Raw genomic sequence first — 52,233 nt, forward strand, 5'->3', positions numbered from 1 at the left:
CAAAGGAAAGAAGCCGGTTCAAGAGGTCGTAGCGGGGAGCGATCTCCGCAAACATGCGCCGCACCCGCTCGGCCTTTTCCCGGGGGGAAACCTCCACGAAAGAAGTCTAGCACCGCCCGGGGCCGTAGACCTACGGGGCTAGGGTACAATCGTGGGCGTGTGGAAGGACCGTAAGCGCCTGGGAATCCTGGTGGCCCTGGGGGGAGGGGTTCTCCTCCTCCTCTGGTACCTGGCGCCCTGGGCGGTACCCCATCGCCTTTTTGGCGGCGAAGGCGTGCTTCTAAGCCCCTTCGGCCACCACCTCCCCCAAGGAACCCTGCCCCCGGGTTACCGGGATGGCTGGCTCTCTTGGGTCTTCTATCCCTCCTTAGCCTGGCTGGCCCTCACCCTGGTCCTAGCCTGGACTCCTAAGCCCGTCCGGAAGCTTTACCTCATGGGGATCCTGGGCCTAGGCCTCTTCCTCCTCACCCACCTTCTCTTCCAAGCCAGCGTGGCCCTGGTGAACGCGGGTGCGGAAAGGCCCATCCTCAGGCGGTACACCTTGGGGCTTGGCAGCTACGCCACCTTGGCCTATAGCCTCTACCTCCTCCTCCTGGCGCGGCTTTTCTCCCCTGGGGGGTTGGCCTTCCTGGTGCGCCGCCGGGGGGTGGTGGTGCCCCTTTTCTCCCTCCTCCTGGCCTCCTTGTTGGGCAGCCTCATCGTGGCGGTGATAAAGAGGGCACCGGGGGAAGCCCAGACCCTAAGGGAAGCCTGGATGCTGAAGCTGGACCTCATCACCTACACCTACCAGCTCCTCTATAGCCCCCTGGTGAACCCTTCGGGCTTCCTGCAGAGCCTCCTCCTGGCCACGCCCCTGATCTTCACCGGCCTCTCGGTGGCCCTGGGCTTCCGCGGGGGGCTTTTCAACATCGGGGCCCCGGGGCAGCTCATACTGGGGGGCATCGCCGCCATGCTGGTGGGGGTGTACCTGCCAGGGCCCAGGTGGCTGGTCCTGCCCCTGGCCATCCTGGCCGCCGCTTTGGCCGGGGGGCTATGGGGTGCCCTGCCCGGTTGGCTCAAGGCCCGCTTCGGGGCCCACGAGGTGATCAACACCATCATGCTGAACTACATCGCCGCAAGCCTCTTCCTCTTCCTCATCTCCTCCAACGAGTACAAGTTCTTCGGCAACACCCTGTACCTGCCCTTCAAGTACCCCGGGTACGAGGCCCGGAGCCACGAGATCCGCCCGGAGGCCCGCATCCCCCACTGGACCGAGCTGGTGGCCCCAGGGGGGGAGCTTTCCTTTGCCCTGCCCCTGGCCCTCCTCCTGGGGCTTTTAGGCTATTTCCTGGTCCGGAAGAGCCTAGGCCACAAGGTGCTCTTTGGCCTCCTGGGGGTGGTGGCGGGCTACGTGCTGGGCGGCCTCCTACCAGGGCCCGCGGTGGCCTTCGGCCCCGACCTCACCTCGGTGCGGCTCAACGGGGCCTTCCTTTTGGCCCTCTTCGCCCTCCTCTTCTTCCACTTCTACGTCTTCCGCACCGTGGGGGGGTATGAGCTTAGGGCCATGGGCCTGGCCCCCAAGGCGGCGGAGTACGGAGGGGTGCTGGCCGGGCGGAAGATGGTCCTCATCATGTTCCTGGCAGGGGCCTTGGCGGGTCTGGCCGCCACCCACTACGTGCTGGGCGGAGGGATTGACGAGTACCGCCTGAAGCAGTCCCTGCCCTACTCCGTGGGCTTTGACGGCATCGCCGTGGCCCTGATGGGCCAGAACACCCCCTTGGGGGTGGGCCTCGCCGCTTGGCTTTTCGGCATCCTCCTTACAGGGGGATTGCAGGTGAACCTGCAGCTCGGCATCAGCCGGGAACTGGTGGCGGTGCTTCAGGCCTTGATCGTTCTCTTCATCGCCGCAGGGGGCTTTTTGCCCCGCTACTTCACCGACCCCTTGCGGGCAGCCGAGGTGGAACTTAAGGAAGAAAGCCGAAAGCGAGAGGAAAGGGAGGAGACCCCATGAACCTGGATGCCGCCTTTTGGATCGCCCTCTTCTTCTCCACCCTGCGCCAGACCACGCCCCTCTTGCTCACCGCCTTGGGGGGGATGTTCTCCGAAAGGAGCGGGGTAGTGAACATCGCCCTCGAGGGCATCATCCTCTTCGGAGCCCTCACCGCCGCGGTGGTGGTGGAGAGGGTGGAACACACCTTAGGCCCCGGCCCCCATCCCTGGCTTCCCTGGCTTGGGGTCCTAAGCGCCATGCTGGTGGGAGGGCTGGTGGCCCTGGTGCATGCGGTGGTCTCCATCAAATACCGGGCCGACCAGATCATCAGCGCCACCGCCATCAACCTCCTGGCCCTGGGAGCCCCCAGCCTGGTCCTCACCTACTTCTACGGCAACGCCACCAACTCCAAGGAGGTGGCAAACCGCCTGCCCCTTTGGGGGCCCGAGGGTTTTGCCCTTTCCCCCTTGGTCTACCTGGCCTTCCTCCTGGTGCCCGTGAGCTGGTGGGTCCTCTTTAAAACCCCCTTCGGCCTGCGCCTTAGGGCCGTGGGCGAGCATCCCGAAGCCGCCGACACCCTGGGAATCAACGTGTTCCGCATGCGCTACATCGGGGTGGTGCTCTCCGGGGTTTTGGCAGGCCTCGCCGGGGCCTACCTGGCCATCGGCTTCCTCAACCAGTTCGTGCGGGGCATGTCTGCGGGGATGGGGTTCATCGCCCTAGCGGCCATGATCTTCGGAAAGTGGCACCCCTTGGGCATCCTCTTCGCCACCTTGCTCTTTGGCTTCGCCAGCGCCCTGGCCATCCAGCTTCAGGGCACAGAGATCCTGCCCGCGGTCTTGGTGCAGGCCTTCCCCTACGTGGTCACCGTTCTGGTGCTGGCGGGCTTCATGGGCAAGAGCCGACCCCCGGCGGCAGTGGGAAGGCCCTACGAAAAGTGAAGGACCCTGACCCATCGCCCCAGGCGGTAGCGGAGGGTGAGGGCGCTACCGTCATGGAAGCGGAGCTCCACCCGCCCCTTTCCCAAGGCGAAGCCCGCCACCTCCTCCGCCCCTAGACCCTGGGCAAAGTGGGCGAAGCCATCCGAGCGCAGGTAGAGGAAACCCTCCCCCCCAGGGGTGAGGAGGAAGATCTGGGCCTCGGTGCCCTGGCGGTTCAACACCAGGCGGCGCACCCTTCGGGCGAAAACCTGGGCCCCACGCATCCCCTCAGGCCAGATCCTCCTTGGACACCTCCACCGCCTTTCCCTCCTCCAGGAGGAGCTCCACCGTCCCCTTCAAGGGATTCACCTTCTGCACCTTGCCGCAGACCCCCCCCTTGGTGCAGACCCGGGCATTCCTCCGGGGAAGCTCCGCCAAAAGTTCCTGGTACACGGGATGCTCGTAAGCCAGGCAGCAAAGGAGCCGTCCGCAAGGACCCGAGATCTTCTCAGGGTTCAGGGGCAGCTGCTGGTCCCGGGCCAGCTTGATGGAGACCTGGGCGAAGCCCTGGAGCCAGGTGGAGCAGCAGGACTCCATCCCGCAGGCCCCCAGGGTGCCCAGGTAGGCGGCCTCCTCCCGGGGGCCTTCAGCCAAAAACTCCACCCGGGCCCCGAACCGCTCGGAAAGCTCCCGGGTAAAGCGCTTGAGGTTCACCCGCTCCTCCGCGGCGTAGTGCACGGAAAGGTGTCGGCCATCCAGGGTGAAGTCGCACCCCAGGACCTTGGCCCTCACCCCCTCTTCCTGAAGGCGGGCCCGCAGGTAAAAGGCGGCCTCCTCCGCCTTGGCCCGGAGCCTCGAGGCCAGGTCCAGATCCTCCTTGGTGGCCAGGCGCACCACCTCTCCGGCCTCCTTCTCCTTGCGGGGCGGGGTGCGCACCTTGCCCATCTCCAGGCCCCGGCTGGTGCGCACCACCACATACGCCTCCAGGGGTGGGGGATCCCCTTGGAAGCGGAAATAGCGCAGGACGGGGGTGCGGGCTTTGCGCAGATCGGCGTGCAGACGAACGCCCACGGTCATGTTTCCAAGTCTAAGGCCAATCGGGCTAGGACGAGGTCCGGGCTCACATACCGCTCCAGGGCTTCCCGGGCAGCCTCGAGGGCTAGAAGCGCCTGCGGGCGGTGGCGGAAGGCAGCATAAAGCGCGAAAATCCCTTCCTCGTCCGCGAAGAGCTCCTTCAGGAGGGTAAACCGCCGCCAGGAGGAGGCGCCACCCACCTCCCTGGCCTTCTCCATGCGGGCGCGAAAGGCAGTGGGGTCGGCCAGGGCCCTCAGGAGCCGGCCTGGAGCCCCGCCGGCGTAAGCCAGAAGCTCCGGGTCCTGGGTCAAGGAGCGAAGCCGCTCCTCTGGCACCGGGGCAAAGGCCACCTCCAGGGCCCGGCTGGCCAAGGTGGGAAGCAGGGTGGCACGGCTTGGGGCGATGAGGACGATGCGCCCGTAGGAGGGGGGTTCCTCCAGAAGCTTCAAAAGGGCGTTGGCCGCCGCCTCGGTAAGGAGGTGGGCGGCATCCAGGACGGCCACCTTGACCCGCTCCCGGGGGTGGGTGGCGAACCAGTCGAAAAGGGGTTCCACCTCCTCGAGGCGGATCTCCACCCGCCCCTTCAAACCCCGCTCTGGCGGACCTATCTCCAAAAGGTCTGGATGCTCCCCCAAGGCGGGGGGAGGAAACCCCCGGTTCAGTCCCCAGGCATACCAGCGGGCCACCAGGCGCCTCCCCACCCCTTCCGGCCCCGAGAAGAGCAAGGTGGAGGCCCCAAGCCGGGGCAGGAGCTCCAAGACGGCCTCATGGCCGATTATTCCCCAAGGGTCAGGCGGGTGTAGAGCCATGGGGGAAACCCCTCCTCCGCCAGGCGCTGGGCCACTTGGTCCAGGTTGTACCCCACCCGGAAAAAGGTGATCCCGTCCCCCTCCCACAGGGCAAAGGCCGCCCCCGGCACGTGGTCGCGGGGCTGGCCCACCGAACCCGGGTTGACCAAGGCCCGCACCGTGGGGGGAAGGATCAGCTCACCCCCTTCGGCCAGGCGCTGGTAGCGCACCCAGGGGCGGGGTCCGGAAAGCTCCAGAAAGGCCCCGGCCAGATGGGTGTGCCCGTGGAAGGTGAGGCGGTGGTCCGTACAGGCGAAGGCCTGGCGGGCCAGCTCCAACCCATCCAGGTACTCCAGGGGATCGCAGGGGCTGCCGTGGACCAGAAGCGCCCCCTCCACCTCCTTTTGCCAAGGCCAGGAGGCAAGGAAGTCCAGGTGCCTGGGGGAAAGCCTCGCCCGTTGCCAGGCCAGGATCTCCAGGACCACCCCCTCCTTGGGCAACCGGTCCAGGGCCAGAAGCCAGGCATCGTGGTTGCCCAAGACGCACTGGGCCCCCACCTCCATAAGCCAGTCCAGTACCCGGTCCCCATCCGGATAGTAGCCCACCGCATCCCCCAGGAAGAGCACCCCATCAAAAGAAGGGGCCGCCTCGAGGACCGCCTGCAAGGCGGGCCAGTTTCCGTGGATGTCGGAGAGGACCAGGTAGCGCACGGGGTTTAGGATACCATGAGAACATGGCTTCCTCTTTGCTGGAACAGCTTTCCGCAGACCTCGAGGTCCTTTCGGAACACCTTCGGGCAGGGCTGGACGAGTTCGGCACCCTGTACTGTTACCTGGAGGGGGGACGGGGAGGAAGGACCTACCTCCTCCATGCCCCTTACCAGGAGGCCTTGCCTGTGCTCCAGGCCCTAAATGGCCTTTCTTTTCGGGGGCGTATCCTCCTGGCCCTGGACCCCTCCCCCCTCTCCCCCACCCTGGAAGGCCTTCCCCTTTCTGGCCCCACCCGGGCACCCCTGGCCCACCTTCTGGAAAAAACCCGCCCCGACCGCCTCCTCTTGGCCTTTCCCGGGGAGGGCCTGGGCCAGGGCTTCCCGGGGGGCAAGGAAACCGCCGGCAAATCCGACGGGGCGGCCCCCGGATGGCAACCCCTCGAGGCGGAAGGGGAACCCCTGACGCTCCACGTGGAAGCCCCCACCGGCCTTGTCTACCGCGAGGTGCGGGCCTACGGCCCCTGGGAAAGCCCTCCCCTCAACCTGGACCTACCCATAAGCCCTGGGCCCTATTGGGGAAGCGTGGGCTTGGCCTTGGGGATTCCCACCTACGGGGTGGGTTTGGTAAACTTACGGGCAAGCCTGGAGGCGCTTTTCAGCCTCTGGTAACGGGAGGGAGAATATGGTGTACATTGCGCTGTTTGCCTTGGGAGCGGCCCTGGTTACCCTGCTCTTCTACCTGATCCTGAACCCCCGCGTGCTCACCACCGAGGGGGAAACCTTTGACCTGCGCTTCATCCTCTTCATGCTGATGCTCATCGTCCTGGCCGCCAGCACCGTGGCCCTGATGCTAACCCTAGGCAAGATGCACCATCTGCTGTAAACCCCTGCCCGAGCCCAGATTTTCGGAAAAACCTGCGGTGCCAAAGGCCCGGACCCCCCTCAGGGGCCCCGGTTCAAGTACCCCATGGCGGCTTGCGCCGCCACGGGAACCCAGACCAAGCCCGTAACCCCTAGGCGCCTTTCCTTAGGTCCTGGGGGCGTTTTGTCCCCTTTCCTGGGAAACCTGCCTTAGGTAGGCGAGGTCCTTTTCCAGCACCTGGCGGGTGGCCTCGAGGACCGGGGTGAACTCGGGGGGGAACTCCTGGACCAGGTGGCCCATGCACACCAGAAGCCCTTCCACCATGGCCTTCTCCTGCTCCCGCCGGCGCTTTCCCCCCCTCAGGGCGCTATAGGCCAGGTGCTCCAGCCGCCGCACCACGCACACCCTGGGCTCCCCCCCCACCCCGGCGCACGGCAGACCGGATGCCCCCTTGCAAGCCGCATAGGCCTTGGGGTAAAGGGGAGCCAGCTCCGGATGCCCCAAAAGAGCCGGCCCCAAGGGCCCCGCATGGGCCGCAGCCAGGCGGAGGTAGGCGGCGTGGCGGGCACGGCGAATCTCCACCTCCATGGTTCCATCTTAGACAAGGGCCCTCGGGACAAATGCCCCCAAGGACTAAGGGAGCCGGAAAGGGCTCCTCAGCCCGGCCAAGGCGATGGCCCTGGCCTCCTCCGGGGCCCAGGAAAGGGCCAGAACCCCCCGGTAGGCCCTCAGGGCCCGTTCCCTTTCCCCTGCCAGGTCCAGAAGCTGGCCAAAGCGGGCCAGCACGTACCCTGGCAGGTAACCGGGGTGCTGGAAGTCCATGCGGAACACCTCCTCCATAAGGCTTAAGGCCTCCTGCCACTCCCCGGCCGCCAGGTAGATCTGGGCCGCCAGGTACAGGGCTTCGGGATCCCCTATCTGGAAGAGCCCCTCCAAGAGCCCCGTCCAGTCGTCTTCCTCCCTAAGCTGCCAGGCCCGGTCCAAAAGGGCCCTCTGACGTTCCTTCTCCGTGGGCTCATGGGCCTTGGGCAAGGCCTCGGGAAAGCTCTTGGCCAGAAGGAGATAGTCCAGAAGCTCCGCCACCACCACCCCTTCCCGGCCCCTCAAGGCCTCCGCCACCCTTTCCATGCGGCGGGCCCGGAATCCCGTGGCCGGACCCTCCCCAAAGGCCTGGGCGTACCCCTCGTAGATCTGGCCCAGATGGTCCAGGAAGGCCTGCGAGCCCAAGACCTCCGGGGTAAGGGGGGTCTTGAGCAGCTGCAAAAGCTCCCGGTCAAAGGCGTGCATCCGCTCCAGGTGGGGTTTCCCCAGGGGGTGCTGGGCCAGGGCCTGACGGAAGGCCTCGGCCTCCTCCCTTAGATGGGCCTCCTCGTCCAGGGCCACCACGGGAATGCCCTTGGCCTCCGCCCAGGGAAGCAGGTGAAAGAGAAGGGGATCCTCCTCCCGCCAAAGCCCTTCCCGCAGGCTTTCCCCCGAGTGGGAGGCCAGGTAGAGGACGGGGGCACCGGCCTTTTCCAAAAGGGCCAGCACCGTGGCGGCGTTGTAGCGTGGATGCAGGATGTGGAAGGGCCCAAGGGAAGGAAGAAGCAGCATCCTCACCATCTTAGACCTCCGGGACCGCAATTACCGCCTGGCGGTGCTCAACGGCTGGCTGGTGTGGCTGGGGGATACCTTCTTGAACCCCAACATCGTCCTCACCAGCTTCGCCGCCAAGCTGGGGGCCCCTGGGGCCCTGATCGGCCTCCTCCCCGCCTTGCTGCAGGCCGGGGGCATGGTCCCCCAGGCCTTCCTAGCCCCCCACGTGGCCCGCTTTCCCCGCAAGATCGTGCTCTACCGGAAGGTGGCGGCCCTAAGGCTTTCCGGGGTGATCCTCATGGCCTTGGCCACCTTCTTCCTGGGTCCTTGGCCCCACCTCCTCCTTGCGGGCTTCCTCGCGGGCCTTCTCCTAAATGCCCTCTTCACCGGAGTTTCCAGCCTCCCCTTCTGGGAGGTGGTGGCCAAGACCACGCCCCCGGCAAGGCGCGCCGCCCTTTTCTCCGCCCGCAACCTCGTGGGGGGGCTCTTGGCCTTTCTGGGGGGGTTCGGGGTCCGGGAGATCCTCGCCCTTCCCCTCCCCTTCCCCCTCCCCTACGCCCTCCTCTTCACCCTGGGAGCCTTGGCCTTCGGCACGGGCTGGTACCTTTTCGGCCTCACCCAGGAACCTGAGGAACCCCCCCGGGAGGAGCGCCTGGACCTCCGCCTGCCTCTAAGGAATGCGGGTTTTCGCCGCTACCTGCGGGTGCGGGTGCTTTTGGGCCTGGCGGGGATGGCCGAGCCCTTCTACGCGGTCTATGCGGTGCGCACCCTAGGGCAAGGGCAGGAACTTGGCCTTTACCTCTCCCTTTACGCCCTTTCCTTCACCCTTTCCAACCTGCTCTGGGCCAGGCTAGCGGAGCGGGGCTCCAAGACAGTGCTTCAAGCTGGGGCTTTTCTGGCCCTCCTCGCCCCCCTTTTGGCCCTCCTCCTGCCCCGGCACCTCTTCGGTTTGGTCTTCCTCCTCCAGGGGGCCTACCTGGCCGCCTTGGGGCTTTCCACCACCACCTATCTCCTGAACCTGGCCCCACCCGAGGAGCGTAGCGCCTTCATTGGCCTGGCCAACACCGTGGCCGGGGCCTTCGCCTTCGCCACCGTCCTGGGAGGATGGGTGGCCGACAGCCTGGGGTTTTCTGGCCTCTTCCTCCTGGCAGCTTCTTTCTACGCCTGGGCCTTCTACGCCGGGAGAAAACTCCCCCACGAGGGGTAAAGAGAGGAAAGGCCTCATGGGCCAAAGGCTTCTTTCATCCATTAGCTCCACGTCCTTGCTCATGCGGGTTCGGTTCCCGCACCTTGCGCAAACCCTGGTTTTGCCCCAAGTCCTCGGCTTGGCTGAATCCATCCCCGCCAGCCACGGGGCTGTGTATAGTAGGGTTCATGGTGGTCTACCTGCCGGATGGGAAGGCCCTCGAGGTCCCCGAGGGCGCCACCGCTTGGGACGTGGCCCGGGCCATAGGCCCAGGGTTGGCCAAGGCGGCCGTGGGGGCCTTGGTGAACGGGGAGGTCTACGACCTGCTAAAGCCCCTCCCGCCCGGGGCCCAGGTCCGGATCCTCACGGAAAAGGACCCCGAGTACCAGCTCCTTTTCCGCCACACCCTGGCCCACGTGCTGGCCCAGGCGGTGAAGGAGTTCTTCGCCGAAAAGGGTTACGACCCGGAAAGCGTGCGGCTTGGGGTGGGGCCGGTGATCGAAAAGGGCTTCTACTACGACATCGACGCCCCCGAGCCCATCTCCGACGAAGACCTCCCCGCCATAGAGGAAAAGATGCGGGCCATCATCGCCAAAGACCTTCCCATGCGCCGCTTTGTGCTTCCCAGAGAGGTGGCCCTTTCCCGCTATCAGGGCAAGGACCCCTACAAAACCGAGCTCATCCTGGACCTTCCCGAGGGCGAGGAGATCAGCTTTTACCAGCAAGGGGACGAGGCCTACGGCTTCACCGATCTCTGCCGCGGGCCTCATGTGCCCTCCACGGGCCGCATTCCCCCCCACTTCAAGCTCACCCACGTGGCCGGGGCCTACTGGCGGGGGGACGAGAGAAGGCCCATGCTCCAGCGGGTCTACGGGGTGGCCTTCCGCACCGCCGAGGAGCTAAAGGAATACCTTTGGCAGCTGGAGGAGGCCAAAAGGCGGGACCACCGCCGCCTGGGGCGGGAGCTGGAGCTTTTCCTGATAGACCCCATGGTGGGCAAGGGCCTGGTGCTTTGGCTTCCCAAGGGGAACGTGATCCGCGAGGAGCTCATGGCCTTCATGCGGGAGGAGCAGATCCGGCGGGGCTACCAGCTGGTCACCACCCCCCATATCGGGAGCCTCGAGCTTTACCGCACCAGCGGCCACTACCCCTACTATGCGGAAAGCCAGTTCCCTCCCATCAGCTTCAAGGAAAGGGGCGAGGAGGAGGAGTACCTCTTAAAGCCCATGAACTGTCCCCACCACATCCGCATCTACGCCTTTAAGAAGCGCTCCTACCGCGAGCTTCCCCTGAGGATCGCCGAATTCGGCACCGTCTACCGCTACGAGAAGGCGGGGGAGCTTCTGGGCCTCACCCGGGTGCGGGGCTTCACCCAGGACGACGCCCACCTCTTCTGCACCCCGGAGCAAGTGAAGGCGGAGTTCTTGGGGGTCCTGGACCTGGTGCTGAAGGTCTTCGCCACCTTGGGCCTCAAGGACTTCCGCGCCCGCATCGGCACCCGGGACCCCAAAAGCGACAAGTACGTGGGGGATGAAGCCAAGTGGACCTTGGCGGAAAGGCAGATTGAGGAGGCGGCCCTGGAAGCTGGCCTCCACTACACGGTGGAGGAAGGGGATGCCGCCTTTTATGGCCCCAAGCTGGACTTCGTGGTGAAGGACGCTCTGGGAAGGGAGTGGCAGCTTGGCACCATCCAGGTGGACTACAACCTCCCCGAGCGCTTCGGCCTCACCTATGTGGGGCCGGACGGCCAGGAGCACCGCCCGGTCATGATCCACCGCGCCCCCTTTGGCTCCTTGGAGCGCTTCATCGGCATCCTCATCGAGCACTTCGCCGGAAACTTTCCCCTCTGGCTCGCCCCGGTGCAGATGGTGGTGGTGCCGGTTTCGGAAAAACAGGAGGACTACGCCAAGGAGGTGGTCTTTAGGCTCAAGGAAGCGGGCCTCAGGGCCGAGGCCGACCTCCGCCCCGAGCGCATGCAGGCCCGTATCCGCGACGCTGAGCTGCAGAAAGTGCCCTATGTCCTGGTGGTGGGGGACAGGGAAAAGGCCGAGGGCACGGTTAGCGTCCGCAGGCGGCTGAAGGGGAACCTGGGAAGCATGCCCCTGGCCACCTTCCTGGAGGCCGCCTTTAAGGAATACAAGGAACGCCTTTTGGAGCCAGCCTTCTGATGCGGGCCAGGTCCACCATCTTCACCCTCTTTGTGGAATACATCTACCCGGAACGGCGCGCTCGGGTGCGGGACCTCATCACCATGATGGAGGTCTTGGGCTTCTCCGAGGGAGCGGTGAGGGCGGCCCTTTCCCGGAGCGCCAAAAGGGGCTGGGTGGTGCCAGAGCGGCGGGGGCGCATGGCCTACTACGCCCTTTCCGACCGGGTCTACTGGCAGGTGCGCCAGGTTCGGCGGCGCCTCTATGAGGCCAGGACCTCCTGGGACGGGCGTTTCCTCCTGGTCCTGCCGGAAGGCCCCAGGGAACGGGGGGAAAGGGAACGCTTCCGGCGGGAGATGGCCCTTTTGGGCTACGGTAGCCTGCAAAGCGGGGTCTACTTGGGGGCGGGGGTGGACCTCGAGGCCACCCAGGAGCTCCTCGCCTTCTACGGGCTTTCCGCCACCCTCTTCCGGGCGGAGCACCTCGGGCCGAAGGAGGAAGTGCTCCGCCCCTTTTCCCTTAAGGAGGCCTCGACCCATTACCAAACCCTCTTCTCCAGCGTGCCCCCGGTGCTCGAGGACCCCCTTCTGGCCTTCCGGACCCTGACCCGCCTGGTGCACGAGATGCGCAAGCTCCTTTTCCTGGACCCCCTTCTGCCCCCCGAGCTCCTTCCCCCAGGCTTCCCAGGCCCCTTCGCCCGGGAGCGCTTCCTCGCCCTTCGGGAAACCCTTTACCGGCAGGCCGAACCCTTCCTTAAAAAGCTCTCCCTCCCCCTCTCAGCCCTCTCACCCCAGACGGGATAACCTTTAGGGGATGAGGCGGTTTCTATCCCTTCCCCTAGTCCTGGCCACCCTGGCCCAAGCCCAGGTGGTCATCCCCTTCTGGCACACGGCGGGCCCCCCAGGGAATACCGTCCTGGAGGAGGCTATAAAAAGCTTCAACGAGTCCCAGCGCACCTACCGGATTGAGGCCCGCTACGTGGGGGACTACCGGGAGGCAGGGGTAAAGCTCCTGGCCGCCTTGCGCTCGGGAGGGGCCCCGGTCCTTTTCCACGGGGAGCTTTCCTTCCTCCCCCGCCTGGCCCAGGAAGGGGTGGCCTTGGCCCTGAACCCCTACCTCCAGAACCTGCCCAGGGACCTCTATCCGGAAATGATGCGAACCGCCCAGGTCCGGGGGCAGACCTATGGCCTTCCCCTTGGGCTTTCTGTACCCGTCCTTTACTACAACAAGGATGCCTTCCGCGCCCGGGGCCTTAAGCCCCCCAGGACCTGGGCCGAGGTGGAGGAGGCTGCCAGCAGGCTCACCAGCCGCACCAGCAAGGGGCTTGTCATCTCCACGGACATCTGGAGCTTCAACGCCCTGGTGATGAGCCTCGGGGGGAGCCTGGTCAGGAATGGTCTTCCCGCCTTCACCTCTAAGGAGGCGGTGGAAGCCTTGGAGATGCTGTACCGCATGGTGCAGAAAGGACACGCCCAGGCCAGGAACCTGGCCGAGGCCCAGTTTGCCGTGGCCGATTTTCTGCGCACCAAGGCCTTTATGGGCATCGGCCCCACCACCGCCCTCCCCGTGGTCCTCGCCCAGACCTCCTTGCCCTTCCAGGTGGGCATGGCCCCCCTGCCCCGGCGGGAAGGGGGTTGGGTGCCCCTTTCCGGGGCGGCCCTGGCGGTGCTCAAGGGGGCAAGCCCGGAGCAGGCCCGGGGGGCCGTGGCCTTCTGGCTCCACTTCCTGGAGCCCAAGCGCCAGGCGGAGTGGGTGCGGACTACCTGGTACTTGCCCCTCCGGAGGGAGGTGGAGCGGGAGCTTGGGGACTTCCTGAAAGACCCCGAAAGGCAGGCGGTCTTCGCCCAGGCGGAGGTGGGGCGCCCCTGGAGCCAGGACCCGGAGCTGGTGGTCTGGTACAGCTTCCTGGAGGAAGCCCTGGAACGAAGCCTGAAGCAGGGGGTGAAGCCCCAGGTGGCCCTCGAGGAGGCCCAGAGGAAGGCCATGGGGGTGGAGAGGCGCTAAAGAAGCCCTGACCTGGGCTTGACTTTTTGGATGGTAAAATCCACCCCATGAAACAGCCGTTAGCTTTGGCCCTCGGGTTTCTTCTCCTTCCCCTAGCTTTGGCCCAGGCCGGCACCCGCACGGAGGTTTCCTTCTGGCACTCCATGGATGGCCCCGCGGGGAGGCTTCTTTCCACCTTCGCCCAGGAGTTCAACGCCCGCCAGGGGCTCTACCGGGTGGTACCCCAGTATGCAGGAAACTACCGGGATGCCGAAACCAAGCTGGTGGCCTCCTTACGCACGGGAAGCCAGCCCGTGCTTTTCCAGGCGGAGATCAGCTTTTTCCCCCGGCTGGTGGGGGAGGGCCGGGCCCTGGCCCTGGATGGTTATCTGAACCTGGAGCACGCCTTCCTGGAGGATCTCTTTGAACCCGCCTGGAACTACGGGGTCATGGAGGGGAAACGTTACGGCCTTCCCCTAAACACCTCCACCCCGGTTCTCTTCTACAACCTAGACGTCTTCCGGGCCAAGGGGCTTAAGGCCCCGAGGAACTGGCAGGAGTTTGAGGAGGTGGCCAGGGCCCTCACCTCCCGCCAGGCCAAGGGCTTCATCTTCGTCACCGACCCCCAGGCCTGGCTCTTTGAGGCCATGGTGACCAGCCGAGGGGGTAACCTGGTGAAGGATGGCAAGCCCAACTTCGCCTCCAAGGAGGCCCTCGAGGCCCTGGAAATGCTCTGGCGCCTGAACCGGGCCGGGGCCCTCTCCGCAAGGAGCATGGCCGAGTCCACCTTCGCCCAGCTGGACTTCGTGCGCACCAAGGGGATGATGGTCATGGCCTCCATCGCCAACTGGCCCGCTGCGGAAAACTTCTCCTTCGCCTTCACCCTAGGGGTGGCCCCGGTGCCCCGGGAACCCGGGGGCAAGGTGCCCATGGGTGGAGCCCAGCTGGTGGTTCTGAAGGGGGCCTCCGAGGCCCAAGTGCGGGGGGCTTTGGAGTTCTGGAAGTACCTGATGGAGCCTCCGAACGTGGCCCGCTGGGTGCAGGCCAGCTACTACGTGCCCGTGCGCAAATCGGCCATCCCCCTCTTGGAGGGGTTCTACCGGGAAAACCCCTTCCGCAAGGTAGCCTTTGAGCAGATCGCCTACGCCCAGGAGCGCCCCCGCCATCCCCAGTTCTCCGCCTGGGCCGCTCTCCTGGCAGAGGCCCTGGAAAAAACCCTAAAGGGTGGGGTTCCTCCCCAGAAGGCCTTGGAGGAGGCCCAGCGGAAGGCGGAGGCCATCCGGTAATACCACCCCACCCTGGCTCTGCCAGGGTGGGGGTCCCGACAAGCCCCCTCTCTAAGCCACGTTTGGGAGTACCTAAGGGGTACAATATGGCGAGAAGGGGTTAATTCCTCCATAAAGACCCTAAAATGGCAGGGATGCGCCTAGGTTTCAGTCCCTTCAATGCGGAGATGGGCTATGAGGAAGCCTTCCGCTTAGCGGCGGAACTGGGGCTGGACCTCGAGGTTCCCTACGACCTGCACGAGGTCCTACCCCTTCCCGACGCCAAGACCTTGCGGGCCACGGGGGAAGCCTTGGGGGTGGGGTTCACCCTGCACCTTCCCTTCGTGGAAATGAACCCAGCCAGCCTCATCCCCAGCGTCCGCGCCCTGGCCGAGGAACGCCTCAAGCGGGCCCTGGAGTTTGGCGAGGCCCTGGGGGCCAAGGTGGGCGTGCTCCACACCGGCCAGGTACCCGTGCGCCACCCCATGGCCTTAAGCCTGGCCTGGGAGGCCTTGGAAAAGACCCTCTCCGCCCTCCTTCCCCTTCCCTTCCCCGTGGCTTTGGAAAACTTGGCCCTTTCCGAGGAGGACCTCCTCCGGGGCCCGGAGGAGCTAAAGGCCCTCCTGGACCGCTTCCCCCATTACGGCTTCTGCCTGGATGTGGGCCACGCCCTGGTGGAGCTGGGTCCCCTAGGTCCATCCCTCTACTGGGAGGCCCTGGGAGACCGGCTCATCCACCTGCACCTCCACGACAACCACGCCCGCAGGGATGACCATCTGCCCGTGGGCACGGGAGCCGTGCCCTGGGAAAGGCTAGCCCCCCGGCTGAAGGGCTTCCTGGCCACCGCGGCCCTCGAGGTGGGTGGGAACATCCAAGGAGTACGCCAGAGCTTTTCCCGCCTGCAGACCCTCCTTGCCTCCTGAGCCTCTCCTTCCATAAGCGGGGACATCTGTCCTTGCCAGGGTACGCTTATAGTAGTGGGGTGGGGGTTTGTACCCCCCTTCACAAAGGGAGGCAGAATGGTCGTAGACCGGATTGAGGTGTACCTGGACGGGGCCAGCGAGCCCCTGGCGGTTCTGAAGGAACCCCCATACCGGCTAAACCTGGACACCCGAAAGATCCCCGACGGGGAGCATGTCTTGCGGGTGGTAACCCACTTCCGCGGCGGAGGTGAGGAGATACGAGAAATCCCCTTCACCGTTAACAACTACCCCGACGTGATGGTCCTGGGCTTGGATGAGGGGGGAGAGGTGGCGGGAACCCTCGAGCTCCGCCTGGCCGTGGGGGAACCCGAGCTCCCCGTGGAGCCGGTGCGCTTCAACCCCATCTGGTACGTGGTGGCTTCGGTGATCGTGCTGGGTAGCATCTGGGCCTACTTCGCCTTGAGCCCGGCCACCGAGAGGATCGTGGCCGAAGTAGCCCCCCCTGCCCAGGGAACCCAGACCCACGGCGGTCAGGCTGCCCCTGCGGGTAACTTGGACCAGGCCCTCATGGAAAAGGGCAAGTCCATCTACGAGGCCAACTGCGCCGCCTGCCACGGGGCGAACGGCCAGGGCATACCCCCGGCCTTCCCCGCCCTGGCGGGCAACGCCAACCTGAAAGACGCCCAGATGATCCTGAACGTGGTCAAAAACGGGCGCGGCGCTATGCCTGCGGTGGGCGCCGCCTTCTCGGACGAGGACCTGAAGGCCGTGGCCACCTACATCCGCAACAGCTTCGGCAACAGCTTCGGCCCGGTGGAATAAGGAGGGCTAAGGTATGTACCGCAATGACCCCATCGTACCCACCTTCGCCCTCATCCTGGCCGCAGGCCTCTTCTACATGGCCTACATGGATGGGCTCCACATCGCTCGCCTTTTGGGCCACACGCCCGAGGAGCTCTCCGTGGGCCAGATCGGCCTGATGGCCTTCGGCGCCGTCTTCCTTCTCTACGGCCTCATCGGCCTGGTGTCCTACTGGCTGGAGGGAGTAGAGCTACGCCCCGGCCGCCATTTCCCCACCCCCTCCACCGCTCCTGTGGCGGTAGGGGTGATCCTGGTCCTCCTCCTCACCGCCCTCTCCGGGTTCTTCGTGCGCCTTATCGTTTACTCCGCCCAGACCGGCCACAACCCCACCTGGCTCCAAGGCGCAGTCTTCGGGGCTATCAGCCTTGTGGTGGCAGCCCTTCTCGGCATTTACAAAAAGTTCTTCGGCCGCGATGAAACCGTCACCGAGGAGGAGAAGAGCCACTTCCCCTGGTAAGAGGTGAAGCATGGACGAACGCGAGCTTCGCTTACGCACCTCCCGCAGGCGGCTCTTCTTAAAGACCGCCATCGGCACCGGTATCGGCCTCTCCCTGGTGTCCGCTTTCTACGTGGGCGCCAGCCTACGTCCCAAAGCTGAGGTCACACCGGAGAAAGAGCCCTTAAAGCCCGGGGACATCCTGGTCTACGCCCAAGGCGGGGGGGAGCCCAAGCCCATACGTCCAGAGGAGCTCAAGCCCGGGGACCCCTTCCTTCTGGCCTACCCCATGGACCCCAAGAGCAAGGTGGTGAAAAGCGGGGAGGCCAAGAACACCGTCTTGGTGGTGCGCTATAGGCCCGAAGATCTTGCCCCAGAGGTGGCCCAGCACGGAGTGGAAGGCATCGTGGCCTTCTCGGCCGTCTGTACCCACCTGGGCTGTATCATCAGCCAGTGGGTGGCGGACAAGAAAGCGGGCCTTTGCCCCTGCCACGGGGGCACTTTTGACTTCGCCCAAGGGGCCAAGATCATCTCCGGCCCCCCGCCCAGGCCCGTGCCCCAGCTTCCCCTCAAAGTGGAAGGCGGCCTCCTGGTGGCCGCAGGGGAGTTCTTGGGCGAGGTGGGGGTGAAGGCGGAAGCGGCTTTCTGCCGTCACGTCTAGGAGGGAAGCATGTACAAGTGGTTGGATGAACGCCTAGACCTCTCTGGCCTTTACCAGAAGGTCCTGCGCAAGGCCTTCCCGGTACACCACTCCTTCTTTCTAGGAGAGATCACCCTCTTTGCCTTCATCGTTCTGGTACTTACCGGCATCTTCCTTACCTTGAACTTTGAGCCCTCCATCCGCGAGGTGAAGCTCCCCGACGGCCGTACCGTGCCCGCAGCCTACGCCAGCGTCCTTTACATCGACAGCCTCCCCTTCGGGGCGGTGATCCGGAGCCTCCACCACTGGTCGGCCCACGTGATGATCGCCGCCGCCTTCCTGCACATGCTCCGCATTCTCCTCTCAGGAGCCTACAAGAAACCCCGGGAACTCAACTACCTGGTGGGCCTGGCCCTTTTGGGCCTGGCGGTGGTCACCGCCTTCACCGGCTACGCCCTGCCCTACGACAACTATGCGGTGACCGCCACCCGCATCGGCTACGGCATCGCCGCCTCCATCCCCTGGGTGGGCGGGGCCATAGCAGAGGTGATGTTTGGGGGAGAGTTCCCGGGCTCGACCAAGTCCATCCCCCGGCTCTTCAGCCTGCACGTCCTCTGGCTGCCCCTCCTCCTCATGGCCCTCATCGGAGCCCACTTGGCCATCATGATGAAGCAGAAGCACACCCAGCCCCGCTACGCGGAGCGGGTGGCCCCGGGCAAGATCCTGGGCGTGCCCATGTACCCCCAGCAGCTGGTGATGATGGGCATTCTCTTCGCCCTGTACGTGGGCATCATGACCCTGATCGCCGGGGCTTTCCTGGCCCACCCCATCGAGGCCTTTGGGCCGCCCACCCCCAACACCCCAGCGGTCAAGCCCGATTGGTACTTCCTCTGGATCTACGGCATTCTCCAACTCATTCCCTCCACCTGGGAGTTCCACCTATTCGGAGCCACCATCGGGCCGGAGTTCATCGGGGGGGTGGTGATTCCGGGGATCCTGGGCCTGGTGGGCCTCCTCCTGCCCTTCCTGGACACCCGCAAGGACAAGATGCGCTACATGGAGCTTCCCTCGGAGCATCCCGGGCGCACCAGCGCCATCCTGGCCCTCCTGGTCTTCTTCCTCATGGCCACCCTAGCGGGGTACAAGATCGACTTCCAGCAGCAGGGCTCCATCCTGGGGAACAACGCCGTGCTCTGGACCCTGGTCCTGGGAGGCCCCCTGCTTACCTACCTGGTTTCCTACACCTTGCTGCGCATCTTCTACGGTAGGGAAAAGGCTCTCCAGTAAAGCCCCCGGGCCCCCAGGCCCACACCTGGAGGGCAGAAACAAAGGGGCCCCACCATTAGGTGGGGCCCCCAAGCCTTTTTGGGGCTTAGGAGGACTTCTCCTCCTCGAGGCCCAGGCTGGCCAGGAGGTCGCCGTAGAGGTCGCCCAACTTCACGCTGGCGCTGGCCATGGGGATGGCGGAGGCATCGTAGAGGTTGTACTCGGCCACCGCCCCGTACTCGTACTCCCGGCGCTCCTCCCGGCGGGGTCCGGGCTTCCTCTTGCCCCGGGCCTCCTTGCCCTTGGCCCGGCGGGGCCGCTCCTCCTCGGCCTTGGGGGGCGGAGGGGGAAGGAGGCGCTTGCGGGAGAGGGAGATCCTTTGCTCCACGGGGTCGATGTTGAGGACCACCACCTCCATCTCCTCCCCCTTCTTGAAGAGGGCGGCGGGGTTCTCCACCCGCTGGTGGTCCAGCTCGGAGACGTGGACCAGGCCTTCCATGCCCGGCTCCAGCTCCACGAAGACCCCGAAGTCGGTGATCCCGGTGATCCTGCCCTTCACCACGGTACCTGGGGGATACTTCTCGGTGAGGAGCTGCCAGGGGTCGGGCTGGGTCTGCTTGAGGCCCAAGGAGAGGCGGCGCTCTGCGGGGTCCAGCCTGAGGACCACGGCCTCCACCTCATCCCCCTCCTTCACCACCTCGGAGGGGTGCTTGGGCCGCTTGGTCCAGGAGAGCTCGGAGATGTGGATAAGGCCCTCGAGGCCAGGCTCCACCTCCACGAAGGCCCCGAACTGGGTCAGGCCCACCACCTTGCCCCGGACCCGGCTTCCCACCGGGTACTTCTCAGCCACAGTGGTCCAGGGATCGGGGATCAAGGCCTTGATGGACAGGTTCACCCGCTCCCTAGAGGGGTCCACGGAAACCACCTGGGCCCGCACCTTCTGCCCCTTGTGAATGACCTCCTTGGGGTGGTTAAACCGCCCCCAGGTGATCTCGGAACGGTGCACCAGGCCGTCCACCGGGCCCAGGTTCACGAAGGCCCCGAAGTCGGTGACGTCCACCACCGTGCCCTCCACCACCTGTCCGGGCTGCAGGCTTTGGAAAAAGGCCTCCTTGACCCGCTTCTGTTCCTCTTCCAAAACCACCCGACGGGAGAGGAGAACCCGCCCCTTCTTACGGTTAAACTCGATGATCTTCGCCAGGATCTGCTGGCCCACGTAGGCATCCAGGTTGGGAACGCGCTTGAGGTCCAGCTGTGAAGCGGGGATGAAGGCGGACACACCATCCAGGTCGGCAATCACGCCTCCCTTGACCTTCTCCTTGACGGTGACGGTCACCGGCTCGCCCTTCTCATAAAGCTCCCGGATGCGGTCCCAGTGCTCCGTGGCCTCCACCCGCTTGCGGGAAAGAAAGACCTGGCCCGTTTCGGGGTCCACCTTGATCACCTGGACCCGCACCAGATCCCCGGGCTTCAAAAGGGCCTTTAGCTCCTCCTCGGGAAGGGGCTTCTCCGTTAGCTCGTTAAAGGGGATGATGCCTTCCGTCTTCGCGCCGATATCAACCGCCACACCCTCTGAGCCCACCAGAACCACCTTGCCCGTCAGGAACTGGCCTGGGCGCACACGCTTTTCCAAGCGGGCCTCGGTTTCCTGAAGGGCCTCCTCCATGCTGAAGGTCTGTCCTGGGGTCAAGTTGGCTTCGCTGACCTGGGTCGCCTTTTCTTCCATGCCGCCTCTTTCCTCCTTACACGCCTTCCAAGGAAGGCGGGCGCATTTTGCGCACGTCCACACGAAAAGGAGGGGGAGAAGCCTCACTCCCCGCTTCCGTGTGAACCGGCCCCGAAGGGCATACCCTTCCTTTATACCACGGGGAGGCCCCCTTGCCAAGAGGCACCAGGCCCCTTGGGCTTAGGCCATAATGAGCCCATGGAAACCCTAGCCTGGATGCAGGCGAAGCTTCCTGAGTTTTTAAAGGACCTCGAGGCCTTCGTGCGCCGGGAATCCCCCTCCAAGCACCTAAAGGGCCTTCAGGAGGCGGCGGCCTTTTTGGAGGAAGCCTTCGGGCCCCTTCAAGGGCGGCTTTCCCGCAAGGACACTCCCTTGGGCCCCATCCTTCTCCTGAAGCGGGAAGGGGAGGGAGCCCCGGTCCTGGTGCTTTGCCACTACGACACCGTCCACCCCCAGGGAAGCTTCTCCGAACCCTTCCGCCTGGAAAGGGACCGGGCGGTGGGGCCTGGGGTCTACGACATGAAAGGGGGCATCGTGGCCTTGCTCTATGCCCTTCGCCATGCGGAGGCCACGGGAAGGAAGCTTCCCCCTTTGGAAATCCTCTTCACCCCCGACGAGGAAATCGGCTCCCAAGAAAGCCGGCCCCTTATCGAGGCCGCCGCCAAGAAGGCCCGGGCGGTGTTGGTCCTCGAGCCCCCCACCGCCGAGGGGGACCTGAAGGTGGCCCGCAAGGGGGTAGGGCTTTACCGGCTGAAGGCCATGGGCAAGGCTGCCCACCAAGGGGTGGAGCCGGAAAGGGGAGTGAACGCCATCCTGGAACTCGCCCACCAGATCCTGAGGGTCGCGGCCCTCGAGGACCGGGAAAAGGGCACCACCCTGGGCCCCAACGTGGTGGCGGGGGGCACGGTGAGCAACGTGGTGGCGGAGGAGGCCTGGGTGGAAATCGACCTCCGGGCTTGGACCCTGGAGGAGGTGAAGCGGGTGGAGGAGGGCCTCAAAAGCCTCACCCCCATCCTCCCCGGGGCCCGGCTGGAGCTTTCCGGAGGCCTGAACCGCCCCCCCATGGAACCCACGGCGGAAAGCCTGGCCCTCTTTGAAAAGGCCCGGTCCATCGGGGAGGCCTTGGGCCTCTCCTTGCGCCCGGGGCGGGTGGGCGGGGGGTCGGACGGCAACTTCACCGCTGCCTTGGGGGTGTCCACCCTGGACGGCCTGGGGCTTTACGGGGGGGACGCCCACCAGCGCACGGAGTACGTGGTGGTTTCGGAGATCCCCCGCCGCGCGGCCCTCTTGGCCGAGCTCCTCTACGCCCTATGAGCCTCTCCCCTTCCGCGGCCAAGGTGCAGAAGGTGCTGGAAGCGCGGGGCTTTGGGCACCTTAAGGTAGAGGAGCTTCCCACCTCCACCCGCACTGCCCAGGAGGCGGCTAAGGCCGTGGGAGCCGAGGTGGGGCAGATCGTGAAGAGCCTGGTCTTCGTGGGGGAAAGGGGGGCTTACCTCTTCCTGGTGAGCGGGAAGAACCGCCTGGACCTGAGGAAGGCCCAAGCCCTGGTGGGTGAACCCCTGCGCCAGGCCACCCCGGAGGAGGTGCGGGCCCTGACCGGCTACGCCATCGGCGGGGTGCCCCCTGTGGGGCACGATACCCCGCTTCCCGCCTTTTTGGACCAGGACCTTCTGGTCTACCCTCGAGTCTGGGCCGCAGGGGGTACTCCTAAGGCCCTCTTCTCCCTGACCCCAGAGGAGCTTCTGGCCCTCACAAGGGCCCAGGTGGCAGATCTAAGGGAGGTTTAGGGTGTGGCCCTTCCGCAAAGACCCCCATGTGAAGCCCGAAGGGCCTTTGGCCTTCCGGGTGCGGGTGCGCACGAAAAGCGGCGAGGTGGTGGAGCTAAGGCTCTCCAAGAGCATGGAAATCAGCCCGGTGGAAGGAGGCTATTACGTGCGCAAGGAAATCGTGGCCCCCAAGAGCCTAGATCGGGCGGTCCTGGAGATCTGGTTTGACACTCGTTATCGCCCTCTGCGCAAAAGTATTGAGGGAGGAGAGCTTATACCTATCCGGGAATGGAACGGCTAGAATAAGGCCATGGAAAAAGTCCTGCTCCTCCTGGGCCTTCTGCTCATGGGATACAACGTCTTCTACGGCTTGCGGCTCAAGCGGGCCATCCCCGGCGGGGTCATGGGGGAAAGAAGCGGGCAGATGCTTGGGCTCATCGTCTTCTTCGCCCTTGCCTACCTGGTGGTCCTGATCCTCACCTGGAGCGAGCCCAGCAGCCTTCTCCTCTTCCTCCTCTCCCTTATCCTCCTCTTGGGGGCGGTCTTCGTCTACATGGTCCTGCGCCTGGTGGACGCCATCGTGGCTGCCCTGTAGCCATGGTCTTCCGCCGCAACCCCAACCCTCCCGAGGCCGGCTGGAAGCCCTCCCCCGAGGAGTGGCGGGTCTACACCCTCTGCGACGGGCGGCGCACCGAGGAAGAGGTGGCCCGGGAAAGCGGCCTAGGGGAGGAAGCCTACCTGGTCCTGGCCACCCTCCTCAAGCGGGGCCTCATCCTGCCGGTGGAAGGGCCTAAGGAGCTCTGCCGTAAGCTCACCGATCTCCTGAAGCAACGTTTGGGCCCCAAGGCGGAGCCCTTCGTGCGACGCCTGGAGGGGTGCGAAAGCCGGGAGAGCCTCGAGGAGGAAGCCCTGAGGGTGGCCCTCAAGGTGAAGCTCACCTTGGACCGCAAGGCCGGGGAAGAGCTGGAAAAAACCATACGGGAGCTCTTCCGCTGAAGGCCCCACTGGGCGCCCAGGGGCAGGCCCTTGGGCTCAGCGGGGCGGTATCCAGGGCTCCCCTCGGAAGAAGCCGTAGACCAGCCGGGCCACCACCGGCCCCAGGAGGACCAGGCCCAGGAGGTTGGGGATGGCCATGAGGCCGTTTAGGGTGTCGGAGATGGCCAAGAAGGCCTCGAGGCCCCCCAAAGGCCCCACCAGGGCCAAGACGGCAAAGGTGAGGCGGTAGGGCCAGCGGATCCCCTCCCCAAAGAGGAAGGCCGCGGCCTCCTCCCCATAAAAGCCCCAGGAAACCATGGTCCCCAGGGCGAAGACCGCCACGGTAAGGGCCAGGACCAGCCCGCCCAAGGGGTGGGCCTGGAAGAGGGCCTGCGCAGCCTCGGCCGCGCTCCCCCCCTGCCGCCAAAGCCCCGAGGCGATGAAGGTGAGGGCGGTGAGGCTCGTGACCAGAAAGCTCACGAACATCTCTGTAACGCCCCAGAAGCCCTGGCGCACGGGGTGGTCCACCTGGGCCTGGGCGTGGGCGATGGGAGCCGAACCCAAGCCCGCCTCGTTGGCGAAGATGCCCCGGCCGAGCCCGGCGTTGATGGCGGCGAAGAGGCTAAAGCCCGCCGCCCCGCCCAAGGCCGCCTCGGGGCTAAAGGCCGCCTGGAAGACCAAGGCTAAGGCCTCGGGGATCTTCCCCCCGTAGCGCACCAGCAGGGGAACCACCGCCACCAGGAAGAGGAGGAGCTTCAGGGGCACCACCACCTGGGCGAAGCGGGCCACCCGCACGATGCCCCCGCCCAGCACCACCCCCACCAGGAGGGCCAGGAAAAGGCCCACCAGGGCCGGGGGGGCTCCCAAGGGCGCCAAGGCCCCACCCACCGCCCCGGCCTGGGAGAGATTGCCGATGCCGAAGGCGGCCACGGCCGCGAAGAAGGCGAAGAAGTAGGCCAGAAAACGAAGCCTGGGGAGACCTCGGTAGAGGTAGTACATGGGCCCGCCGGAAACCGAGCCGTCGGCAAAACGGCGGCGGAAGTGCACCGCCAAGGTGGCCTCGGCGAACTTGGTGCCGGTGCCGAAGAAGTAGCCGAGCCACATCCAGAAGACCGCCCCTGGGCCCCCCACCAGCACCGCCGCCAGCATGCCCAGGAGGTGACCGGTGCCCACGGTGGCGGAGAGGGCCACCATGGTGGCCTGGAAGGGAGTGATCTGCCCGCCGAAGCCAAAGGCCCGCTCGCGGATGGCCCCCAGGGTTTCGCTGAAGGAAACCCGCATCATCCGCAAGGGGGCGCTGAACCAGCGGATCTGGAAAATCACCAGATAGGCCCCCACCAGGAGGAAGACCAGCTTCATGGGAAAGCCGTATACGACCCGGTTGAGATATTCGTTTAAGGCTAGGATATCCATGGCTATACCTCCGGCACCACCTCCACCCTATCCCCCCGCCTGAGGCGGAGACGCCTGAGATCCTCCTCCAAAAGCCCAAGCCGCCCCGGGATGTTGGGCCGGGGGCGCACTTCCATCACCACCCCATGGGGCTTCAGGCGCAGCCGGAAGCCGTGGCGGATGGCCCGAGCCCACTCCGCGTAAAGGGCCTCGTCCACGTAGGCCACCCCGGAGCCCGGCCCGTAGATGGGGAGGACCAGGAGGGAAACGGGCGGCACCTCCACCAAGGGCACGGCCTCGAGGGCGCCCATTTGCAAAAGGGTGTGCAGGATCCGCGCCAGGCGCAAGACCCCGGGGGCCAGAAGCACCTCGGCGATGCGCTTCCCCTCCACCTGGGCCAGCACCCGGAGGGCCTCCGGGTCAAGCTCCACCTCCTTCCCCCCGGTAGGCAAACGCAGCACATAACCCCAGTCCGAAGGCAGGGAAAGGGCCTGCCACACGGCCTGAGCCTCCGCCAGGCGGGCGGGTACGGCAAGCCCCCCCAGCAGGGTCGTGTGCGGGGGGAGGACCTCGGCCTCAAAGGCGAAGGGGGCCCGCTTGAGCCCCGCCAGGAGGTCCAAAGCCTCCTCCCCTTCCAAGGAGCGCTCCCCCGACTGCACCCGGGCGTGGACCACCTGGCCGCCCCGCAGGTAAACCTCCCCTTCCAGGTGGGGGGAACGGATGCGGAGCCGCCCGGTGCGGCCAGCCCCCATGAGGGCGCCCACCAAGGCCGGGAAAGGGAACTCCGCAAGGTTGCCCTCAAGGTGTCCCGACGGCTGCCCCAGCATTCCCCCCCGTTTTACCACGCCGCCTTCCAAGCGTCCAGGCAGGGTATTCTTAGGCATGAACCTGCTTCTCCTGCACGGCTTCACCTCCCATCCCCTCCTCGCCCTGGGCCCCCTGCCCGAGGTGCTGAGGATGGTTGCATTTGGGGTGATCCAGCCCGCCCTCCCTGGGCACGGCACCCACCCGGAAGACCTCCCCAAGGTGCGCTGGCAGGACTGGCTGAAAGCGGCCCAGGACGCCTACCAAAAGCTCCCCGAACCCAAAGGGGTGGTAGGGCTTTCCATGGGCGCCCTCCTGGCCCTCTTGCGGCGCACCCCAGAGGTTCTTCCCCGCGTGCAGGCCCCTGCCTTGGTGGTGGAGGCGGGGCGGGACCGGGTGGTGGCCCCTGCCGGGGTCCGGGGCTATTTCGCCATCCTAAGTACCCCGTCGTGGCTTGCGCCACGACGGGGGCCCCAAAAAAGCCATGAGCGCACCACCTTGGCTTTGGCCGATGGGGCAACCTTTGCGTACAGACGCTTAGGAAGCCCCCGCAAGGAGTACCTGGTCTTCCCGAAGAGCGGCCACAACCTCCTCCTGGACCGGGAACAGGTAGCCCAGGCGGCACGGGACCAGCTTCTTGCTAATAGTAATCACTTGCAATAGAATGGAAGCCATGGACGGGTTTCCCCTTACCCCTTGGACCGTCTTCCTCTACGCCCTCTTCACCGCCGTCGCCACCGGGTTTGGCGCTCTGCCCTTCCTTTTTACCCGCAACATCGTGGCCCGCCACCTGGGCCTCGCCAACGCCGCGGCCGCTGGCCTGATGCTCTCGGCCAGCTTCGGCCTCATCTACGAGGGCGTCAACTACAGCCTGGCCCGCACCCTCCTGGGCGTGGTCCTGGGACTCTTCTTCATCCAGCTCTCCCACCGCTTCCTCCATGGACGGGAAGTAAGCTTCGGGAGCCTGAACGGCCTGGATGCCCGCAAGGCCCTCATGATGGTGGGGATCATGACCCTCCACTCCTTCGCCGAGGGCGTGGGGGTAGGGGTGGCCTTCGGGGGCGGGGAGGCCTTAGGGGTCTTCATCACCCTGGCCATCGCCGTGCACAACATCCCCGAGGGCCTGGCCATCAGCCTGGTCCTGATCCCCCGCGGGGTGAGCGTCCTAGGGGCCGCCCTTTGGAGCGTCTTCTCCAGCCTGCCCCAGCCCCTTATGGCCGTGCCCGCCTTTTTGTTCGTGGAAGCCTTCAAGCCCGCCCTGCCCGTGGGGCTGGGCTTCGCCGCCGGGGCCATGATCTGGATGGCGGTAGCGGAGATCCTCTCCGAGGCCTTCAAGGAGGCCAGGGCCGAGTGGGTGGCCACGGTCCTCACCCTATCCGTGGCCCTGATGGTGGCCTTCCAGATCCTCCTGGGCGGGTAGCCAGACCCAGGGGAGCTCCCCTTCCAGGTGGAGGGCCTCGAGGGCCGGCCGCACCCGGTAGGCCAGGAGCCTAACCCCCGCGGCCTCTGCCTCCTTCGCTGCCCGGAGGAGGGCGCGGTCTTCCGGGTCCAGGGCGAAGGCCTGGGCCAGGGGGTGCTGGACGAACCAGACCGCATAGGCGAGCCCCCCTCCCCGGGCGAAGCCCGCCAGAAGCCGAAGGTGCCGGGCCCCTCGAGGGGTAGGGGCATCGGGGAAAAGGGCCAGGCCTCCCTCCACCCGGTTGCAGTTCTTGGCTTCCAAAAGGGCTTCCCTTCCCCCAATCCGGGCGGAGAAGTCCAGCCTCTCCCCTTCCAGGCGCACCTCTTTCCGCAAATCCTCGAGGGGGCCGAAAACCCCTTCCCTCAAAAGCAACTCCAAGAGACGGTTGGCCAAGGAGGCATCCACCCCCACCAGCACGCCCCGGCTCTCCAAAAGAAGAAGCCGCCCCACCGTCTTGGGGGTGGCCCTGGGATGGTAAAAGCAAGGGATCCCGGGAAGGAGAAGCTCCCCCATCCGCCCGGAGTTGGGGAGGTGCAAAGGCCCCACGTCCGCCTCCACCAGGAAGCGGTTTTTCCTCTTCAGGAAACGGCAGGGTTTGAGGGGAGGCAAGGGCAAGGCCAGCATGACCAAAACTTTAGCCCGGTCTTAGACCGGGCTCTTTGGCGGAGAGGGCGGGATTCGAACCCGCGGTACCGGTTATCCCGGTACAACACCTTAGCAGGGTGCCGCCTTCGACCACTCGGCCACCTCTCCAAGCCTTTTGGCGGAGGGTGAGGGATTCGAACCCCCGGTGGGCCCTAGGCCCACAGCGGTTTTCAAGACCGCCGCCTTCAACCGCTCGGCCAACCCTCCAAGGTATGGCCGCAAGGTTTACTATGCGCCAAGCGCCTCCGCTTGTCAATCAGGATGGTCTCACAGGACTTTACCCATAACTTCCCCCTCTCTCCGCCTCCAGGAACTCTTGGGTAGCCAGGTGGTTGAGCAACCGCACCAGCCCCCTCAGGAGCAGGTAGGGACCATCCCGCTCACTGGCCAGACCCAGCTTGCCCCCAAGCCGCAAAAGAAGTTCCCTGAAAGGCCCCCCCACCCGCTCCACCTCCCACACCCACACCGCCAACCCCAGCAAAATCGCCACCACCTTCCGAATCCGCAACAGCCCCCGCACCTGGAAGCTCTCAAGCCCCAAGCCCGCCTTCAGAAACCGGAAGAACCCCTCCACCTCCCACCGCTTCCGGTACACCTCCACCACCCGCAGGGCATCCTCCCGCCCCCGCACCGGTAGGCTGGTCAACAGCCACCACTCCCCCCTCCGCCCCAAGGCCGGCACCCGGCAGACCACCAGGCCCAGCCTCCGCCCCTCCACCTCCACCTCCCTCCAGCCCAGCCTCACGTCAACCCTCCGGTACCTGGTGCCGGAGCTTCCCCGGGTAGAGGGCTTTAAGCCGTTGCCCAAGCGGTGGGTGGCGGGGTGGACGTTTGCCTGGTTGGGGAGGAACCGGAGGTTGAGCAAGGATTACGAGCAGCATCCTTCCGTCAGTGAGGCGTGGTTGTACTTGGGCATGCTACGCTTGCTGGTGAAGCGGCTGGCGAGGGCCGCGTAAGGTGAGGTGGGGGACTTTTACGACAGTCTCTAAAGCCAAAGCGGCTTGGTTGTCGCCTCTTTGGGGCCCCCGTCGTGGCGCAAGCCACGACGGGGTACTTAGGGCCCCCGGGGTAGCTTAGTCCACGAGGAGGTACATGGGGCCCTTCCCCGTCGGCTTCGCCGGGTTAGGGATACCTTGAGAAGATGCGTCCCGTCTTTTTCCTTTCCGATTTTGGCCTCGAGGACCCCTACGTGGGCGTGGTCAAGGCGGTGCTCTGGGAAAAAGCCCCCGGGGTACCCGTCCTGGACCTGGCCCACGCCCTACCCCCCCAGGACCTGCGCCGGGCTGCCTATGCCCTTTTCGAGGCCCTCCCCTACCTGCCGGAAGGGGCGGTGGTCCTGGCGGTGGTGGACCCCGGGGTGGGCACCAGGAGGCGGGCCATCGCCGCCATAGGAAGGCGCCTTTACGTGGGGCCTGATAACGGCCTCTTCACCCTGGCCTGGCTCCTGGACCCCCCTCAAAGGGCCTTTCTTCTGGAAAAGGTGCGCCCACCCGCACCCCAAGGCGTCCAGACCCTTGGGGGCTGGGCCCCGGGGGGCCACACCTTCCACGGCCGCGACCTCTTCGCTCCTGCCGCCGCCCACCTGGCCCTGGGGCTCCCCGCAGGGGAGCTGGGCCCGGAGGTGCCCGTGGGAAGCCTCCTTCGCCTTCCCCTCCGTCTGAGCCCGGGGCCGGAGGGGGAGGTGCTCACCTTTGACCGCTTTGGAAACGCCATCACCACCCTCCTCCAAGCCCCCCTAGGGGCCTGGGTGGAGGTAGGAGGTAGGCGGGTGCCGGTGCGGCGCACCTTCGGCGAGGTGGGGGAGGGGGAAGCGGTGGCCTACCTGGGAAGCGCCGGCCTTTTGGAGGTGGCCGTGAACCGGGGAAGCGCCAAGGAGGCCTTGGGCCTGAAGGAGGGGATGCCCGTCCGGCTCCTTTAGAGTTCCGCCACCCAGCGCCGGACCTCCACCAACAACTCCCCGGCGGTGAAGTCCAGGCTCACCGGGGTGATGGAGATGTAGCCCCGGCGCACCGCAAAGAGGTCCGTGCCCTCCTCCTCCTCGCCCACGGGGGTGCCGGCGATCCAGTAGTAGGGCCTCCCCTCGGGGTCCAGGCGCTCCACCACCTTGTCCTCCCAGTGATGGGTGGAGAGCCGGGTGACCATGACCCCCTTGGGCACCCCGGCCGGGAAGTTCACGTTGAGGAGCACCCCCTTGGGCAGGCCCTTCGCCATCACCAGCCGGGCAATCCTCACCGCCCACGCCGCCGCCTCGGCAAAGTTCAGCTCCTCCCCTGAGGTGTCCAGGCTAAAGGCGATGGAGGGTATGCCCAAGGAGGTGCCTTCCAGGGCCGCGGCCACCGTGCCCGAGTGGGTGAGATCCAGGCCCAGGTTCACCCCGATGTTGATGCCGGAAACCACCAGGTCGGGCCGGCCCAAAAGGTGTACGCCCAGCACCACGCAGTCCGCAGGGGTGCCGTCCACCCGGTAGGCCGGCACCTCGCCGAAGCCGGCGCTGGCGGTGTGTTTGAAGCGCAGGGGGCGGCGGACGGTAATGCCGTGGCCCACCGCGGACTGCTCCACGTCCGGGGCCACCACGTAAACCTCGCCCAAGGCCCGCATGGCCAGGCCCAGGGCCTTGATCCCGGGGGAGAAGATGCCGTCGTCGTTGGAAACCAGGATGCGCATGGTTTAAGCCTAAAGCAAAAAGGCCCCCGAAGGGGCCTCAGGGCGGAAAGATCCTTTAGAGGCGGCGGACCCTCTTGGCCTGGGGGCCCTTGCCCCCCCGGCCGGCCTCCACCTCGAACTCCACCCGTTCCCCCTCGTTCAGGGTGCGGAAGCCCTCGGCCTCGATGGCCGTGAAGTGCACGAACACATCCGGACCCTCTTCCTGCTGGATGAACCCGTAGCCTTTTTCCGCGTTGAACCACTTGACGGTACCCTTCTTCATGCTTCTCCTTCATCCCGAAAACCCACTTGGTTTTCCAGGGACCCTTCACTATCCCACGGGGGGAGGAAAAAGTCAAGCCCCAAGGCACGGAGCCTTGGGGCCGGGGAGTCCAGGAGGGTCTAGTGGTGGTGCCCGCCCTCGTGCACGTGGCCGTGGAGGATCTCCTCGGGGGTGGCCTCCCGCACCCGCACCACCTCCACCTCAAAGTCCAGGTCCTTGCCCGCCAGGGGGTGGTTGAAGTCGATGGTGACCTCCTCCCCCTGGACCTCCACCACGGTGAGGGGCATGGGGTTCCCCTCCATGTCCTGGGCGTAGAACTGGGCCCCCGGCACCACCTCCGCATCCTCGGGGAAGGCGGAAAGGGGCACCACCTGGACCCCCTCGGGGTCGTGGGGGCCGTAGGCCTTCTCCGCAGGCACGTGGGCCCGGAAGCTCTCGCCCTCCTGGCGGCCTTCCAGCTCCTCCTCGAGGCCCCGGATCAGGTTGCCGTGCCCGTGCAGGTAGGAAAGCTCCCCCTGGTCCAAGACCTCCCCCTCCACCTGGAGGGTGTAACGGATGGTCACTACCTTGTCCTGTTCCACCTTCATGGTCACCCTTTCGCAAGCCAGGCTTGCTCCCCTTAGCCTAGCAGACCCGCCCCTTGGAGGAAAGGGTGGAGGAGGCTTTCCCCGTATCCAAGCTCTTTCCCCTTCCCTTACAAGCCCTATAGTAGGGGTATGCGGGTGGAAACCATCATCGGCAAAACCCCGGTGGTGCGCCTTTTCAAGGTGGTGGAGCCCGACATGGCCGAAGTCTGGGTGAAGCTGGAGGGTCAGAACCCGGGGGGGTCCATCAAGGACCGGCCCGCCTGGTACATGATCCGGGATGCCGAGGAAAGAGGCCTCCTCCGCCCTGGCTCCGGCCAGGTCATCGTGGAGCCCACCAGCGGCAACACCGGGATCGGCCTGGCCATGATCGCCGCCAGCCGAGGCTACCGCCTCATCCTCACCATGCCCGCCCAGATGTCGGAGGAGAGGAAGCGGGTGCTGAAGGCCTTCGGCGCTGAGCTGGTCCTCACCGACCCGGCGAGGCGGATGCTAGCCGCCAGGGAGGAGGCTTTGCGCCTTAAGGAGGAGCTTGGGGCCTTCATGCCCGACCAGTTCGCCAACCCCGCCAACGTGCGGGCCCACTACGAGACCACCGGACCGGAACTCTTTGAAGCTTTAGAGGGGCGGATCGACGCCTTCGTCTACGGCTCGGGCACCGGGGGGACCATCACCGGGGTGGGCCGCTACCTAAAAGAGCGCCTACCCCAGGTGAAGGTCTACGCCGTGGAGCCGGCGCGCTCCAACGTCCTCTCCGGGGGCAAGATGGGCCAGCACCAGTTCCAGGGCATGGGACCCGGCTTCATCCCCGAGAACCTGGACCTCTCCCTTCTGGATGGGGTCATCCAGGTGTGGGAGGAGGACGCCTTTCCCCTAGCAAGGCGCCTCGCCCGGGAGGAGGGGCTTTTCCTGGGGATGAGCTCAGGGGGCATCATCTGGGCAGCCCTGCAGGTGGCCAAGGAGCTCGGCCCCGGCAAGCGGGTGGCCTGCATCAGCCCGGACGGGGGCTGGAAGTACCTCACCACGCCCCTTTACGCCGAACCCTAGCGCCGCACCACCTGGGCGTCCTTGGGGTAGCGCTTGAGGTCCTGGGCCCGCAAGGCGGCCCGCTTGAACTCCACCACCTTGAGGTCTGCCAGGACCTTCCCCGCCTCGTCGCGGAAGACGAAGCGCACGGGGCGGGGGTCGGACTTAAGGATGTAAAGCTCCAGGCTGGCGAAGCCCTGCCCCTCCTTGGCCTGGCCGAGGAGCTTCCAGGCTGTCCCCTCCGGCAGGCGCTCCTCCCCCACCACCCGGAGGGCCACCCGCTCGGAAAGCCCCTTGAGGTCCCCAAGGCCCTGGGGGCTGAAGCCCAGGCCCTGCACCTGGGCCTTCTCCTTAGGGCTGATGATGAGCTGGTTGGTGAGGTAGAGGTAGTTCCAGACCTCCTTCTCGGTGATGACGGTGAAGTTCCCCTCCAGGGAGCCCGGCTTTTGGAACTCTATGCGGAAGAGGTTTTCCTTGGGGAGGGCGAAGACCCGGGCCCTAAGCTCCTCCTGGCCCGAGGGGCCCTGCACCAGGCCCTGGACCACCGCCTGCCAGGGGTCCTGCAGGTTCTTCTCCACCCGGTCCAGGATCTCCGTCGCGGACTGGGTTAGGGCTAGGGCAAAGAGCAAAGGCAAAAGCGCCAGCATGCGTTTCATGGCCACCTCCAGACGTAGCGGACCCAGGCGTAGGGAAAGCCCTTGTAGCCCCCCTCGAGGCCCAGGTCCCCAAGCCACACCCCGAGGCTACCCGCAAAGGGATAAGAAAGGGTGAGGAAAAGGCTAGCCTCCCCTAAGTAAAGGCCCGCCTCGAGGCGGTTGAGCCCCCCTAGGCGCAAGGCCAGGTCCAGGACCTCCATCCCCTCCCCCACCTCCCCCTTCCATCCCAAAACCAGGTAGGGGAGGCGGGAAAGCCCTGCCCCCAAGGTGTACGTGGCCCCTTCCCGAAGGGCGTAGGTGGCCTCGGCCCGGGCCACCTCCCCCCGCTCCAGGAGGAGGCCCACCACCTCCTTGGGCAGGAGGCGGTAGCGGAGGGCCACCCGCCCGAAAAGCCCCGCCTCGGGGAAAAGGGGAAGGGCCTCCTGGGGGCGGTAGCCGAGCCGCCCTTCCAAGGCGATGGGCCCTGCCCCGCCCTCGGCGAAGAGGGCGCCTCCAAGCCCCCCCTCCCCCACCTCCCCCTGCACCCCGTAGGCCAGGTAGCCCAAGGGCCCCAAGGAAAGGCTTCCCATCAGGCCCAAGGCCCCCCGCCCCGGACCGAGGCGGAGGTAGGCCTCCCCCGCCTCCAGGGCGAGGGCGGCCTCGAGGGTGGGCGCCAAAGCCCCAGGCACCCCGTACACCCCCGCCTCCAGCCGCCCCTGGGCCAAGGCCGAAGAAAGCCCCAAGAAAAGCCAGAAAAGCGCCCGCCTCATACCGCCACCTGCCTCTGGAAGCGCGCGGAGGCCAGAAAGAGCACCAGCCCCGAGAAGAGGGCCAGGGCCAAAAGGTGGGGCCAGAGCACCCCAAGCCCCACCCCTTTCAGCATGACCCCCCGCAGGACCTCAATCAGGTAGCGGGCGGGCACCAGGTAGGAGAGGAGCTGGAAGAGGCGGGGCATGCCGTCGATGGGGAAGACGAAGCCGGAAAGGAAGATGGTGGGAAAAGCGTAGGCGTAGGTGCCGAAGACCGCCTGCACCTGGGTGCGGGCCAGGGTGGAGATGAGGACCCCCGCGGCCAAGGAGCCCAGCACGAAGAGGAACATGGCCAAGAGGAGCAGGGCCAGGCTTCCCCGCACGGGCACCCCGAAGACCCAGTGCCCCAGGGCCAGCACCAGCAGGGCCACCCCAAAGGCGATGAAGAGGTAAGGCAAAACCTTCCCCAGCACCATCTCGTGGGGGCGCAGGGGGGAGGCCAGCAGGCTTTCCATCATGCGGCTTTCCGCCTCCCGCACGATGGAAAGGGCGGTGAGGAGCACGGTGAACATGGTGAGGACCAGGCCGATGATGCCGGGGATCATGAACCAGGCGGTCTTGTTCTCCGGGTTGTAGAGGGTGTGGAGGCTGGGGCTCAAGGGGGGCAGGACGCTCTCCCCCGCCAGGGCCCGGCCCAAGAGGATGCGGGCGTTCACCTCCTGGATGGCCTTCCGGAGGGCGGCCTGGGCCTGGAAGGCGAAGTTGGGGTCGGTGCCATCCACATAGACCTCCAGGCTCAGGCTCTCCCCCCGGCGCACCCTCTCCAGAGCACCCGCGGGCACCACCAGGCCCACCCGGGCCTGGCCCCGGTCCACGGCGCGCACCACCTCCTCGGGGGTTTTGGCCTGGAGGGCCAGGCGGAAGAGGTCTTCCCGGGTGAGCTCCTGCAGGAGGGTCTGGCTCACGCGGTCCTGGGAGGCATCGTGGACCGCCAGGGGGATGCCCTTCAGGGTGAAGTTGATGGCATAACCGAAAAGGAGGAGCATGAGGCTGGGCAGAAGCACGATGAGCCGGGGCAGGACGTGGTCCCGGTGGATCTGCAGGAACTCCTTTTCCGCCAAGGCCAGGATGCGGTTCATAGGGCCTCCTTGCTGAGGAGGGCGAAGACGTCCTCCAGGCTGGGCTCCACCTCCTGGAACCCCTCCAGGGTCACCTCTTTCCGGACGATGAGCCGCACCCCCTCTCCGCTTGGCCAGGCCTCGAGGACCCCCGGCCTCCCCCGCACCGCCTCCAACGAGGCCCTGGGGGCGAAGAGGAAGCGGGCCCGCTCCTTGGCCATGGCCTTCAGCTCCTGGGGGGTGCCCACCGCCAGGACCCGCCCGGCGAAGAGGAGGGCCAGGCGGTGGCAACGCTCCGCCTCGTCCATGTAGTGGGTGGTGACCAAAACCGCCGCCCCCCCGGCCGCCTCCTGGTGGATGAGCTCCCAGATGCTCCGGCGGGAAAGGGGATCCAGGCCCGTGGTGGGCTCGTCCAGGAAGAGGACCTCGGGACGGTGGACCACCGCTTGGGCCAGGGCCAGGCGCTGCCGCCACCCCCCGGAGAGGTGGCCGGCCAAGCTCCGGGCGTAGGGCCAAAGGCCAAAGCGCTTTAAGGCCTCCTGGGCCAAAGCCCGGGCCTCCTTGGGCCGGTAAAGGCGGGCGCGGAAGAGGAGGTTTTCCTCCACCGTAAGATCCCGGTAGACGCTTTGCTCCTGGGTGGCGTAGCCGATCTTGGCCTTCACCCGGTGGGGCTCCTTCGCCACCTCCAGCCCCGCCACCCAGGCCCTCCCCCCATCGGGCCTGAGAACCCCGGTGAGGACCCGCACCAGGGTGGTCTTCCCCGCCCCGTTGGGCCCGAGGAGCCCGAAAACCTCCCCTGGGCGCACCTGAAGGCTCACCCCGTCCAAGGCCTTCACCCCCCCGAAGCTCTGCGTGATGGCTTCAGCCTCCACCATACCTTCCCTCCAGGTATCCCCGCACGTAGGCCTCCTTGTCCAGGGCCAAGCGCACCCCCAAGGCCTCCCCCAGGAGGAAGCGGGCCATGAGGGGGCCCAAAAAGGCCAGGGCCAGCTCCTCCGGGGGCTCCCCCCGCCAGAGCGCCCCCGCCTCCTGCTTAGCGCGGAAGAAGCCCACCACCCCCTCCATGGCCGCCAAAAGCCCCTGGGCCTTCAGCTCCGGGTGGCGCAGGAGCTCGGCGAGGAGCTTAGGCAGGAGAGCCCGGCGGCCCTCCACGAGGTCCAGGTAGGCCTCCAAAAGCGCCCTCAAGCCCGCCTCCAGAGGGGCCTCCGCCCCCGGTAAGCGCTCCAGAAGCCCATGGGGAACGAAGGCGGAAAGGGCCCGTTGCAGGAGGGCCTCCTTGCTCCCGAAGCGGCGGAAGAGGGTCACCTCGCTCACCCCCGCCCGCCGGGCGATCTCCTTGGTGGTGGCCCCCCGGTACCCCCGCTCCGCCAGGAGTTCCAAGGCCGCCTGGAGAAGCCGGGCCTCCACGGGGTCTGTAAGTGAGCGCATACTTACAAGGGGAGCCTACCCCCCTCCCCTCACCCCGTCAAGGGCCGGGTGTGGCATACTCTTCTTTGGAGGACAGCCATGAACCTACTGGACCGCATCAGCCGCCTCATCCGGGCGAACCTGAACGACCTGTTGCGCCGGGCGGAGGACCCGGAAAAGATCATGGAGCAAGCGCTTTTGGACATGAAGGAAGCCCTTAGGGAAGCCCGGGAGCAGGTGGCGGCCGCCATGGCCGAGGGCAAGCGCCTGGAACGGGAGGTGGAAAGCCACCTGAAGGAGGCCGCCCTTTGGGAGGAGAAGGCCAAGGAAGCCCTGCAGGCGGGCCGGGAGGACCTGGCCAAGGAAGCCCTCAAGCGCAGGAAGCGGGCTTTGGACCTGGCCGAGGGCTTCCGGCAGCAGGCGGAGGAACAAAAGGCCCTCATCGACCGGCTCATGACCCAGCTCAAGGCCCTCGAGGCCAAGATCGACGAGGCTGAGGCCCGCAAGAAGCTCCTCCTGGCCCGCAAGAAGGGGGTGGAGGCCGCCGAGGCCGTGCGCCGCATGGAGTCGCGGCTGGACCAGCATCCCGCCCTCGAGGCCTTCGAGGAGATGGAGGCCCGCATCCTGGCCATGGAGGACCGGCACGAGGCCCTGAAGGAGCTGGACGGCCGGGACCTGGAAAAGGAGCTCGCCGCCCTCTCCGCGGAAAAGGAGCTGGAGGAGGAACTCGCCCGCCTGAAACGGGAGCTTGGCCAGTCCTGAAGCCCCCATGTCCCTCCCCTTGTGGCCCAGGCCAGCGGGGCTGGACGGAGCAAGCCCAGCCCGAGGGCTTGAGAGGGGCCAAAGGCGCTCCGCCACCTTGGGGAAAGTGTTGGCCAGCCCACGGGCAAAGGGGGAGTAAACTCCGTACCATGAGGCGATACCTTATGGCCCTTGCCCTCCTTCTGGCCGCCTGTGCCCCTCAGGCCACCCAAGCCCCTGAGGCCCGGCCCCTCCTCAAGGAAACCGCCTTCTACCCCGCCACCACGGGTCTGGAGTGGGTTTATGTGCCCGAGGGGGAGGCCCTTTCCTCCCCGCCCTACCGGGTGCGGGTGGAGGGCCCGGCCCTTTACGAAGCGCAGGAAGCGGTGCGCTTCCGCAGCTTCGGCCGGGGGGAGGACCGGGTCTACTACCGGCAGATGGGGGCCTTTGGCGTGCGGCTTTTGGGCTTCCAGGATCCCTCCGCCCGGGTGGTCTTCACCCCCCCCATCCTGGAGTACCCCCCGGAGGCCCTTCTGGTGCCTGGGCACCGCTGGGGCGGGACGGTGGAGGGGCGGGTGGAGCTCCTCACCCCGGGGGGACGGGAACCCTTGCTGTCGGGCCGCCTGACCTACGCGATGGAGGTCTTGGAGGAGCGAGAGGTGCGGGTGCCCGCAGGGGTCTTCCGGGTCTTCCGCATCCGCCAGACCTACCAGGACCAGGCGGGGCAGACCGCCTACGAGGTCTGGTTCGCCCCCCGGGTGGGGGAGGTGCGCACCCGGGAAGGGCGCCTCTTGGTGGAACGCAACTTCCGGTGAGGTGCGTATGGTGCTGGAAAAAGTGAATAGCCCCGAGGACCTGAAGCGCCTGAGCCTGGAGGAGCTCCTCCAGCTGGCGGAGGAGATCCGCAGCGAGATCATCCGGGTGACGGCGCAAAACGGCGGCCACCTGGCGAGCTCCCTGGGGGCGGTGGAGCTCATCCTGGCCCTCCATCGGGTTTTCGATTCCCCCAAGGACCGCATTCTCTTCGACGTGGGCCACCAGGCTTACGCCCACAAGCTGGTCACCGGGCGCAAGGACCGCTTCCACACCCTAAGGCAGGAAGGGGGGCTTTCCGGCTTCACCAAGGTTTCCGAGTCGGAGCACGACGCCATCACCGCCGGGCACGCCAGCACCTCCTTGGCCCACGCCTTGGGCATGGTCCTCGCCCGGGACCTGAAGGGGGAGGACTACCACGTGGTGGCGGTCATAGGGGATGGCGCCCTCACCGGGGGAATGGCCCTGGCCGCCCTCAACAAGATCGGGGAGCTGGGCAAAAAGATGCTCATCATCCTCAACGACAACGAGATGAGCATCTCGGAGAACGTGGGGGCCCTCAACAAGTACTTCAAGGAGCTGCAAATCAGGAAATGGGTCCAGGACGCCGAGAAGCTGGGCCGGCAGATCCTGGAGCACATCTCCCCCAGGCTCTTCGGCCTGGTGGACCGGGCCAAGGAGGCGGCCAAGCTCATCCTCCACCAGGAGAATCCTTTCTACGCCTGGGGCATCCGCTACGTGGGCCCCGTGGACGGGCACGACCTCAAGGGGCTCATCCACATCCTGGAGCACCTCAAGGAGCTGGACGGCCCCACCCTGCTCCACGTGGTCACCAAGAAGGGAAAGGGCTACAAGGTGGCCGAGGCCGACCCCATCTACTGGCACGGCCCCCCCGGCTTCAACCCGGAGAAGCCGGAGAAGGTTTCCAAGGGGTACTCCTGGAGCCAGGCCTTTGGGGATGCGGTGACGGAGTTGGCCTATCTGGAACCCCGCCTCTTCGTCCTCACCCCAGCCATGCGGGAGGGCTCGGGGCTGGTGCGCTACTCCCTGGAGCACCCGGAGCGCTACCTGGACGTGGGCATCTGCGAGGACGTGGCGGTGACCACGGCGGCAGGGATGGCCCTAAGAGGCCTTAAGCCCATCGTGGCCATCTACTCCACCTTCCTGCAACGGGCCTACGACCAGGTGATCCACGACGTGGCCATCGAGAACCTGCCCGTGGTCTTCGCCATCGACCGGGCCGGGGTGGTGGGGGCGGACGGCGCCACCCACCACGGGGTCTTTGACATCGCCTACCTGCGCACCATCCCCAACCTGCAGATCGCCGCCCCCAAGGACGCCTTGGAGCTTAGGGCCATGCTCAAGAAGGCCCTGGAGGTGGGAGGGCCCGTGGCCATCCGCTACCCCCGGGACAACGTGGAACGGGCCCCGGAGGGCGCCTGGCCCGAGATCGAGTGGGGCCGCTGGGAGGTCCTGAAGGAGGGCACCGAGGCCTACATCCTGGCCTTCGGAAAGACCTTGAAGTACGCCCTCGAGGCCGCCGCGGACGACCCCCGGGTGGGCGTGGTGAACGCCCGCTTCCTCAAGCCCCTGGACAAGGAGACCCTCCGGGCCCTCGCCCGCTACAAGCTCCTCACCGTGGAGGACCACCAGCGGATGGGGGGCTTCGGGAGCGCGGTCCTGGAAGCGCTGAACGAAATGGGCCTGAAGCCGGAGGTGCGGATCCTGGCCCTCCCCGACCGCTTCTTTGAGCACGGGACCATCCCTAGCCTCCACCGCCAAGCGGGGATCGACGCGGAGGGCATCCGGAAGGCCCTCCAGGAGATGGGCGTCCATCCCGCCTATGAGCGGGCCTGAGGTCCTGCGCTTCGCCGCCAACCTCTACCGGGTGCCGACGGAAGAGGGGTACTTCCTGGTGGACGCGGGCCTTGCCTGGGAGGCCAAACGGCTTCTCCCCCTCCTGGAACCCCCGCCCAGGCTCCTTTTCCTCACCCACCACCACACCGACCACGCAGGCGGGGCCAAAGCGCTTTGGGAAAGGTTCCGCCTCCCCATCCTGGCCCACCCCAAGGAATGGCCCTACCTCACCAAGGCCAAGCCCCGCCCGCCCCTACCTCTCCCCCTCCTGGGTTCCCTCCTCGCCAACCTGGCCCCGCCCCTTCCCCAGGAGGCCTTAAGGCCCGTAGAGGAAGGGGAGGCCGTCTTCGGGTGGCGGGTGGTGGCGCTTCCTGGCCACACCCTGGGCCAGGTGGGGCTCCTCCGGGAAGGGGTCCTGATCGCCGGGGACGCCCTCAGGGGCCGGGGGCTTCCCCCCCGCTTCATCAACGAGGACCACGCCTTGGCCCAGAAGACGGTGCGCAAAATCCTGGACCTGGGGGTAGAAAGGGTCTACATCGGCCACGGCGGGCCCCTCACCCGGGCCGAGGTGGAGGCTTTGGCCCGTAGACTGGGGGTATGAAACAACTCCTCGCCCTTTTCTCCCTGGGCCTCCTCGCCCTGGCCCAGGAGGTGGTGGTCTACCCCGGCTTCGCCGAGGTGAAGGAGCCCGTGGTCCTGCCCCCCGGCGCCTGGGTCTACCTGGCGGGGGAAAAGCTTTCCCGCATGGCCCCAGGCTCCCTCAGGCTCCTCGGTGTGGAGGAGGTGGAGCGCATCTACCAGGGCTCGGCGGTCCTCTTCCGCTACCAAGGGGAAGGCCCTGCCACCTTGCGCTACCTTTACACCGGCCTTACAGGGGAAATCTTTTACACCCTGGAGGAGGGGACGCTCACCCTGTGGGCTAGGCTCCGGCTGGAGGGGGAGCCCCTCGAGGCCAAGCGCCTCACCCTGCTGGCGGGGGAAGCCCCCCTCCTCGAGGCTCCATCCGCCCCCAAGGCCGCCCTGCGGGCCTTCGCCGAAGGGGGCCCCATCCCGGAAAGCCCCTTCGGCCTCTTCCGCTACGAGCTTCCCCCCAGAAAGCTCCTCCCGGGCACCACGGAGGTGCCCTTCCTCAAGGGGGAAGTGCAACCGGAGCGCCTTCTGCGCTACCAGGGCCCCTTCCGCACCGAGAAGCTTCTCCCCCTGGAACGGGGCTACCGCTTCAGGGCCCCCTTTCCCCTGGCCCCGGGGAACCTGGAGGCGGTGGAAGGAGGCCTCTTCCTGGGCCAGGCCTTCCTCCCCGCCACCCCTAAGGGAGAGGCCGCTGAGGTCTGGCTTGGCAAGGACCTGGAAGCCCGCCTCTTCCGGAGCGTGAGCCTCCTCTCCCGCACGGAGAAGGAGGCCACCTACCGGGTGGAAACCCGTCTGGAAAACCCCTACCCCTACCCCGTCACCCTCCTCCTTTCGGAAACCTTCCCCGAGCCCTTCCGCCTGGACTTCCCCACCGCTACCCTCCTCCCCCAGGGCTACCGCCTGGAACTCGCCTTGAAACCCAAAGAGGCCCGCACCCTCACCTACCGCCTCACCCTGCCCCGCTAGGGACATCTGCCCCCATCCCTAGGCCCCATCCTGGAGGCATGAAGCCCGACCTTCACCGCTTCCCCCTCCTGGTGGCCTGGGAGATGACCCGGGCCTGCCTGCTCGCCTGCCAGCACTGCCGGGCCTCGGCGGTGCCCGACCCCCTGCCCGGAGAGCTTTCCACCGAAGAAGGACTGGCCCTTCTCCGGGAGCTCGCCACCTACACCCCCAAGCCCATCCTGCTCCCCACCGGGGGCGACCCCCTGGCCCGGCCGGACCTCTTCCTCCTACTGGAGGAGGCCAAACGCCTGGGCCTTAAGGTGGGGATCACCCCCGCCGTCACCCCCAGGCTCACCCGGGAGGTGGTGGCCCGCTTCAAGGAGCTTGGCGTGCACCAGATGGCCATCTCCTTGGACGGGGCCACCCCCGAGGCCCACGACGGCTTCCGCGGGGTGCCGGGCACCTTCGCCCTGGCCCTACAGGCCCTGGACTGGGCCCGGGAGGTGGGCCTCATGACCCAGGTGAACACCACCGTCACCCGGAGCACCGCCAAGGAACTGCCGGGAATCGCCGAGATCCTGGCGGAGAAGGGCGTGGCCACCTGGGAGGTCTTCTTCCTGGTGCCCGTGGGCCGGGGAGCCCTTTTGGAGCAGCTTTCCCCGGAAGAATACGAGGAGGTGATGCACCTTCTTTACGATCTTTCCCGCCGCTACCCCTTCAAGGTGCGCACCACGGAAGGCCCCATGTTCCGCCGGGTGGCCCTGGAGCGCCGCAAGAAGGAGGGAGGGGAAGATGGGGCCCTAGTGGGGGAAGGGCGGGGGGTACACCTCTCCGACGGCTTCGGCTTCGTCTTCGTATCCTCCACAGGGGAGGTTTACCCCTCGGGCTTCCTGCCCCTTTCCGCAGGCAACGTGCGCGAGCGGCCCCTTTTGGAGATCTACCGAAACAGCCCCCTTTTCCTCGAGCTCCGCAACAAGGCCCTTCTAAAGGGCAAGTGCGGGGTCTGCGAGTACCGGGAGCTCTGCGGGGGCAGCCGGGCCCGGGCCTGGGCGGAAACCGGGGATCCCTTGGCCGCCGATCCCCGTTGCGCCTACATCCCCAAAGCCTGGGGACAAATGCCCCTGGCCTAGGGGGAGCAGGGTTCTCCATAATGGAGCCATGAAGCGCCTCTTGCCCACCTTGCTCTTCCTGGGCCTTCTGGCCCTTGGGCAAAGCCCAGGGGCCAAGCTCTACTCCGCCAACTGCCAAAGCTGCCACCAAGCTACCGGCCAGGGGCTTCCCGGAGCCTTCCCGCCCCTCACCCACCTGGACAAGGTGGTCCAGGCCAAGGGGGGCCGGGAGTACCTGATCCGGGTGGTGCTCTACGGCCTGCAGGGCAGCCTCACCGTGGAGGGCAAGACCTACAACGGGGTCATGCCCCCCTTCCGCCAGCTCAAGGACCAGGAGGTGGCCGACCTCCTGAACCACATCCTCACCACCTTCGCCAAGTCCAAGGCCAAGCCCATAAGCGCCGAGGAGGTGAAGGCCCTGCGGGCCAAGGCCATGTCCCCGCAGGATGTGCTCAAGTCTCGTCCCCCGGTCAAGTAGACCGGTGTACTCCCTCCCCCCGGGGCCTTTAGGCCCCGGGCACCTTTTCCTTAACCCCTGGCGGGAGATAATGGTCTTGCCGTGGAGCCTGGGTTCCACCTTCTTTACGCAAGGCGCCTGGCCTGGCGCCACCGGCTCCTCTTGGCCCTTCCCTTGGCGCTTCTGGGCTTTCTCCACCCCTTCTTCGCCCTGGCCTCCCTCCTACCCTTTCTGCTGCCCGCCCGGCTTTGGGAAGGGCGGGCGCTACAGGAGATCGCCCGGACCAGCCTGGCCTACCCCACCGCCTTGGCCTATGGGGAAGAGCGCCTCTGGCAAGAAGCGAGGCGGGCGCCCATGAAGCTCCCCCCTTTCCCCTCAGGCCTCCTCCTTGCCTACCTCCTTGCCCTCCTCTTGGCCCTGGCCCTCGCCGCCTGGCGGTCTTCCGCAGGACCAGGGAGTCCCTGGACCCTGCCAGGGAGCGAAAGGCTCCTGGGGCCCGAGAGGGCCCCCAGCCCCTCAGGGGGTGCGGAAGGCCAGGAGAAACCAGGGGAACCCCCCCAGGGGCCCGCCGAGGCGCCGTCCCCTAGGCCGGGAGAAGCGCCTTCCGCGGGGCAACCCGCCCCCCAAGGAACCCAGGAAAACCCAGGGCCAGGAACCCCTTCCCCGAACGCCCCGGGCAACCCGAGCCCAGGAGGAGGGACCTACCCCTCCCCCCCAGGCCGAGCCGAGGGTTCCCCAGGCCAGGCTGAGGGCCTAAGGCCGGGCCGAGAAACCTCCCCCTCCCAGGAGGGCCCGGGGGAAACAGCACCCAAAGGTCCCGGAACCTCCGGACCCGGTCCCCAGGTGGCAGGGCCCACCCTTCCCCCTCCGCTAGAGCCAAAGGGCAAGGGCGAGGGGCTCCTGCAACCCGGGGTGGAGGTGGGGGCTGCTCCCCTGCCCTCTCCCTGGGGCCAAGGCCAACCCCCGGAGGCGGTGCGCCGGGGGGTGGAGGTCTACCTGGAGCGCACCCCTCTCTCCCCGGAAGCCCGGGAGCTCCTCCAGAGGTACTTCAGCGCCCCCTGACCCGCTCCAGGGCTTCGGCCACGCTCACCGGGCCCACCTCGAGGCGCTCCGCCATGGGAAAGGCCCCCATGGAGCCTCCGTGGCCGAAGCGGGCCCCCACCCGCAGGTCCACATCCTTGAGGAGCTCCCGCATGCGCTCGTGCTTGTCGCCTCCTTCCATGGCCGCATAAGGGTTCTCCCGCACCTCCACCAGGCGGAAGCCCTCCCCCTCCACCTCATAGATGGCGAAGCGGGGGGCGTGGCCGAAGGGGCCGGGGTAGACCTTTCCCTCGTCGTTCTTGGACAGGGCCACGGCGATCCTCATGGCCCCAGGATACACCCCCCGGGTACGTGCTGGTGAGGCCCAAGCCACCCTGTCTTATGCGAGGACAAGCAGGCTCAGGAGGCCCGCCACTCCCCGCTTTTCCCTCCTGCCTTGTGGAGGAGGCGCACCCCGGAGATGACCAGCCCCTTGGAGGCGGCCTTCAGCATGTCGTACACGGTGAGGGCGGCCACGGCGCAGGCGGTGAGGGCCTCCATCTCCACCCCGGTCTCTGCCTTGGTCTTGGCGGTGGCCTCGATGCGCACCCGCCTTTCCTCCCGCAAAAGCTCCAGCCGCACCTCCACGCCGGTAAGGGGCAGGGGGTGGCACAAGGGGATGAGGTCCGCGGTCCTTTTGGCGGCCATGATGCCCGCGAGCTGGGCCACCATCAGGGGATCCCCCTTCCCCACCCCGCCCTGTTCCAGGGCAGCCAGGGCCTCCTCGGTGAGCTCCACGAAGGCTTCCGCGGTGGCGGTACGCAAGGTGGCGGGCTTTTCCGTCACGTCCACCATGTGGGGCCTGCCGTCCTTGAAGTGGGTGAGGTCCATGGCTCAAGTGTAATCCGCCCCTCAGCGGGCCCGGCGGATGGGGGCCACCAAAAAGGCCCCCAGGAGGAAAAAGGCCCCCGCCAGGAGGAAAAGAACCGTATAGCCCAGACCCTCCCCCTGGGCGTTCAGGAGGTCCAAGGGCCGACCGAAGGCCCCCGCCAGCACCTGGGGCACCACGATGGAGGTCTGCCACAGCCCCATGTCCGTGGCGTGGGCCTCGGGGTCCCGGAGGACGTCGGACACCAAAGCCCAGTCCACCGCCAGGTACACCCCGTAGAAAAGCCCAAAGAAGAGGGCCAGGAAGAGGAGGAGGTCGTACCGGGGGAAGAGGAGGATAAAGGGCATGAGGAGGCCCAGCCCCGCCCCAGAAAGGTAGATGAGGGGCTTGCGCCCCACCTTGTCCGAAGCCCTTCCCGCGGGCACGCTGGCCAAGGCCGCCCCCAGGGAGATGAGGAGGCCCAAAAGGGCCACCGCCTGGAAGGGCTCTTCGGCCAGGGACCGCCCCAAGGCTTGGAAGGCACCCACCACGTCCGCCAGGTAGTACTGAAGGTAGGTCTGGGCCAGGTAGAAGCCCAACATCACCAGGAAGCGGGTGAGGTAGACCAGGAGGAAATCCCGATCCCCCCAGGGCCGGGCCAAGGCCTGGGCCAGGGGCCGGGGGTTGGCCTTGAGGGGGCCTTCAGGGATGACCCGAAGGCTCAAGGCTGCCCCCACAAGGTTCACCAGGGCGGCCAGGTAAGCCTGGGAGGCCAGGGGCAGGAGGAAGCCCACCACCCCCCCCAGCACCTGCCCGGAAACCTGCAAGACCCCCATGTACCCCGAGGCGGTGCCCCTTTCCTTTCGGGGCACCAGGTCGGGGATCAGGGCGGAGTAGGGCCCCGTGGCCAGGTCGTCCGCCACCTGCAGGAGGAGGTAGGCCAGGAGGAGAAGGCCGTAGGTGGGCGCGTGGACCAGGAGGAGGAGGGCCAAGGCGGTGAGGAGGCTTCCGAAGAGGAGAAAGGGCCGGCGCTGGCCCAGGCGGTCGGAGAGGTAGCCCATGAGGGGCGGACCCAGGATGGCCATCACCGCCCCCAGGCCGAAGAGAAAGCCCAACCGGGTGGCCTTCTCCTCCGGAGGGGAAACCTCCGCCACCTTGGCGGGCAGGATCACCAGGAGGACCAAAAACCACTTGAGGCTGGTGGCGAACCAGTAGGCGGAAAGGGAAAGAAACCAGCCAGGCCTGTGGTGCATGGGCCACACCTTACCAGACCGCGGCCTCGGGGACCACTAGGAGGGGGAGGTGGCTTTGGGTCAAGAGCGCCTCCACCATCCGGCCCAGGCGGTGGCGCCAGGTGCTCCTGGCCTTGGAGCCCAGGACCAGGAGGTCGGCCCCGCGGGCCTCCGCCAGGCGCAGGAGGTCCAGCTCGTCCTCTCCCTTGCTCACCTCCACCACCCCGGTGGCCTTCAGGAGGGCCTCGAGGTGGCCCCTGGCCCGCTCCAGCACCTCAGCGAGGGCGAGGCCCCTGGGGTCCAGGTAGGTGGGGAAGCAGCACCCTCCTTCCCCGCTCACCAGGTGCAGGCCCAACACCTCAGCCCCCATGGCCCTCCCCCAGGCCTCGGCCACCCGGAAGGCGCTCAGGCTTGCCGAGCTATCGTCCAAGCCCACGGCGATGCGCCGCACCGCCTTCATGGCCCTGGGGAGCAGCAAAACCGGAACCTCCCCCCGGTGGAGGAGGTAGCGGGCCAGCCCTCCCCGGGCCAGGACCTCGAGGGCCCCCACCCCCCGCTGGCCCACGAGGACCAACCGGCTCTTCAAGGCCTCCCCCGCCACCACCTGGGCGGGAAAGCCCCGGAACACCTGGCCCTTCAGGCCTGTTTCCGCCAACGCCTCCCACACCTTTCCCTCCACCGAGCCCAAGGTGGCCTCCAGGCTGGGGGCCAGTTCCGGGAAGCGCCGGGCCAGGGCCTCCAGGTACGAGGTGGGGACCACGTGGAGGAGCTCCGCCGGCATCCCCAAGGCCCCTTGGAGGAAGCGGGCCGTTTCCACCACGTCCTGAAACTCCTCCCCCAGGTCCACCGCGGCCAAAAGGCGCATGTTCCTCACCTCCTGGCCCCAATATAATCCTTTCGTGCTCTGGCTTCGCGACCGCACTTTAGACCTCTCCCAGCCTCGGATCATGGGCATCCTCAACCTCACCCCCGACTCCTTCTCCGATGGCGGCCTCTACCTGGACCCGGAAAGGGCCCTGGAGCAGGCCAAAGCCCTGGTGGCCGAGGGGGCGGACCTCTTGGACTTAGGGGCCGAGTCCACCCGCCCAGGAGCGGAGCCCGTGCCCGTGGAGGAGGAGAAAAGGCGGCTCCTCCCCGTCCTGGAAGCCGTTCTTGCGCTGGGGGTGCCGGTGAGCGTGGACACCCGCAAGCCGGAGGTGGCGGAGGAGGCCTTAAAGCTAGGAGCGCACCTCATCAACGACGTGACGGGCCTTCGGGACGAGCGCATGGTGGCCCTCTGTGCCCGGTACGGGGTGGCGGCGGTGGTCATGCACATGCCCGTGCCTGACCCCAGGACCATGATGGCCCACGCCCGCTACGGGGACGTGGTGGCCGAGGTGAAGGCCTTCCTCAAGGCCCAGGCGGAAAAGGCCCTGAAGGCCGGGGTGCCCCAGGTGGTCCTAGACCCTGGCTTCGGCTTCGGCAAGCTCCTGGAGCACAACCTGGCCCTCCTCCGCCGGCTGGAGGAGATCGTGGCCCTGGGCCACCCCGTTTTGGTGGGGCTTTCCCGGAAACGCTCCATCGGGGAGCTCACGGGGGTGGAGGAACCCGCAAAAAGGGTCATCGGCTCCGTGGCCGCCCACCTTTTCGCCGCCATGAAGGGGGCCAGGATCCTTCGCGTCCACGACGTGGCCGCCCATCGGGAGGCCCTCGCGGTGTGGAACGCCCTTTGGGGATAGATATGGGGGAGATCGCCCTTTTGGGCCTGGAGTTCTACGGCCGCCACGGAGTGAGGCCCGAGGAAGGCCGGCTTGGAGCCCGGTTTGTGGTGGACCTCTGGCTTAGGGTGCCCTTTGAGGGCAGGGGGGACCGGCTGGAGGAAACCGTGGACTACGCCGCGGTCTACGCCCTGGTGGAGGAGGTGGTGCGCCACCGGCGCTTCTACCTGATCGAGGCCCTGGCCGACCACCTGGCGGAGGAACTCCTTAGGGCCTTTCCCCGCCTCGAGGGAGTGCGGGTGCGGGTGCACAAGCCCCACGCCCCCATCCCCGGGGTCTTCCGCGACGTGTACGCGGAAACGGAAAAAGTGCGCTCCTAAAGGCATTTTCTTTCCTCATCTTGCGCTCATGGTAAGGCTGTGGTAGGATACCGGCGCCCGAAAGGGCTAAGCCGAAGCGAATATGCTTCCCCCACCGCTCATTGGGGCGGTGGGCTATGAACTTTCTCACGTCTCTGGGCTAGACTGAGGGAGCCCGGAAAGGGGCGGGCCAGTTATGGAAAGGGTGGCCATATTTATCGACGGCTCCAACCTGTACAAGGGGTTGGTGCAGCACCTGGGGCCGGACTATCGGCTTAACTTTGTGGAGTTTATCAGCCTTCTCACCGCCGGACGTAGGCTCCTTCGCGCCTACTATTACAACGCCCCCCTGCCCCCGGAAGACCCCGCGGCCAAGGCCCACCAGAGCTTCCTCAACTACCTAAAGCGGGTGCCCTACGTGGCCGTGCGCCTAGGAAGGCTCGAGCGGCGGGCGGACGGCTTCGTGGAGAAGGGGGTGGACATCCAGATCGCCATCGACATCCTGCGCCTGGCTTACGCCAACGCCTACGACGTGGCGGTGCTGGTCTCCGGGGACGGGGACTTCGCCGAGGTGGTGCGGGTGGTGCAGGACATGGGCAAGCAGGTGGAGAACACCACCTTCCACGCCCTTTCCTCCCACCGCCTGGCGCAGCAGGCGGACCGCTTCTACCCTCTGGACGACTTCCCTTGGGAGCGCCTTCGGGCGCAGAGCCTGCCCCAGGCCCCTGAAAGCGGCGAGTAAACCCCGGCCTAGAGGAGTTCCTCGGGTCGGAAGAAAAGGCCGATCTCCCGGCTTGCGTCCTCGAGGCTCGCCGAGCCGTGGATCACGTTCTCGTCAATGGTGGTGGCGAAGTCCCCGCGGATGGTACCGGGAAGGGCATCCTTGGGGTGGGTGGCCCCCATCATCTTCCGCACCTCGGCCACCGCGCCCGGCCCCTCCAGGACCATGGCCACCACCGGACCCGAGGTGATGAAGTCCACTAGGCCGGGGAAGAAGGGCTTCTCCCGGTGCTCGGCGTAATGCTGTTCGGCCAGCTCCCGGGAGATTTGCATAAGCTTTAGGCCCACCAGGCGGAAGCCCTTCCGCTCAAAGCGGGCCAGGATCTCCCCCACCAGGCCCCGCCTTACGCCATCGGGTTTCACCATCACGAAGGTGCGCTCCATACCCTTAGGAGTCTAGCAGGTTTAGGGGCCTTTGAAGTAGCCCAGGAGGATGTAGGCCACCACCAAAACCCACAGGCCGATGAGGAGGATGTCCCGCCAGCCCACCCGTATCCCCCGCCCCTTGGGCTCCATGACCTGGGTGGGCAGCTCCTCGGGCTCCTGCCCCAGCTTCAGGTGCACCGGGGCGCCCTTTGCCGCCTCCAGGGGGAGGGCGTAGGGGCGGCTAGCCCGGGGAAGCTCCTCGGGCACGCGCACCACCACCACGCTCACGTTGTCCGGCCCCCCCCACTCGTTGGCCAGGGCCACCAGGCGGCGGGCGGCCTCCTCCGGGGGGAAGTGCTTCAGCACCTCCAAGAGGGTCCGGTCCTCCAGCACCCCGGAAAGGCCGTCGGTGCAGAGCAGGAACACGTCCCCAGGCTCCAGCTTCAAGCCCAGGAGGTCCACCCGGGCCTGGGGGAAGGAGCCCAGGGCGTTGGTGATCACGTTGCGCCAGCGGTGGGTCTTGGCCTCCTCCGGGGAAAGGAGGCCCTGGCGCACCCTCTCCGCCACCCAAGAATGGTCCTCGGTGAGGAGGGTGAGCTCTCCTTTTCTGAGGAGGTAGGCCCTCGAGTCCCCCACGTGGGCGATGAGGGCGTAGGGCAGGTCCAGGACCAGGCAGGTGGCCGTGGTGCCCATGCCCCGGTTCTCCGGGCGCTGGGCCTCCTGGTGGATGCGCTCGTTGGCCCGCTCCAAGGCCTGGAGTAGCACCCGCGGGGAAGGCTCAACCCCCTTCAGGTGCTCCAGGATGGTCTCCACCGCCAGCCTGGCCGCCACCTCCCCCGTGCGGTGCCCGCCCATCCCGTCCGCCACCACGAAGACCCCGCCCCAAGGGGCGAGGGCGTGGCCCACGGCGTCCTCGTTCTTGGGCCGCTTCAGCCCAGGGTGGGTTTCCAGGGCGAAGACGAGGTCGGGCACAGGGGGATTTTACCCCACCTTGCTCTAAGCCGCCTGCCCAGTTGACAAGGGAAACCGCCTTGGTCCATCCTGGAAATGGAAGGGCAAAGGAGGTAGCTCATGCTCCGGAACCCATGGCCATGGTTGGGTGCGGCCCTGACGCTCCTGGGTGCGTGCGCCCCCACCGTCTTCCAGCCCCTTCCGGGGGTGGAGTTGCCTCTCCCCAGGGGCCGAGTGGAGGTTCCCACCTGGGTTCTCCCCGGAAATCCCCTTCCCCTAAGCGACGACTTTGAACGGTATCCCGTAGGCGCGGTACTGACCGGGGTGGCTCCTGAGCGCTATGGCTTGCTGGCGAAGGAAAAAGCGACGTTCACCGTCGTCGAAGCGCTAGACCCCAAAAACGCCATCACGCGCGCCGTCCGTCTAGCCCCGTTTGGCGGCGCCCTGCTGACCACAGGGGCAGGGAACTGGACAGATTACCAAGCCCGCTTTGATGTGCAATCCCTGGGGAACGCCTACTGGGCTTCGGCGGGTCTCCGGGCCCGGGTGTTCCTTGACCCCGCGGGAACTCAAGGCTTGGAGTTCCGCTTCGGCCGCGACGGCATAGAGCTGACCAAGGTGCTAGGAGAGCAACGGAGGGTGGTGGCCAAGAGGCCCGAGCTCAAGGAAGTGGGCGAAGCGTTTGTCACAGACAAGCTATGGCACCGCTTTGAGGTCCTCGCCCGAAGCACCGGGGAGGTCCGGTTCCGCATGGACGGAAGGGAACTCCTTGCGTGGCAGGACCCCGACTTCCGCCGAGGAGGGCTGGGCTTCGGAGTGCATGACCCGGACCTGGTGCTCTACCTGGACAACCTGGAGGTTACCCCTCTCTCCGAACCCTCCAAGGCCCCTTAGGCCTGCATAGCCTTGACGCATACCGCATACCGCGGTAACTTGAGAGTAAGCCCGGGCCCGAAAGCCCGGTCTTTTGCTTTGGGAGGGCGCCATGCGCTTTGAACGAATCGCCCCCTACACCTACCGCATCCCCCGCCAGGGGAAGATGCGGGTGGACGCGGTTTTCTTCGCCTCGGAGGAGATTTTGAAGGACCTCGAGGGGGAAGGCTACGCCTCCTTGCAGCAGCTCATGAACGTGGCCACCCTGCCTGGCATCGTGGAGCCCGCCCTGGCCATGCCGGACATCCACTGGGGCTACGGCTTCCCCATCGGCGGGGTGGCGGCCTTTGACCCCGAGACGGGGGGGGTGGTGAGCCCGGGAGGGGTGGGGTTTGACATCAACTGCCTGCCTGCCGGCACCCGCGTCCTCTTCCACGACCGCTACACCCGCCCCATAGAGGAGGTGGCGAGGGAAAAAGAACCCCTCCTCACCGTGTGGCAGCTTGAGGAAAAACCCGAGGCAGGCAAAGCCTTCCTCCTCCTCTCCCGAGAAGCGGAAACCCTGGTGCGCCTACGCACCGAGGGGGGGTTTGTTCTGGAGGCTACCCCCGACCATCCCGTATACACGCCCGAAGGGATGCGGCCTATAGGGGAACTGGCCCCAGACGACCGGGTAGCCGTCCATCCCTTCCAAGGCTTTCCCTACGAACCCCCTCCCCCTATCACCCTCCTGGACGAGGAGCAAGCCCGGACTTTGGGGCGCGCCCTGGGCTTTCCCCAGGCGGCGGAGGTGCTCAAGGCGAAGGGGCTCCTCCCCCTGCGGGCAGACCATCCCCACCTGCCCGTCATCCTGCGCCTCTTGGGCTATGCGCTGGGCGATGGCACCCTCTACCGGTCCCGGAGCAGGGGGTACCTGGTGCTCTATGGGGATGAAGAAGGTCTCCTGGAAGCCAAGGAGGACCTTAAGCGTCTGGGCTTCCAGGCTGGGGGCCCTTACGTTCGGATACGAAACCACAGCTTCCGAGGACGGACCTTTACCTACCGAGAGGCTAGCCTTAAGGCCTCCTCCCGGGCTTTGTTCCTCCTTCTCCACGCCCTAGGCCTTCCCGAGGGCCCCAAGGCGCAAACGGCTTTTGCCTTACCTCAATGGCTCTTCTCCCTTCCCGCTTGGCTTAAAGCCAACTTTCTAGCAGGGCTATTCGGAGCGGAGCTCTCCGCTCCGAAGTGGGTAAGCGGACATGGATACAACCTCGCCTCTCCTGTGCTCTCCCAGTCTAAGCGGAAAAGCCTTTTGGGGATTGGCCGAACCTTCATGGAAGACCTGGCCCGCTTAATGGAAAGTTTGGGCCTGGAAGTCCAGTCCCTACGTGAGGAACTGGCTTGGGAAGAACCCGCTGATCCTTCCCACCGCTTCAAACTGATCCTCCGGAGTACACCGGAAAACCTCCGCCTCCTTTACGAGAGGGTGGGTTATGCGTACGCTCCCCAAAAAGCCTGGCTAGCCCTAGTGGCCGCTTTCTACTTGCGCCTGAAAATGGCCCACTTGGAAGCTCGGGAAACCCAGGCTGAAGAGGTCTTGGCCCTACGACAGGCAGGCTTGGGACCAAAACGCATCGCTACTACCCTAGACCTCCCTCGGCGCTTTGTGGAGCGTACCCTTTACGAGAAGCGAGGCGGATTCCGCCCCTGGGGATTTCCCACCTTCCCTGAGTTCCTCCA

Annotated in this window: 61 protein-coding genes, 2 tRNA genes and 1 pseudogene (1 of these 64 only partly in view); 36 read left to right on the forward strand and 28 right to left on the reverse strand. The window is 66.5% G+C overall.

The genetic code is table 11. The features are described from left to right. Nucleotides 1-97 carry the 5' portion of a bifunctional demethylmenaquinone methyltransferase/2-methoxy-6-polyprenyl-1,4-benzoquinol methylase UbiE gene (ubiE, locus tag L1087_RS05100; RefSeq protein ID WP_326490701.1) on the reverse strand. 623 nt of this gene lie to the left of the window's left edge, so the window shows 97 of its 720 coding nt (coding positions 1-97); the start codon lies at nt 95-97; its stop codon lies beyond the left edge, outside the window. 60 nt (nt 98-157) lie between these two features. Here ubiE and L1087_RS05105 point away from each other — a divergent pair, with 60 nt between their 5' ends. Beyond that, on the forward strand, nt 158-1,990 hold the full coding sequence (locus tag L1087_RS05105; RefSeq protein WP_234557935.1) for an ABC transporter permease: 1,833 nt from the start codon (nt 158-160) through the stop codon (nt 1,988-1,990). Beyond that, entirely contained in the window at nt 1,987-2,910 is a 924-nt protein-coding gene (locus tag L1087_RS05110) for an ABC transporter permease (protein WP_038041108.1), read from the forward strand. Before L1087_RS05105 ends, L1087_RS05110 begins: the two co-directional genes overlap by 4 nt. Here L1087_RS05110 and L1087_RS05115 read toward each other — a convergent pair. Genes L1087_RS05115 through L1087_RS05130 form a run of 4 tightly spaced genes read right to left on the reverse strand, consistent with a single transcriptional unit; the run spans nt 2,898 to nt 5,461 of the window. Continuing rightward, the gene (locus L1087_RS05115) at nt 2,898-3,173 is read right to left on the reverse strand and encodes a hypothetical protein (protein ID WP_135259295.1); all 276 of its coding nucleotides are present in this window, start codon (nt 3,171-3,173) and stop codon (nt 2,898-2,900) included. The two genes, L1087_RS05110 and L1087_RS05115, sit on opposite strands and share 13 nt — an antisense overlap. Nucleotides 3,174-3,177: 4 nt before the next feature. Then, nucleotides 3,178-3,966, reverse strand: coding sequence for a PSP1 domain-containing protein (locus L1087_RS05120; RefSeq protein ID WP_234557936.1), 789 nt, complete (start codon nt 3,964-3,966; stop codon nt 3,178-3,180). Next, entirely contained in the window at nt 3,963-4,772 is an 810-nt protein-coding gene (locus L1087_RS05125) for a DNA polymerase III subunit delta' (protein WP_135259293.1), read from the reverse strand. Before L1087_RS05125 ends, L1087_RS05120 begins: the two co-directional genes overlap by 4 nt. Then, nucleotides 4,739-5,461: a metallophosphoesterase family protein gene (locus tag L1087_RS05130; RefSeq protein WP_234557937.1), complete on the reverse strand. Its 723-nt coding sequence runs from the start codon at nt 5,459-5,461 to the stop codon at nt 4,739-4,741. Before L1087_RS05130 ends, L1087_RS05125 begins: the two co-directional genes overlap by 34 nt. 23 nt (nt 5,462-5,484) lie before the next feature. Between L1087_RS05130 and L1087_RS05135 the strand changes: the two genes are divergently transcribed. Then, complete coding sequence (locus tag L1087_RS05135) at nt 5,485-6,129, forward strand: hypothetical protein (RefSeq protein WP_135259291.1); 645 nt, start codon at nt 5,485-5,487, stop codon at nt 6,127-6,129. A gap of 13 nt (nt 6,130-6,142) precedes the next feature. Beyond that, nucleotides 6,143-6,343, forward strand: coding sequence for a hypothetical protein (locus L1087_RS05140; protein WP_038041103.1), 201 nt, complete (start codon nt 6,143-6,145; stop codon nt 6,341-6,343). 144 nt (nt 6,344-6,487) lie between these two features. Here L1087_RS05140 and L1087_RS05145 read toward each other — a convergent pair whose 3' ends face one another. Both L1087_RS05145 and L1087_RS05150 read right to left on the reverse strand, forming a co-directional pair. Next, a complete protein-coding gene (locus L1087_RS05145; RefSeq protein ID WP_135259290.1) occupies nt 6,488-6,910 on the reverse strand; it encodes a hypothetical protein in 423 nt (140 codons plus the stop codon). Nucleotides 6,911-6,955: 45 nt separating this feature from the next. Beyond that, nucleotides 6,956-7,915 carry a tetratricopeptide repeat protein gene (locus L1087_RS05150; protein WP_234557938.1) on the reverse strand — a complete coding sequence of 320 codons (960 nt, stop codon included), beginning with the start codon at nt 7,913-7,915 and terminating at the stop codon, nt 6,956-6,958. Here L1087_RS05150 and L1087_RS05155 point away from each other — a divergent pair. The 10 genes from L1087_RS05155 to L1087_RS05200 all read left to right on the forward strand — a co-directional run bounded on the left by L1087_RS05155 (nt 7,881) and on the right by L1087_RS05200 (nt 18,625). Further along, nucleotides 7,881-9,104, forward strand: coding sequence for an MFS transporter (locus L1087_RS05155; protein WP_135259288.1), 1,224 nt, complete (start codon nt 7,881-7,883; stop codon nt 9,102-9,104). The two genes, L1087_RS05150 and L1087_RS05155, sit on opposite strands and share 35 nt — an antisense overlap. 167 nt (nt 9,105-9,271) lie before the next feature. Further along, the gene (gene thrS, locus L1087_RS05160; protein ID WP_234557939.1) at nt 9,272-11,251 is read left to right on the forward strand and encodes a threonine--tRNA ligase; all 1,980 of its coding nucleotides are present in this window, start codon (nt 9,272-9,274) and stop codon (nt 11,249-11,251) included. Continuing rightward, nucleotides 11,251-12,033: a PaaX family transcriptional regulator C-terminal domain-containing protein gene (locus L1087_RS05165; RefSeq protein WP_234557940.1), complete on the forward strand. Its 783-nt coding sequence runs from the start codon at nt 11,251-11,253 to the stop codon at nt 12,031-12,033. Before thrS ends, L1087_RS05165 begins: the two co-directional genes overlap by 1 nt. Before the next feature lie 10 nt (nt 12,034-12,043). Further along, nucleotides 12,044-13,234, forward strand: coding sequence for an ABC transporter substrate-binding protein (locus L1087_RS05170; protein ID WP_234557941.1), 1,191 nt, complete (start codon nt 12,044-12,046; stop codon nt 13,232-13,234). A gap of 47 nt (nt 13,235-13,281) precedes the next feature. Beyond that, nucleotides 13,282-14,499 carry an ABC transporter substrate-binding protein gene (locus tag L1087_RS05175; protein WP_234557942.1) on the forward strand — a complete coding sequence of 406 codons (1,218 nt, stop codon included), beginning with the start codon at nt 13,282-13,284 and terminating at the stop codon, nt 14,497-14,499. A gap of 134 nt (nt 14,500-14,633) precedes the next feature. Next, entirely contained in the window at nt 14,634-15,401 is a 768-nt protein-coding gene (locus L1087_RS05180; protein ID WP_234557943.1) for a sugar phosphate isomerase/epimerase family protein, read from the forward strand. A 96-nt stretch (nt 15,402-15,497) separates the two neighbouring features. Then, nucleotides 15,498-16,223 (forward strand): c-type cytochrome, encoded by a 726-nt coding sequence (locus tag L1087_RS05185; protein WP_135259282.1) that lies wholly within the window; start codon nt 15,498-15,500, stop codon nt 16,221-16,223. Nucleotides 16,224-16,236: 13 nt separating this feature from the next. Then, a complete protein-coding gene (locus L1087_RS05190; protein ID WP_234557944.1) occupies nt 16,237-16,719 on the forward strand; it encodes a cytochrome C in 483 nt (160 codons plus the stop codon). A gap of 10 nt (nt 16,720-16,729) precedes the next feature. Beyond that, nucleotides 16,730-17,359, forward strand: a complete 630-nt coding sequence (locus tag L1087_RS05195) for a QcrA and Rieske domain-containing protein (RefSeq protein WP_135343241.1) — start codon at nt 16,730-16,732, stop codon at nt 17,357-17,359. A gap of 9 nt (nt 17,360-17,368) precedes the next feature. Next, a complete protein-coding gene (locus tag L1087_RS05200; RefSeq protein WP_234557946.1) occupies nt 17,369-18,625 on the forward strand; it encodes a cytochrome b in 1,257 nt (418 codons plus the stop codon). Nucleotides 18,626-18,710: 85 nt separating this feature from the next. On the opposite strand, the gene L1087_RS05205 is transcribed toward L1087_RS05200, so the two are convergent. Beyond that, nucleotides 18,711-20,330: a 30S ribosomal protein S1 gene (locus tag L1087_RS05205; RefSeq protein ID WP_234557947.1), complete on the reverse strand. Its 1,620-nt coding sequence runs from the start codon at nt 20,328-20,330 to the stop codon at nt 18,711-18,713. Between the two features lie 198 nt (nt 20,331-20,528). On the opposite strand from L1087_RS05205, the gene L1087_RS05210 reads away from it, so the two are divergent. The 5 genes from L1087_RS05210 to L1087_RS05230 are packed head-to-tail and all read left to right on the forward strand — an operon-like array spanning nt 20,529 to nt 23,092. Continuing rightward, nucleotides 20,529-21,644, forward strand: a complete 1,116-nt coding sequence (locus L1087_RS05210) for a M20 family metallopeptidase (protein WP_234557948.1) — start codon at nt 20,529-20,531, stop codon at nt 21,642-21,644. Then, a complete protein-coding gene (locus L1087_RS05215) occupies nt 21,641-22,117 on the forward strand; it encodes a YbaK/EbsC family protein (RefSeq protein ID WP_135259276.1) in 477 nt (158 codons plus the stop codon). Before L1087_RS05210 ends, L1087_RS05215 begins: the two co-directional genes overlap by 4 nt. A 1-nt stretch (nt 22,118) precedes the next feature. Then, nucleotides 22,119-22,397 (forward strand): hypothetical protein, encoded by a 279-nt coding sequence (locus L1087_RS05220; RefSeq protein WP_234557949.1) that lies wholly within the window; start codon nt 22,119-22,121, stop codon nt 22,395-22,397. Nucleotides 22,398-22,406: 9 nt separating this feature from the next. Next, nucleotides 22,407-22,691, forward strand: a complete 285-nt coding sequence (locus L1087_RS05225; RefSeq protein ID WP_135259274.1) for a hypothetical protein — start codon at nt 22,407-22,409, stop codon at nt 22,689-22,691. 2 nt (nt 22,692-22,693) lie between these two features. After that, nucleotides 22,694-23,092, forward strand: coding sequence for a hypothetical protein (locus L1087_RS05230; RefSeq protein ID WP_135259273.1), 399 nt, complete (start codon nt 22,694-22,696; stop codon nt 23,090-23,092). Between the two features lie 36 nt (nt 23,093-23,128). On the opposite strand, the gene L1087_RS05235 is transcribed toward L1087_RS05230, so the two are convergent. Together L1087_RS05235 and L1087_RS05240 are read right to left on the reverse strand one after the other, a co-directional pair. Beyond that, on the reverse strand, nt 23,129-24,484 hold the full coding sequence (locus L1087_RS05235; protein WP_038041088.1) for an alanine/glycine:cation symporter family protein: 1,356 nt from the start codon (nt 24,482-24,484) through the stop codon (nt 23,129-23,131). A 2-nt stretch (nt 24,485-24,486) separates the two neighbouring features. Beyond that, on the reverse strand, nt 24,487-25,290 hold the full coding sequence (locus tag L1087_RS05240; RefSeq protein WP_234557950.1) for a DUF4388 domain-containing protein: 804 nt from the start codon (nt 25,288-25,290) through the stop codon (nt 24,487-24,489). A gap of 55 nt (nt 25,291-25,345) precedes the next feature. Between L1087_RS05240 and L1087_RS05245 the strand changes: the two genes are divergently transcribed. After that, the gene (locus tag L1087_RS05245) at nt 25,346-25,930 is read left to right on the forward strand and encodes an alpha/beta hydrolase (RefSeq protein ID WP_234557951.1); all 585 of its coding nucleotides are present in this window, start codon (nt 25,346-25,348) and stop codon (nt 25,928-25,930) included. A 10-nt stretch (nt 25,931-25,940) separates the two neighbouring features. Next, nucleotides 25,941-26,687 (forward strand): ZIP family metal transporter, encoded by a 747-nt coding sequence (locus L1087_RS05250; RefSeq protein WP_234557952.1) that lies wholly within the window; start codon nt 25,941-25,943, stop codon nt 26,685-26,687. On the opposite strand, the gene L1087_RS05255 is transcribed toward L1087_RS05250, so the two are convergent. The 4 genes from L1087_RS05255 to L1087_RS05270 all read right to left on the reverse strand — a co-directional run bounded on the left by L1087_RS05255 (nt 26,640) and on the right by L1087_RS05270 (nt 28,236). Beyond that, nucleotides 26,640-27,350, reverse strand: coding sequence for a DNA/RNA nuclease SfsA (locus tag L1087_RS05255; RefSeq protein WP_234557953.1), 711 nt, complete (start codon nt 27,348-27,350; stop codon nt 26,640-26,642). The two genes, L1087_RS05250 and L1087_RS05255, sit on opposite strands and share 48 nt — an antisense overlap. 36 nt (nt 27,351-27,386) lie before the next feature. Continuing rightward, nucleotides 27,387-27,479, reverse strand: a tRNA-Ser gene (locus L1087_RS05260). A gap of 8 nt (nt 27,480-27,487) precedes the next feature. Further along, nucleotides 27,488-27,578: transfer RNA gene (locus L1087_RS05265), tRNA-Ser, on the reverse strand. A 70-nt stretch (nt 27,579-27,648) separates the two neighbouring features. Then, the gene (locus L1087_RS05270; protein ID WP_326490702.1) at nt 27,649-28,236 is read right to left on the reverse strand and encodes a transposase; all 588 of its coding nucleotides are present in this window, start codon (nt 28,234-28,236) and stop codon (nt 27,649-27,651) included. A 276-nt stretch (nt 28,237-28,512) separates the two neighbouring features. Here L1087_RS05270 and L1087_RS05275 point away from each other — a divergent pair, with 276 nt between their 5' ends. Then, nucleotides 28,513-29,289, forward strand: a complete 777-nt coding sequence (locus L1087_RS05275) for an SAM hydrolase/SAM-dependent halogenase family protein (RefSeq protein WP_135259267.1) — start codon at nt 28,513-28,515, stop codon at nt 29,287-29,289. Here L1087_RS05275 and surE read toward each other — a convergent pair. From surE to L1087_RS05290, 3 genes are all read right to left on the reverse strand, one after another. Continuing rightward, nucleotides 29,286-30,035, reverse strand: a complete 750-nt coding sequence (gene surE / locus L1087_RS05280; RefSeq protein WP_234557956.1) for a 5'/3'-nucleotidase SurE — start codon at nt 30,033-30,035, stop codon at nt 29,286-29,288. The genes L1087_RS05275 and surE overlap by 4 nt on opposite strands. Nucleotides 30,036-30,090: 55 nt before the next feature. Then, the gene (locus L1087_RS05285) at nt 30,091-30,297 is read right to left on the reverse strand and encodes a cold-shock protein (protein WP_038041083.1); all 207 of its coding nucleotides are present in this window, start codon (nt 30,295-30,297) and stop codon (nt 30,091-30,093) included. A 119-nt stretch (nt 30,298-30,416) separates the two neighbouring features. Continuing rightward, nucleotides 30,417-30,884, reverse strand: coding sequence for an FKBP-type peptidyl-prolyl cis-trans isomerase (locus L1087_RS05290; protein WP_038041082.1), 468 nt, complete (start codon nt 30,882-30,884; stop codon nt 30,417-30,419). A 129-nt stretch (nt 30,885-31,013) separates the two neighbouring features. Here L1087_RS05290 and cysK point away from each other — a divergent pair, with 129 nt between their 5' ends. Continuing rightward, entirely contained in the window at nt 31,014-31,928 is a 915-nt protein-coding gene (cysK, locus tag L1087_RS05295; RefSeq protein WP_038041081.1) for a cysteine synthase A, read from the forward strand. On the opposite strand, the gene L1087_RS05300 is transcribed toward cysK, so the two are convergent. Genes L1087_RS05300 through L1087_RS05320 form a run of 5 tightly spaced genes read right to left on the reverse strand, consistent with a single transcriptional unit; the run spans nt 31,925 to nt 35,837 of the window. Continuing rightward, nucleotides 31,925-32,563 carry an outer membrane lipoprotein carrier protein LolA gene (locus L1087_RS05300; protein ID WP_038041080.1) on the reverse strand — a complete coding sequence of 213 codons (639 nt, stop codon included), beginning with the start codon at nt 32,561-32,563 and terminating at the stop codon, nt 31,925-31,927. The two genes, cysK and L1087_RS05300, sit on opposite strands and share 4 nt — an antisense overlap. Further along, nucleotides 32,560-33,312, reverse strand: a complete 753-nt coding sequence (locus L1087_RS05305; protein WP_234557958.1) for a hypothetical protein — start codon at nt 33,310-33,312, stop codon at nt 32,560-32,562. The genes L1087_RS05300 and L1087_RS05305 overlap by 4 nt, the downstream gene beginning before the upstream one ends. Then, nucleotides 33,309-34,430: an ABC transporter permease gene (locus L1087_RS05310; RefSeq protein WP_234557960.1), complete on the reverse strand. Its 1,122-nt coding sequence runs from the start codon at nt 34,428-34,430 to the stop codon at nt 33,309-33,311. The genes L1087_RS05305 and L1087_RS05310 overlap by 4 nt, the downstream gene beginning before the upstream one ends. Then, complete coding sequence (locus tag L1087_RS05315; protein ID WP_234557961.1) at nt 34,427-35,284, reverse strand: ABC transporter ATP-binding protein; 858 nt, start codon at nt 35,282-35,284, stop codon at nt 34,427-34,429. The genes L1087_RS05310 and L1087_RS05315 overlap by 4 nt, the downstream gene beginning before the upstream one ends. Continuing rightward, entirely contained in the window at nt 35,271-35,837 is a 567-nt protein-coding gene (locus L1087_RS05320; RefSeq protein WP_234557962.1) for a TetR/AcrR family transcriptional regulator, read from the reverse strand. The genes L1087_RS05315 and L1087_RS05320 overlap by 14 nt, the downstream gene beginning before the upstream one ends. 78 nt (nt 35,838-35,915) lie before the next feature. Between L1087_RS05320 and L1087_RS05325 the strand changes: the two genes are divergently transcribed. From L1087_RS05325 to L1087_RS05360, 8 genes are all read left to right on the forward strand, one after another. Then, a complete protein-coding gene (locus tag L1087_RS05325) occupies nt 35,916-36,578 on the forward strand; it encodes a PspA/IM30 family protein (protein WP_135259260.1) in 663 nt (220 codons plus the stop codon). 149 nt (nt 36,579-36,727) lie between these two features. Continuing rightward, nucleotides 36,728-37,372 (forward strand): hypothetical protein, encoded by a 645-nt coding sequence (locus tag L1087_RS05330; RefSeq protein ID WP_038041074.1) that lies wholly within the window; start codon nt 36,728-36,730, stop codon nt 37,370-37,372. A gap of 7 nt (nt 37,373-37,379) precedes the next feature. Then, nucleotides 37,380-39,227: a 1-deoxy-D-xylulose-5-phosphate synthase gene (dxs, locus tag L1087_RS05335; RefSeq protein ID WP_234557963.1), complete on the forward strand. Its 1,848-nt coding sequence runs from the start codon at nt 37,380-37,382 to the stop codon at nt 39,225-39,227. Further along, the gene (locus L1087_RS05340) at nt 39,214-39,828 is read left to right on the forward strand and encodes an MBL fold metallo-hydrolase (protein ID WP_234557964.1); all 615 of its coding nucleotides are present in this window, start codon (nt 39,214-39,216) and stop codon (nt 39,826-39,828) included. The genes dxs and L1087_RS05340 overlap by 14 nt, the downstream gene beginning before the upstream one ends. Beyond that, entirely contained in the window at nt 39,825-40,823 is a 999-nt protein-coding gene (locus tag L1087_RS05345) for a hypothetical protein (protein WP_038041071.1), read from the forward strand. The genes L1087_RS05340 and L1087_RS05345 overlap by 4 nt, the downstream gene beginning before the upstream one ends. A gap of 38 nt (nt 40,824-40,861) precedes the next feature. Beyond that, complete coding sequence (locus L1087_RS05350; RefSeq protein WP_038041070.1) at nt 40,862-41,932, forward strand: TIGR04053 family radical SAM/SPASM domain-containing protein; 1,071 nt, start codon at nt 40,862-40,864, stop codon at nt 41,930-41,932. A gap of 28 nt (nt 41,933-41,960) precedes the next feature. Then, entirely contained in the window at nt 41,961-42,389 is a 429-nt protein-coding gene (locus tag L1087_RS05355; protein WP_234557965.1) for a c-type cytochrome, read from the forward strand. 81 nt (nt 42,390-42,470) lie between these two features. Further along, nucleotides 42,471-43,430, forward strand: a complete 960-nt coding sequence (locus tag L1087_RS05360) for a hypothetical protein (RefSeq protein ID WP_234557966.1) — start codon at nt 42,471-42,473, stop codon at nt 43,428-43,430. On the opposite strand, the gene L1087_RS05365 is transcribed toward L1087_RS05360, so the two are convergent. From L1087_RS05365 to L1087_RS05380, 4 genes are all read right to left on the reverse strand, one after another. Further along, nucleotides 43,417-43,734, reverse strand: a complete 318-nt coding sequence (locus L1087_RS05365) for a NifB/NifX family molybdenum-iron cluster-binding protein (protein ID WP_038041067.1) — start codon at nt 43,732-43,734, stop codon at nt 43,417-43,419. The two genes, L1087_RS05360 and L1087_RS05365, sit on opposite strands and share 14 nt — an antisense overlap. 74 nt (nt 43,735-43,808) lie before the next feature. After that, entirely contained in the window at nt 43,809-44,279 is a 471-nt protein-coding gene (moaC, locus tag L1087_RS05370; protein WP_038048570.1) for a cyclic pyranopterin monophosphate synthase MoaC, read from the reverse strand. 21 nt (nt 44,280-44,300) lie between these two features. Next, nucleotides 44,301-45,509 carry an MFS transporter gene (locus L1087_RS05375; RefSeq protein WP_234557967.1) on the reverse strand — a complete coding sequence of 403 codons (1,209 nt, stop codon included), beginning with the start codon at nt 45,507-45,509 and terminating at the stop codon, nt 44,301-44,303. A 10-nt stretch (nt 45,510-45,519) separates the two neighbouring features. Beyond that, entirely contained in the window at nt 45,520-46,353 is an 834-nt protein-coding gene (locus tag L1087_RS05380; RefSeq protein ID WP_234557968.1) for a universal stress protein, read from the reverse strand. 34 nt (nt 46,354-46,387) lie between these two features. Between L1087_RS05380 and folP the strand changes: the two genes are divergently transcribed. The 3 genes from folP to L1087_RS05395 all read left to right on the forward strand — a co-directional run bounded on the left by folP (nt 46,388) and on the right by L1087_RS05395 (nt 48,286). After that, entirely contained in the window at nt 46,388-47,206 is an 819-nt protein-coding gene (folP, locus tag L1087_RS05385) for a dihydropteroate synthase (RefSeq protein WP_038043328.1), read from the forward strand. A gap of 2 nt (nt 47,207-47,208) precedes the next feature. Further along, nucleotides 47,209-47,565 carry a dihydroneopterin aldolase gene (gene folB / locus L1087_RS05390; RefSeq protein ID WP_234558086.1) on the forward strand — a complete coding sequence of 119 codons (357 nt, stop codon included), beginning with the start codon at nt 47,209-47,211 and terminating at the stop codon, nt 47,563-47,565. Nucleotides 47,566-47,740: 175 nt separating this feature from the next. Beyond that, a complete protein-coding gene (locus tag L1087_RS05395) occupies nt 47,741-48,286 on the forward strand; it encodes a LabA-like NYN domain-containing protein (protein WP_038041062.1) in 546 nt (181 codons plus the stop codon). Between the two features lie 8 nt (nt 48,287-48,294). Here the strand turns inward: L1087_RS05395 and ndk are convergent, their stop codons facing one another. Continuing rightward, complete coding sequence (ndk, locus tag L1087_RS05400) at nt 48,295-48,708, reverse strand: nucleoside-diphosphate kinase (protein WP_234557970.1); 414 nt, start codon at nt 48,706-48,708, stop codon at nt 48,295-48,297. Nucleotides 48,709-48,729: 21 nt separating this feature from the next. Further along, a complete protein-coding gene (locus L1087_RS05405; RefSeq protein ID WP_234557972.1) occupies nt 48,730-49,662 on the reverse strand; it encodes a PP2C family protein-serine/threonine phosphatase in 933 nt (310 codons plus the stop codon). 99 nt (nt 49,663-49,761) lie between these two features. Between L1087_RS05405 and L1087_RS05410 the strand changes: the two genes are divergently transcribed. Together L1087_RS05410 and L1087_RS13300 are read left to right on the forward strand one after the other, a co-directional pair. Further along, entirely contained in the window at nt 49,762-50,535 is a 774-nt protein-coding gene (locus L1087_RS05410; RefSeq protein ID WP_234557975.1) for a hypothetical protein, read from the forward strand. A 91-nt stretch (nt 50,536-50,626) separates the two neighbouring features. Then, nucleotides 50,627-51,130: pseudogene (locus tag L1087_RS13300) on the forward strand (RtcB family protein); the annotation flags it as partial. Nucleotides 51,131-52,233: the final 1,103 nt, after the last annotated feature.

It is taken from the genome of Thermus tengchongensis, from assembly GCF_021462405.1.
In the GTDB taxonomy this organism is placed as follows: domain Bacteria; phylum Deinococcota; class Deinococci; order Deinococcales; family Thermaceae; genus Thermus; species Thermus tengchongensis.

What these genes read in the sequence shown, in the direction of transcription:
- L1087_RS05110 (WP_038041108.1), top strand. Translation starts at nt 1,987, where the DNA reads ATGAACCTGGATGCCGCCTTTTGGATCGCCCTCTTCTTCTCCACCCTG.
- L1087_RS05115 (WP_135259295.1), bottom strand. Translation starts at nt 3,173, where the DNA reads ATGCGTGGGGCCCAGGTTTTCGCCCGAAGGGTGCGCCGCCTGGTGTTG.
- L1087_RS05120 (WP_234557936.1), bottom strand. Translation starts at nt 3,966, where the DNA reads ATGACCGTGGGCGTTCGTCTGCACGCCGATCTGCGCAAAGCCCGCACC.
- L1087_RS05125 (WP_135259293.1), bottom strand. Translation starts at nt 4,772, where the DNA reads ATGGCTCTACACCCGCCTGACCCTTGGGGAATAATCGGCCATGAGGCC.
- L1087_RS05135 (WP_135259291.1), top strand. Translation starts at nt 5,485, where the DNA reads ATGGCTTCCTCTTTGCTGGAACAGCTTTCCGCAGACCTCGAGGTCCTT.
- L1087_RS05140 (WP_038041103.1), top strand. Translation starts at nt 6,143, where the DNA reads ATGGTGTACATTGCGCTGTTTGCCTTGGGAGCGGCCCTGGTTACCCTG.
- L1087_RS05145 (WP_135259290.1), bottom strand. Translation starts at nt 6,910, where the DNA reads ATGGAGGTGGAGATTCGCCGTGCCCGCCACGCCGCCTACCTCCGCCTG.
- L1087_RS05155 (WP_135259288.1), top strand. Translation starts at nt 7,881, where the DNA reads ATGTGGAAGGGCCCAAGGGAAGGAAGAAGCAGCATCCTCACCATCTTA.
- L1087_RS05150 (WP_234557938.1), bottom strand. Translation starts at nt 7,915, where the DNA reads ATGCTGCTTCTTCCTTCCCTTGGGCCCTTCCACATCCTGCATCCACGC.
- thrS (WP_234557939.1), top strand. Translation starts at nt 9,272, where the DNA reads ATGGTGGTCTACCTGCCGGATGGGAAGGCCCTCGAGGTCCCCGAGGGC.
- L1087_RS05165 (WP_234557940.1), top strand. Translation starts at nt 11,251, where the DNA reads ATGCGGGCCAGGTCCACCATCTTCACCCTCTTTGTGGAATACATCTAC.
- L1087_RS05170 (WP_234557941.1), top strand. Translation starts at nt 12,044, where the DNA reads ATGAGGCGGTTTCTATCCCTTCCCCTAGTCCTGGCCACCCTGGCCCAA.
- L1087_RS05175 (WP_234557942.1), top strand. Translation starts at nt 13,282, where the DNA reads ATGAAACAGCCGTTAGCTTTGGCCCTCGGGTTTCTTCTCCTTCCCCTA.
- L1087_RS05180 (WP_234557943.1), top strand. Translation starts at nt 14,634, where the DNA reads ATGCGCCTAGGTTTCAGTCCCTTCAATGCGGAGATGGGCTATGAGGAA.
- L1087_RS05185 (WP_135259282.1), top strand. Translation starts at nt 15,498, where the DNA reads ATGGTCGTAGACCGGATTGAGGTGTACCTGGACGGGGCCAGCGAGCCC.
- L1087_RS05190 (WP_234557944.1), top strand. Translation starts at nt 16,237, where the DNA reads ATGTACCGCAATGACCCCATCGTACCCACCTTCGCCCTCATCCTGGCC.
- L1087_RS05195 (WP_135343241.1), top strand. Translation starts at nt 16,730, where the DNA reads ATGGACGAACGCGAGCTTCGCTTACGCACCTCCCGCAGGCGGCTCTTC.
- L1087_RS05200 (WP_234557946.1), top strand. Translation starts at nt 17,369, where the DNA reads ATGTACAAGTGGTTGGATGAACGCCTAGACCTCTCTGGCCTTTACCAG.
- L1087_RS05205 (WP_234557947.1), bottom strand. Translation starts at nt 20,330, where the DNA reads ATGGAAGAAAAGGCGACCCAGGTCAGCGAAGCCAACTTGACCCCAGGA.
- L1087_RS05210 (WP_234557948.1), top strand. Translation starts at nt 20,529, where the DNA reads ATGGAAACCCTAGCCTGGATGCAGGCGAAGCTTCCTGAGTTTTTAAAG.
- L1087_RS05215 (WP_135259276.1), top strand. Translation starts at nt 21,641, where the DNA reads ATGAGCCTCTCCCCTTCCGCGGCCAAGGTGCAGAAGGTGCTGGAAGCG.
- L1087_RS05225 (WP_135259274.1), top strand. Translation starts at nt 22,407, where the DNA reads ATGGAAAAAGTCCTGCTCCTCCTGGGCCTTCTGCTCATGGGATACAAC.
- L1087_RS05230 (WP_135259273.1), top strand. Translation starts at nt 22,694, where the DNA reads ATGGTCTTCCGCCGCAACCCCAACCCTCCCGAGGCCGGCTGGAAGCCC.
- L1087_RS05235 (WP_038041088.1), bottom strand. Translation starts at nt 24,484, where the DNA reads ATGGATATCCTAGCCTTAAACGAATATCTCAACCGGGTCGTATACGGC.
- L1087_RS05240 (WP_234557950.1), bottom strand. Translation starts at nt 25,290, where the DNA reads ATGCTGGGGCAGCCGTCGGGACACCTTGAGGGCAACCTTGCGGAGTTC.
- L1087_RS05245 (WP_234557951.1), top strand. Translation starts at nt 25,346, where the DNA reads ATGAACCTGCTTCTCCTGCACGGCTTCACCTCCCATCCCCTCCTCGCC.
- L1087_RS05250 (WP_234557952.1), top strand. Translation starts at nt 25,941, where the DNA reads ATGGACGGGTTTCCCCTTACCCCTTGGACCGTCTTCCTCTACGCCCTC.
- L1087_RS05255 (WP_234557953.1), bottom strand. Translation starts at nt 27,350, where the DNA reads ATGCTGGCCTTGCCCTTGCCTCCCCTCAAACCCTGCCGTTTCCTGAAG.
- L1087_RS05275 (WP_135259267.1), top strand. Translation starts at nt 28,513, where the DNA reads ATGCGTCCCGTCTTTTTCCTTTCCGATTTTGGCCTCGAGGACCCCTAC.
- surE (WP_234557956.1), bottom strand. Translation starts at nt 30,035, where the DNA reads ATGCGCATCCTGGTTTCCAACGACGACGGCATCTTCTCCCCCGGGATC.
- L1087_RS05285 (WP_038041083.1), bottom strand. Translation starts at nt 30,297, where the DNA reads ATGAAGAAGGGTACCGTCAAGTGGTTCAACGCGGAAAAAGGCTACGGG.
- L1087_RS05290 (WP_038041082.1), bottom strand. Translation starts at nt 30,884, where the DNA reads ATGAAGGTGGAACAGGACAAGGTAGTGACCATCCGTTACACCCTCCAG.
- cysK (WP_038041081.1), top strand. Translation starts at nt 31,014, where the DNA reads ATGCGGGTGGAAACCATCATCGGCAAAACCCCGGTGGTGCGCCTTTTC.
- L1087_RS05300 (WP_038041080.1), bottom strand. Translation starts at nt 32,563, where the DNA reads ATGAAACGCATGCTGGCGCTTTTGCCTTTGCTCTTTGCCCTAGCCCTA.
- L1087_RS05305 (WP_234557958.1), bottom strand. Translation starts at nt 33,312, where the DNA reads ATGAGGCGGGCGCTTTTCTGGCTTTTCTTGGGGCTTTCTTCGGCCTTG.
- L1087_RS05310 (WP_234557960.1), bottom strand. Translation starts at nt 34,430, where the DNA reads ATGAACCGCATCCTGGCCTTGGCGGAAAAGGAGTTCCTGCAGATCCAC.
- L1087_RS05315 (WP_234557961.1), bottom strand. Translation starts at nt 35,284, where the DNA reads ATGGTGGAGGCTGAAGCCATCACGCAGAGCTTCGGGGGGGTGAAGGCC.
- L1087_RS05320 (WP_234557962.1), bottom strand. Translation starts at nt 35,837, where the DNA reads ATGCGCTCACTTACAGACCCCGTGGAGGCCCGGCTTCTCCAGGCGGCC.
- L1087_RS05325 (WP_135259260.1), top strand. Translation starts at nt 35,916, where the DNA reads ATGAACCTACTGGACCGCATCAGCCGCCTCATCCGGGCGAACCTGAAC.
- L1087_RS05330 (WP_038041074.1), top strand. Translation starts at nt 36,728, where the DNA reads ATGAGGCGATACCTTATGGCCCTTGCCCTCCTTCTGGCCGCCTGTGCC.
- dxs (WP_234557963.1), top strand. Translation starts at nt 37,380, where the DNA reads ATGGTGCTGGAAAAAGTGAATAGCCCCGAGGACCTGAAGCGCCTGAGC.
- L1087_RS05340 (WP_234557964.1), top strand. Translation starts at nt 39,214, where the DNA reads ATGAGCGGGCCTGAGGTCCTGCGCTTCGCCGCCAACCTCTACCGGGTG.
- L1087_RS05345 (WP_038041071.1), top strand. Translation starts at nt 39,825, where the DNA reads ATGAAACAACTCCTCGCCCTTTTCTCCCTGGGCCTCCTCGCCCTGGCC.
- L1087_RS05350 (WP_038041070.1), top strand. Translation starts at nt 40,862, where the DNA reads ATGAAGCCCGACCTTCACCGCTTCCCCCTCCTGGTGGCCTGGGAGATG.
- L1087_RS05355 (WP_234557965.1), top strand. Translation starts at nt 41,961, where the DNA reads ATGAAGCGCCTCTTGCCCACCTTGCTCTTCCTGGGCCTTCTGGCCCTT.
- L1087_RS05365 (WP_038041067.1), bottom strand. Translation starts at nt 43,734, where the DNA reads ATGAGGATCGCCGTGGCCCTGTCCAAGAACGACGAGGGAAAGGTCTAC.
- moaC (WP_038048570.1), bottom strand. Translation starts at nt 44,279, where the DNA reads ATGGACCTCACCCACTTCAAGGACGGCAGGCCCCACATGGTGGACGTG.
- L1087_RS05375 (WP_234557967.1), bottom strand. Translation starts at nt 45,509, where the DNA reads ATGCACCACAGGCCTGGCTGGTTTCTTTCCCTTTCCGCCTACTGGTTC.
- L1087_RS05380 (WP_234557968.1), bottom strand. Translation starts at nt 46,353, where the DNA reads ATGCGCCTTTTGGCCGCGGTGGACCTGGGGGAGGAGTTTCAGGACGTG.
- folB (WP_234558086.1), top strand. Translation starts at nt 47,209, where the DNA reads ATGGGGGAGATCGCCCTTTTGGGCCTGGAGTTCTACGGCCGCCACGGA.
- L1087_RS05395 (WP_038041062.1), top strand. Translation starts at nt 47,741, where the DNA reads ATGGAAAGGGTGGCCATATTTATCGACGGCTCCAACCTGTACAAGGGG.
- ndk (WP_234557970.1), bottom strand. Translation starts at nt 48,708, where the DNA reads ATGGAGCGCACCTTCGTGATGGTGAAACCCGATGGCGTAAGGCGGGGC.
- L1087_RS05410 (WP_234557975.1), top strand. Translation starts at nt 49,762, where the DNA reads ATGCTCCGGAACCCATGGCCATGGTTGGGTGCGGCCCTGACGCTCCTG.